General features: G+C 69.1%; 50 protein-coding genes and 1 tRNA gene (2 of these 51 only partly in view). 21 read left to right on the forward strand and 30 right to left on the reverse strand.

What is annotated here, in order from left to right:
* Positions 1 to 580: the 3' portion of an MBL fold metallo-hydrolase gene (locus NOW55_RS03885; protein ID WP_256398762.1), read on the forward strand. It extends 2 nt beyond the left edge of the window; only the last 580 of its 582 coding nucleotides appear in the window; the start codon is cut by the window's left edge — 1 of its three bases falls inside, at position 1; the stop codon is at positions 578 to 580.
* Here NOW55_RS03885 and NOW55_RS03890 read toward each other — a convergent pair.
* Positions 577 to 3,063, reverse strand: a complete 2,487-nt coding sequence (locus tag NOW55_RS03890; RefSeq protein WP_256398763.1) for a PAS domain S-box protein — start codon at positions 3,061 to 3,063, stop codon at positions 577 to 579. The two genes, NOW55_RS03885 and NOW55_RS03890, sit on opposite strands and share 4 nt — an antisense overlap.
* Positions 3,064 to 3,297: 234 nt before the next feature.
* Here NOW55_RS03890 and NOW55_RS03895 point away from each other — a divergent pair, with 234 nt between their 5' ends.
* The gene (locus NOW55_RS03895) at positions 3,298 to 3,615 is read left to right on the forward strand and encodes a DUF7344 domain-containing protein (protein WP_256398764.1); all 318 of its coding nucleotides are present in this window, start codon (positions 3,298 to 3,300) and stop codon (positions 3,613 to 3,615) included.
* Positions 3,616 to 3,693: 78 nt separating this feature from the next.
* On the opposite strand, the gene NOW55_RS03900 is transcribed toward NOW55_RS03895, so the two are convergent.
* Together NOW55_RS03900 and NOW55_RS03905 are read right to left on the reverse strand one after the other, a co-directional pair.
* The gene (locus tag NOW55_RS03900; protein ID WP_256398765.1) at positions 3,694 to 4,497 is read right to left on the reverse strand and encodes an ATPase; all 804 of its coding nucleotides are present in this window, start codon (positions 4,495 to 4,497) and stop codon (positions 3,694 to 3,696) included.
* The gene (locus NOW55_RS03905; protein ID WP_256398766.1) at positions 4,494 to 4,760 is read right to left on the reverse strand and encodes a DUF5827 family protein; all 267 of its coding nucleotides are present in this window, start codon (positions 4,758 to 4,760) and stop codon (positions 4,494 to 4,496) included. The genes NOW55_RS03900 and NOW55_RS03905 overlap by 4 nt, the downstream gene beginning before the upstream one ends.
* Positions 4,761 to 5,261: 501 nt before the next feature.
* Between NOW55_RS03905 and NOW55_RS03910 the strand changes: the two genes are divergently transcribed.
* Complete coding sequence (locus tag NOW55_RS03910; protein WP_256398767.1) at positions 5,262 to 7,010, forward strand: sensor histidine kinase; 1,749 nt, start codon at positions 5,262 to 5,264, stop codon at positions 7,008 to 7,010.
* A gap of 45 nt (positions 7,011 to 7,055) precedes the next feature.
* Here the strand turns inward: NOW55_RS03910 and sod are convergent, their stop codons facing one another.
* The 6 genes from sod to NOW55_RS03940 all read right to left on the reverse strand — a co-directional run bounded on the left by sod (position 7,056) and on the right by NOW55_RS03940 (position 13,759).
* Positions 7,056 to 7,667, reverse strand: coding sequence for a superoxide dismutase [Mn] (gene sod, locus NOW55_RS03915; RefSeq protein WP_256398768.1), 612 nt, complete (start codon positions 7,665 to 7,667; stop codon positions 7,056 to 7,058).
* A 62-nt stretch (positions 7,668 to 7,729) separates the two neighbouring features.
* Complete coding sequence (locus tag NOW55_RS03920; RefSeq protein WP_256398769.1) at positions 7,730 to 9,412, reverse strand: sensor histidine kinase; 1,683 nt, start codon at positions 9,410 to 9,412, stop codon at positions 7,730 to 7,732.
* 94 nt (positions 9,413 to 9,506) lie between these two features.
* Entirely contained in the window at positions 9,507 to 10,412 is a 906-nt protein-coding gene (locus NOW55_RS03925; protein WP_256398770.1) for a UbiA family prenyltransferase, read from the reverse strand.
* A 113-nt stretch (positions 10,413 to 10,525) separates the two neighbouring features.
* Positions 10,526 to 11,947 (reverse strand): cryptochrome/photolyase family protein, encoded by a 1,422-nt coding sequence (locus NOW55_RS03930; protein WP_256398771.1) that lies wholly within the window; start codon positions 11,945 to 11,947, stop codon positions 10,526 to 10,528.
* Positions 11,948 to 11,996: 49 nt separating this feature from the next.
* Complete coding sequence (locus NOW55_RS03935) at positions 11,997 to 12,593, reverse strand: DUF8173 domain-containing protein (RefSeq protein WP_256398773.1); 597 nt, start codon at positions 12,591 to 12,593, stop codon at positions 11,997 to 11,999.
* Between the two features lie 95 nt (positions 12,594 to 12,688).
* On the reverse strand, positions 12,689 to 13,759 hold the full coding sequence (locus tag NOW55_RS03940; protein ID WP_256398774.1) for a phosphotransferase family protein: 1,071 nt from the start codon (positions 13,757 to 13,759) through the stop codon (positions 12,689 to 12,691).
* Between the two features lie 120 nt (positions 13,760 to 13,879).
* On the opposite strand from NOW55_RS03940, the gene NOW55_RS03945 reads away from it, so the two are divergent.
* Entirely contained in the window at positions 13,880 to 15,094 is a 1,215-nt protein-coding gene (locus NOW55_RS03945) for an acyl-CoA dehydrogenase family protein (protein WP_256398775.1), read from the forward strand.
* On the opposite strand, the gene NOW55_RS03950 is transcribed toward NOW55_RS03945, so the two are convergent.
* The 4 genes from NOW55_RS03950 to NOW55_RS03965 form a co-directional block, all read right to left on the reverse strand.
* A complete protein-coding gene (locus NOW55_RS03950; protein WP_256398776.1) occupies positions 15,095 to 16,954 on the reverse strand; it encodes a hybrid sensor histidine kinase/response regulator in 1,860 nt (619 codons plus the stop codon).
* A 72-nt stretch (positions 16,955 to 17,026) separates the two neighbouring features.
* Positions 17,027 to 18,913: an ABC transporter ATP-binding protein gene (locus tag NOW55_RS03955; RefSeq protein ID WP_256398777.1), complete on the reverse strand. Its 1,887-nt coding sequence runs from the start codon at positions 18,911 to 18,913 to the stop codon at positions 17,027 to 17,029.
* An 87-nt stretch (positions 18,914 to 19,000) separates the two neighbouring features.
* On the reverse strand, positions 19,001 to 19,594 hold the full coding sequence (locus tag NOW55_RS03960; protein WP_256398778.1) for a GNAT family N-acetyltransferase: 594 nt from the start codon (positions 19,592 to 19,594) through the stop codon (positions 19,001 to 19,003).
* A 161-nt stretch (positions 19,595 to 19,755) separates the two neighbouring features.
* Positions 19,756 to 21,276 (reverse strand): hypothetical protein, encoded by a 1,521-nt coding sequence (locus NOW55_RS03965; protein ID WP_256398779.1) that lies wholly within the window; start codon positions 21,274 to 21,276, stop codon positions 19,756 to 19,758.
* Between the two features lie 207 nt (positions 21,277 to 21,483).
* Between NOW55_RS03965 and NOW55_RS03970 the strand changes: the two genes are divergently transcribed.
* The 3 genes from NOW55_RS03970 to NOW55_RS03980 all read left to right on the forward strand — a co-directional run bounded on the left by NOW55_RS03970 (position 21,484) and on the right by NOW55_RS03980 (position 25,316).
* The gene (locus NOW55_RS03970; RefSeq protein WP_256398780.1) at positions 21,484 to 22,260 is read left to right on the forward strand and encodes an SDR family NAD(P)-dependent oxidoreductase; all 777 of its coding nucleotides are present in this window, start codon (positions 21,484 to 21,486) and stop codon (positions 22,258 to 22,260) included.
* A 4-nt stretch (positions 22,261 to 22,264) separates the two neighbouring features.
* A complete protein-coding gene (locus NOW55_RS03975; protein WP_256398781.1) occupies positions 22,265 to 24,232 on the forward strand; it encodes a hypothetical protein in 1,968 nt (655 codons plus the stop codon).
* Positions 24,233 to 24,308: 76 nt separating this feature from the next.
* Complete coding sequence (locus NOW55_RS03980; RefSeq protein WP_256398782.1) at positions 24,309 to 25,316, forward strand: TIGR04024 family LLM class F420-dependent oxidoreductase; 1,008 nt, start codon at positions 24,309 to 24,311, stop codon at positions 25,314 to 25,316.
* A 22-nt stretch (positions 25,317 to 25,338) separates the two neighbouring features.
* Here the strand turns inward: NOW55_RS03980 and NOW55_RS03985 are convergent, their stop codons facing one another.
* From NOW55_RS03985 to NOW55_RS04010, 6 genes are read right to left on the reverse strand one after another with little or no spacing between them, the layout of a single operon-like run.
* Positions 25,339 to 26,403, reverse strand: a complete 1,065-nt coding sequence (locus NOW55_RS03985; RefSeq protein ID WP_256398783.1) for an AbrB/MazE/SpoVT family DNA-binding domain-containing protein — start codon at positions 26,401 to 26,403, stop codon at positions 25,339 to 25,341.
* Between the two features lie 2 nt (positions 26,404 to 26,405).
* Positions 26,406 to 27,077: a phosphate signaling complex protein PhoU gene (phoU, locus tag NOW55_RS03990; protein WP_256398784.1), complete on the reverse strand. Its 672-nt coding sequence runs from the start codon at positions 27,075 to 27,077 to the stop codon at positions 26,406 to 26,408.
* Positions 27,078 to 27,083: 6 nt separating this feature from the next.
* A complete protein-coding gene (gene pstB, locus NOW55_RS03995; RefSeq protein ID WP_256398785.1) occupies positions 27,084 to 27,986 on the reverse strand; it encodes a phosphate ABC transporter ATP-binding protein PstB in 903 nt (300 codons plus the stop codon).
* The gene (gene pstA / locus NOW55_RS04000) at positions 27,979 to 29,589 is read right to left on the reverse strand and encodes a phosphate ABC transporter permease PstA (RefSeq protein ID WP_256398786.1); all 1,611 of its coding nucleotides are present in this window, start codon (positions 29,587 to 29,589) and stop codon (positions 27,979 to 27,981) included. The genes pstB and pstA overlap by 8 nt, the downstream gene beginning before the upstream one ends.
* The gene (gene pstC / locus NOW55_RS04005) at positions 29,590 to 30,693 is read right to left on the reverse strand and encodes a phosphate ABC transporter permease subunit PstC (RefSeq protein WP_256398787.1); all 1,104 of its coding nucleotides are present in this window, start codon (positions 30,691 to 30,693) and stop codon (positions 29,590 to 29,592) included. It abuts the gene before it with no gap.
* 54 nt (positions 30,694 to 30,747) lie between these two features.
* Positions 30,748 to 31,887: a PstS family phosphate ABC transporter substrate-binding protein gene (locus NOW55_RS04010; RefSeq protein WP_256398788.1), complete on the reverse strand. Its 1,140-nt coding sequence runs from the start codon at positions 31,885 to 31,887 to the stop codon at positions 30,748 to 30,750.
* Between the two features lie 295 nt (positions 31,888 to 32,182).
* On the opposite strand from NOW55_RS04010, the gene NOW55_RS04015 reads away from it, so the two are divergent.
* Complete coding sequence (locus NOW55_RS04015) at positions 32,183 to 33,883, forward strand: thiamine pyrophosphate-binding protein (protein WP_256398789.1); 1,701 nt, start codon at positions 32,183 to 32,185, stop codon at positions 33,881 to 33,883.
* A gap of 31 nt (positions 33,884 to 33,914) precedes the next feature.
* Here NOW55_RS04015 and NOW55_RS04020 read toward each other — a convergent pair whose 3' ends face one another.
* Positions 33,915 to 35,222: an outer membrane protein assembly factor BamB family protein gene (locus NOW55_RS04020; RefSeq protein WP_256398790.1), complete on the reverse strand. Its 1,308-nt coding sequence runs from the start codon at positions 35,220 to 35,222 to the stop codon at positions 33,915 to 33,917.
* Between the two features lie 98 nt (positions 35,223 to 35,320).
* On the opposite strand from NOW55_RS04020, the gene NOW55_RS04025 reads away from it, so the two are divergent.
* Both NOW55_RS04025 and NOW55_RS04030 read left to right on the forward strand, forming a co-directional pair.
* Positions 35,321 to 35,719, forward strand: a complete 399-nt coding sequence (locus NOW55_RS04025) for an SHOCT domain-containing protein (RefSeq protein WP_256398791.1) — start codon at positions 35,321 to 35,323, stop codon at positions 35,717 to 35,719.
* A gap of 186 nt (positions 35,720 to 35,905) precedes the next feature.
* Entirely contained in the window at positions 35,906 to 37,117 is a 1,212-nt protein-coding gene (locus NOW55_RS04030; protein WP_256398792.1) for an inorganic phosphate transporter, read from the forward strand.
* A 79-nt stretch (positions 37,118 to 37,196) separates the two neighbouring features.
* On the opposite strand, the gene NOW55_RS04035 is transcribed toward NOW55_RS04030, so the two are convergent.
* Positions 37,197 to 37,631 carry a universal stress protein gene (locus NOW55_RS04035; RefSeq protein WP_256398793.1) on the reverse strand — a complete coding sequence of 145 codons (435 nt, stop codon included), beginning with the start codon at positions 37,629 to 37,631 and terminating at the stop codon, positions 37,197 to 37,199.
* The gene (locus NOW55_RS04040) at positions 37,628 to 39,052 is read right to left on the reverse strand and encodes an FAD-binding oxidoreductase (RefSeq protein WP_256398794.1); all 1,425 of its coding nucleotides are present in this window, start codon (positions 39,050 to 39,052) and stop codon (positions 37,628 to 37,630) included. Before NOW55_RS04040 ends, NOW55_RS04035 begins: the two co-directional genes overlap by 4 nt.
* 147 nt (positions 39,053 to 39,199) lie before the next feature.
* Here NOW55_RS04040 and NOW55_RS04045 point away from each other — a divergent pair, with 147 nt between their 5' ends.
* Positions 39,200 to 40,171, forward strand: a complete 972-nt coding sequence (locus NOW55_RS04045) for a quinone oxidoreductase family protein (protein WP_256398795.1) — start codon at positions 39,200 to 39,202, stop codon at positions 40,169 to 40,171.
* A gap of 21 nt (positions 40,172 to 40,192) precedes the next feature.
* Here the strand turns inward: NOW55_RS04045 and NOW55_RS04050 are convergent, their stop codons facing one another.
* Both NOW55_RS04050 and folP read right to left on the reverse strand, forming a co-directional pair.
* Positions 40,193 to 40,870 (reverse strand): 6-hydroxymethylpterin diphosphokinase MptE-like protein, encoded by a 678-nt coding sequence (locus NOW55_RS04050; RefSeq protein WP_256398796.1) that lies wholly within the window; start codon positions 40,868 to 40,870, stop codon positions 40,193 to 40,195.
* Positions 40,871 to 41,128: 258 nt separating this feature from the next.
* Positions 41,129 to 42,322, reverse strand: a complete 1,194-nt coding sequence (gene folP / locus NOW55_RS04055; RefSeq protein ID WP_256398797.1) for a dihydropteroate synthase — start codon at positions 42,320 to 42,322, stop codon at positions 41,129 to 41,131.
* A 150-nt stretch (positions 42,323 to 42,472) separates the two neighbouring features.
* On the opposite strand from folP, the gene NOW55_RS20725 reads away from it, so the two are divergent.
* From NOW55_RS20725 to NOW55_RS04080, 5 genes are all read left to right on the forward strand, one after another.
* Complete coding sequence (locus tag NOW55_RS20725) at positions 42,473 to 43,429, forward strand: DUF4129 domain-containing protein (RefSeq protein WP_256398798.1); 957 nt, start codon at positions 42,473 to 42,475, stop codon at positions 43,427 to 43,429.
* Positions 43,430 to 43,527: 98 nt separating this feature from the next.
* Complete coding sequence (locus NOW55_RS20730; RefSeq protein WP_256398799.1) at positions 43,528 to 44,502, forward strand: DUF4129 domain-containing protein; 975 nt, start codon at positions 43,528 to 43,530, stop codon at positions 44,500 to 44,502.
* Positions 44,499 to 45,062, forward strand: a complete 564-nt coding sequence (locus NOW55_RS04070) for a DUF7269 family protein (protein WP_256398800.1) — start codon at positions 44,499 to 44,501, stop codon at positions 45,060 to 45,062. Before NOW55_RS20730 ends, NOW55_RS04070 begins: the two co-directional genes overlap by 4 nt.
* Positions 45,059 to 46,450 carry a DUF58 domain-containing protein gene (locus NOW55_RS20735; protein ID WP_256398801.1) on the forward strand — a complete coding sequence of 464 codons (1,392 nt, stop codon included), beginning with the start codon at positions 45,059 to 45,061 and terminating at the stop codon, positions 46,448 to 46,450. Before NOW55_RS04070 ends, NOW55_RS20735 begins: the two co-directional genes overlap by 4 nt.
* On the forward strand, positions 46,447 to 46,956 hold the full coding sequence (locus tag NOW55_RS04080) for a DUF7519 family protein (protein ID WP_256398802.1): 510 nt from the start codon (positions 46,447 to 46,449) through the stop codon (positions 46,954 to 46,956). Before NOW55_RS20735 ends, NOW55_RS04080 begins: the two co-directional genes overlap by 4 nt.
* A gap of 6 nt (positions 46,957 to 46,962) precedes the next feature.
* On the opposite strand, the gene NOW55_RS04085 is transcribed toward NOW55_RS04080, so the two are convergent.
* Positions 46,963 to 47,913, reverse strand: coding sequence for an AAA family ATPase (locus tag NOW55_RS04085; protein WP_256398803.1), 951 nt, complete (start codon positions 47,911 to 47,913; stop codon positions 46,963 to 46,965).
* A gap of 101 nt (positions 47,914 to 48,014) precedes the next feature.
* Between NOW55_RS04085 and NOW55_RS04090 the strand changes: the two genes are divergently transcribed.
* Both NOW55_RS04090 and NOW55_RS04095 read left to right on the forward strand, forming a co-directional pair.
* Positions 48,015 to 48,099: transfer RNA gene (locus NOW55_RS04090), tRNA-Ser, on the forward strand.
* Positions 48,100 to 48,365: 266 nt separating this feature from the next.
* Positions 48,366 to 48,830, forward strand: a complete 465-nt coding sequence (locus NOW55_RS04095) for a pyridoxamine 5'-phosphate oxidase family protein (RefSeq protein ID WP_256398804.1) — start codon at positions 48,366 to 48,368, stop codon at positions 48,828 to 48,830.
* 6 nt (positions 48,831 to 48,836) lie between these two features.
* Here the strand turns inward: NOW55_RS04095 and NOW55_RS04100 are convergent, their stop codons facing one another.
* Entirely contained in the window at positions 48,837 to 49,202 is a 366-nt protein-coding gene (locus tag NOW55_RS04100; RefSeq protein ID WP_256398805.1) for a group I truncated hemoglobin, read from the reverse strand.
* Positions 49,203 to 49,424: 222 nt separating this feature from the next.
* Here NOW55_RS04100 and NOW55_RS04105 point away from each other — a divergent pair, with 222 nt between their 5' ends.
* From NOW55_RS04105 to gatE, 3 genes are all read left to right on the forward strand, one after another.
* Entirely contained in the window at positions 49,425 to 50,831 is a 1,407-nt protein-coding gene (locus tag NOW55_RS04105) for a class II fumarate hydratase (RefSeq protein WP_256398806.1), read from the forward strand.
* Between the two features lie 257 nt (positions 50,832 to 51,088).
* Complete coding sequence (locus NOW55_RS04110; RefSeq protein ID WP_256299727.1) at positions 51,089 to 51,322, forward strand: transcriptional regulator; 234 nt, start codon at positions 51,089 to 51,091, stop codon at positions 51,320 to 51,322.
* A gap of 137 nt (positions 51,323 to 51,459) precedes the next feature.
* Positions 51,460 to 53,328 carry a Glu-tRNA(Gln) amidotransferase subunit GatE gene (gene gatE, locus NOW55_RS04115; RefSeq protein ID WP_256398807.1) on the forward strand — a complete coding sequence of 623 codons (1,869 nt, stop codon included), beginning with the start codon at positions 51,460 to 51,462 and terminating at the stop codon, positions 53,326 to 53,328.
* Positions 53,329 to 53,357: 29 nt separating this feature from the next.
* On the opposite strand, the gene NOW55_RS04120 is transcribed toward gatE, so the two are convergent.
* The 4 genes from NOW55_RS04120 to NOW55_RS04135 all read right to left on the reverse strand — a co-directional run.
* Entirely contained in the window at positions 53,358 to 54,230 is an 873-nt protein-coding gene (locus NOW55_RS04120) for a phosphatase PAP2 family protein (RefSeq protein ID WP_256398808.1), read from the reverse strand.
* 175 nt (positions 54,231 to 54,405) lie between these two features.
* A complete protein-coding gene (locus NOW55_RS04125) occupies positions 54,406 to 55,158 on the reverse strand; it encodes an RNA methyltransferase (protein WP_256398810.1) in 753 nt (250 codons plus the stop codon).
* A complete protein-coding gene (locus NOW55_RS04130) occupies positions 55,155 to 55,694 on the reverse strand; it encodes a DUF8114 family protein (RefSeq protein WP_256398811.1) in 540 nt (179 codons plus the stop codon). The genes NOW55_RS04125 and NOW55_RS04130 overlap by 4 nt, the downstream gene beginning before the upstream one ends.
* A 355-nt stretch (positions 55,695 to 56,049) precedes the next feature.
* Positions 56,050 to 56,676, reverse strand: partial view of a hydroxysqualene dehydroxylase gene (locus NOW55_RS04135; protein WP_256398812.1) — the 3' portion only. It continues 1,038 nt past the right edge of the window; 627 of the gene's 1,665 nt are visible here — the last part of the coding sequence; the start codon falls outside the window, past its right edge; it ends in the stop codon at positions 56,050 to 56,052.

A 56,676-nucleotide genomic window follows, 5' to 3' on the forward strand; every position in this document is an offset into this window, starting at 1 on the left:
GATACCGAACCTCGCCGCTGGCGTGCGGGCGTTCACGAGCAACGCGTTCCTGGTCGACGGTGACCGCCGCGTGCTCGTCGACACGGGCGCGAACTTCGACATCACGGAGCGGGTCGCAGAGCACGGCGGTATCGACGCCGTCGTGATGACGCACACGCACCCGGACCACGTCGGCAACCTCGACGACGTGAAACGGGAGTTCGACGTGCGGGCGTGGGGCTTCGACACGGACGAGCCGGGCATCGACGAGCCCATCGCCGACGAGGGGACGGTCCGTCTCGGCGACCACGACTACGTCGCGCTCCACACACCCGGACACAAAAACGACCATCTCTGCTTCTACAGCGCGGACGCTGGCGTGCTGTTCGCGGGCGATCTCGTGTTCCAGAACGGGAGCTTCGGCCGGACCGACCTCGAGGAGGGTGACCACTCGCTGCTCGTCGAGAGCATCGACCGCGTGCTCGAGGTCGTCGACGAGGACCTCGACGAGATGCACGTCGGGCACGGGCCGTCGATGACGGACCAGCCGTACAGCCACATCGAACTGGCGGCCCGGATGGCCCGGTCGGCGGGCCCCTAACCGTCCGCGAACACCGACGCTGTCAGTTCTCGCAGCGCCGCGCGGAGGTGCTGGTGGAACGTCGTCGCCGAGATACCCATGTTATCGGCTATCTCCGTCCCGCTCTGTGTGCGCGGCTGTTCGAAGAACCCGGCGTTGCGCGCCGCGAACAGGACGGTCCGCTGTCGGTCCGTGAGCCTGTCGAGCACGTCGTCGTCGGTCCGCGGCCGCGGCCCGTCGACCCGGGTGAACTGCCGTCGGCGCACCAGTTCGGTCGTGGAGAACGTCTCGTCGATTATCTCGATGACCGGTCTGACATCGGTTCCGGGTTCGGTCTGGACGACGAACTGGGCGGCGTCGTCGGCGAAGACGACCTGCTGGATGCGGCCGCCGAACTCCGCGATCCGCGCGCTGACTGGCGGCTCCGAGAGCCGGATCTGGAGGTGGGCTTCGTCGTGCCGGGAGTCGAAGGACTCCACCGACTCCCAGTGGTCGAACGCCGACTCGGCCGCCTCGACGATCCCGAGGCCGGTCTCGTTCGCGGTGGCGTAGACGAGGAACTCGTCGCCGCCGAGCGGGATGGTCTGACCGATCTCGACCCGACCGTCGGCGGGCATCTCGATGCCGAGCATTGCGCCGAGGTCCGAGAGCCGGAACTCCAGTTCGACGACCTCGTCGCTCATCAGCGCCCGCTTGCGCTCGATGGCCGCGATGGCCTGGCCGATGATCTCGCCGAGGCCGGCGATGACGTCGCGCTCAGCCGGCGAGAACGCCGTCTCCCGGTCCGTGTACACACAGACGAGCCCGTACAGCGTCGCCTCGTGCACGACGGGGATGACCGCGGCGAACTGGAGCCCCTCCGCGTCGACGGGGTCCTCCCACCCGTCCGCCGGTGCGACCGACGCGATGTCGGTCGTCACCTGCATCGTCCCCGTCTCCGTGGCTCGGCCGATGGGTCCCTCGGACAGCGTGTCGGCGACGACGGGGAGGTTCTCCGGGGCGGCCCTGGTCGGAGAGACGAGGCGTGGCGTGACCGTCCCGGAGGCGCGGTCGACCTGCCCGACCCAGGCGAGCGTGTACGACTCGGAGTCGGTGAGCACCTCGCACACCGTCCGTTCGACGTCCGCACGCGTCGACTGCTCGATGACCGACTGGGTTACCTGCCGGGCGACCGTGTTCAGACTGTCGAGGGCAGCGAGCTGGCTGCGTTGCCGTTTCAGGATGCGCTCCCGTCGGATGCGGTCCGACATGTCTCGTACCACGCCGACAGTTCCCTGGAACGTGCCCGCTTCGTCGGTGAGCGGGGTGAACTTGCTCTCGGCGACCAGCTGGGTGCCGTCCCTCCGGTGTACCGGCGCTTCCAGCCGTGCGGACCGGTCGTCGCTCGCGGCCAGTTCCCGAGACCGGGCCGCGGCTCGTTCCGAGAGGGCGTCGCCCACGACGAGCGAGCAGTGCGCGCCGAGCAGTTCGTCGCGGTCGTAGCCGGTGATGTCGACGTACGCGTCGTTCACCTGTGTGAACCGGTACTCGCCGTCGAGCACGTAGATGCCGTCGTCGACGGTCTCGACGATGGTCCGATAGCGTTCGAGTTCGCGCTCACGTTCGACGCGGTCGCTCACGTCCCGGACGACGCCGACCCGCTCCACATGCCCGTCGCCGTCGTCCAGGACGGCGAACGTCGCCTCCGCCCTGAGTGTCGACCCGTCTTTCCGCACCAGATCTGCCTCGAACCGTGCCGTCTGGCACTCGTCGGCGCGCAGCCGCTCGTCGTACCTGGAAGCGGTCTCGATGGTCTCCTCGTCCACCAGGAGCGAGACGTGCGAACCGACCAGCTCCTCGCGGTCGTAGCCCGTCATCTCGGCGTACGCCTCGTTCACCATCGTGAAGTGCCCCGTCCGGTCGACGAGGTAGATGCCGTCGCGGGCCGTCTCGGCGATGAGTTCGTAGCGTTCGAGTCGGCGCTCGCGTTCCATCCGTTCGGTCACGTCGCGGAGAGACAGCCGGAGCCCGGACGCCGTGGGAAGGAGCCTGTAGCCGAGCCCCCTGTCGAGTCGTGACGACCACAGCTGGCCCGTCGTGGTCGCCGGGTCGGCCGTCGCCTCCTCGATGGACGCCTCGAATTCGGCCGCCTCGAACTCCGGGACGCTCACCCAGACCGTCGTGTCCAGCATGGTTTCGGCGGCCACCCCGAGCAGCTCCGCCGCCCGGTCGGTGACGTAGTGGACCCTGCCGGTCGCGTCGAGCAGCAGGAACGCGCCGTCCACCCACTGGTCGGCGACCCCCAGCTCTCCGACGGGCCGCCACCAGACGCGACCGCGGGACCCGACCGCCTTGGTGGCGAGGTAGCCACCGTCGGCGAGCCGGTCGAGCTTGTCGAACGTGCTCCGCCTGCCCGAGTCGAGTTCCGTCGCGACCTCCGTGGTCGTCAGCGGTGTTCCCGGACTCCGTGTGTCGAAGACGGACAGTGTCTCCCGTAACGCGTCCGTCACGATGAGCGACGACATGACTCCTCCTCTCGACTCGGGGTATTGAACCCTCCGTCGACGGAGGGCACATCGGCCGCATCAGGTATGGAAACGACCGTTCCAGTCGGAAACTGGTATTGAGCTGTCGGCACGCATCCGGAGCCGAACCGATGCCACGCTGTGCCAGCCGGGTGCCCCCTGATATTTCAGTGAGAGCGTCTACAGCTGTGCGGACGTTCGTTGCGCATACGGCCTCTCGAGGGCTGAGAAAGCATGAGAACTGAAACGACGGGACCGCTGTCGCCGGAGCAGCTCGACCAGTACCACCGCGCGCTGTCCAACCAGTGGCGACGCATCGTCGTCTCGGTGCTGGACCGACGACGAGCGGTCCGTCTCACGGAACTGGCGGACGAGATCGTCAGGCGAACCGACGACGACCAGTCGGCCGACCGCGTGGCGCTCGCACTACGGCACTGTCACCTCCCGCTGCTGGCAGACGCCCGCGTCGTCGAATTCGACGGGGAGACCGTGCGACGGCGACAGCCCTGGTTCGGCACGCTCTCCGAGCTGAACCAGCGGACCGCCGTCTGAGACCGGCAGCACGGCGACCGTGGCTCAGACCACCGGGTGCGCTGATAGTGGCTCCGACCGCCGGATGCGTAGATATCGTCAGGAGAGCGCGGCCGTCACGAGCGCCTCGTAGGCCACCTCGTACGCGTCGGCGACCGTCGCCGGGTGCGAGCGCTCGTCGGTCGAGAGCGCGGGGAGCGCACAGCTCGCGAGCGGGTCGCAGAACGACAGCACGTCCTCGACGCGTTCCTCCAGCCGTCCCTCGCGTGGACTCCCGCTGACGGCCTCGCAGGCCCGTCCGTACCGCCCGCCATCGTACACCCGAGCCCGCTCGGGCTCGACGACGGCGACGGCGTCGAAGGCGACGTTCTGGAGCGGCAGTGCGATGTCCGCGTAGGACTCGACGACCGCCCTGTCCGCCGCATCGACCGTCTCCCGTATCTCCGCGAGCGCCGGCGCGTGCAGCTCCTCCATCACAGCGTTGAGACCGTCGAGCGTCCGCACGCTGCGGGCGTCCTCGAGGGGCAGGTGCTCGCGGGCGTCGTCCGGCACGTCGGCGCGCTCGTTGACGACGAACTCGTCGCCGACCCGGTCGAGCACGAACTGGCGGTGGCTCGCCCCGATGATGCCGGTGTCGTTCCCCGGTGCGGGTCGCCAGAGCCGGTGGAGCGGGTTCAGCGTCTCCGGCCGGCGGTGACCGGGGCTCGCGGCGGCGAGGCGCTTCGCGTCCTTGCCGTACAGTCGGCCCTCCGTGACGGCGGTGAGGTAGTCGTCGTGGTCGAACCAGTGGTCGTTGCCGGCGCGTGGCTTGTACCCCGTGGCGTCGAGGTACTCGCAGAGGCCGGTCGAGAAGGTGGTCTTGCCGGCGTCGACGCGGGTGCCGCCGGCGACGAGGAGCCTCATGTGTCGACGCCGTAGTAGCCGGGCTCGTCGTCGGACCGCGGGGTGGCGACGACGAGGTCGTCCGCGTTGGTGATGACCCACGGGATGGCCCAGTCGAGCAGCACGTCCTCCGTCTCGCGGTCGAGTTCGGCGTCGGTATCGAGCCCCTGCAGCAGACGGGCGATCTCGTAGACGGTGTACATCTGGTCGGTCTCGAGGAGCTCGTCCGGCTCGTAGAAATCACACGGATGGAGGTCGTCGAACTCGGCCTTCTGAACGGGCATGCGGCCCCCTAGGACCGTGCCCGACCTAAAGCGTGTGGTCCACGGCCGTCGCTCACAGGTCGAAGTCGGTCGAGGGGGGGCGGACTCCCGCCCCGTTCACCGAGGGAGGCCCGGTCGACCGGCAGGATGACAGGTGGTGGTGTGCGGTGTGTCGGTCGGCGGGCCCGGGTGCAGTGTGCGAGCGAGTCGGCTCGCGAGTGGTGGTGGTGCTGCGCTCGACTGTCGGTTCGCCGTCGGGCGACGGCGGACAACGGACACCGCAGCGGCACGGTTTGACTGCGGCGCATGGCAGCGACTGATGCTACCCGCCCGCGCTGCGTAAAGGTATCGGATTAAATATATATTCTGCTCTGTGTCCGGGGGTGACCTCCGGAGCGCTACGTAGTCCTCGATAGCGTGTGGCGACCTCGTCGATGGGTGTGGCCCCGGACCCGGCACTGAGTGGCAGTCACACGCACCGGGGCCGGGTCATCTAAGTGGACAGACCGACTGGCTCCGGTAATGCCCGGCGGGCTCCCGGTCACCACGGTGTACCAGGCGATTCTCCTCGCCTCGACGGGACTGGCGTCCGTCGTCGCCGGTGTGGCCTGGCGGAACCGCCCCAACACCGGAGCCCGCTACCTCGCGCTCACAGCACTCGGAGCGGCCGTCTGGACCGCACCGTCACTCGTCCAGAGTCTGACCCCCTCGCTGCTCGCCGACGAACTGCTCAGTCGGTTCGCGTACCTCGGCATCACCCTCGTCCCGCCGTCGTGGTTCCTGCTGGCGGCCGAGTACACCGGACGCGAGCGACTCCACGGCCGGCAGGTCCGGATGTGGCTCTGGAGCATGTCGGCCGTGATGCTGGTCGTGGCCTGGTCGGGACTCGTCTTCGATCACGGACTCATCTACCACCGGCTCTTCGAGAACCCGGGGAGTCTGACCGGTCTCGGCGTCGAGCACGGCGCGGTCTTCTACCTGTGGATTCCCTACGCCTACGGACTCACCTTCGGTGCGCTCTCGATGTTCGTCGGGTTCTTCTACCGGTCTACCGACCTCTACCGCCGGCAGGCAGCGATGGTCATCCTGGCGGGGGTCGCCCCGCTCGCGGGAAACGTGCTCTACGTGACCGAGACCATCGCGGTCGACGGGACGCCGCTCGGGTTCGGGGTCGCGAGCGCGGCGCTCGCCTTCGGCGTGTTCGAGTTCGGCCTGACCGACGTGACGCCGGTCGCCCGCGAGTCGCTGATGACGAACATCAGGGACGGCGTCCTCGTCCTCGATTCCGAGCGCCGCATCACCGACGTGAACCCCGCCGCCGGACGACTGCTCGGACTGGACGGCTCGGTCATCGGCCGGGACGTGACCACCGTCCTCGACGGCCCGGTCGGCGACATCGCGGCAGACGTCGGTGATCAGGAGACCCAGAACCTCGTCACGCTCGACTCGGTCACCGGTCGGCGGTACGTCGACGTCCGGGTGTGGCCGCAGTTCGACGACCGCGGCCGCTCGCTCGGGCACCTGTTCTACCTCCGCGACGTGACCGAACGCGAGCACAGGGAGCGCGAACTCGAACGGCAGAACGAGCGGCTCGACCGGTTCGCGAGTCTCGTCAGCCACGACCTCCGCAACCCGCTGTCGGTCGCGGAGGGCTACGTCGAGCTCGCCCAGGACACCGGCGAGGTCTCCCACCTCGACGACGTCGCCGTCGCCCACGAGCGGATGGAGGAGCTCATCGACGACGTGCTCGCGATGGCCCGCGAGGGCGAGACGGTAACGGACCCGGAGACGGTCCGCATCGGGGAGGTCGCCCGGACGGCCTGGGACACCGTGGAGACCGGCGACGCGACCCTGGCGGTCGAGACGGACGGGACGGTGTGTGCGGCACCCACCCGGCTGCGACGGCTGTTGGAGAACCTGTTCCGGAACGCCGTGGAACACGGGTCCACGGGCAGCCCCACCCAGTCCGGCGGCGGCGTCGAGCACGGCCACTCGGCGGGCAGCACGGGCCTGACCGTCACCGTCGGCACCCTGCCCGACGCCGGTGGCGACGCGCCGGGCGGGTTCTTCGTGGCGGACGACGGCGTCGGCATCCCCTCCGACCGACGCGACGCCGTGCTGGACGACGGCTACACGACGAACACGGACGGCACGGGGCTGGGGCTCTCGGTCGTCCAGTCCATCGCCGACGCCCACGGCTGGGACGTCCGTGTGACGGACGGCGCTCACGGCGGTGCGCGCTTCGAGTTCACGGGCGCTGTCGTGGACTGACTGCCGCGTCGGCGCGAAAAAATTCGGTGGTGTACGACTCGTCGCTTACTCGAAGTGCTCGAGGCACTTCTGGTACTCGTCGGCGGCCTTGTCCCAGTTCACGACGTCGAAGAAGTTGTCGATGAAGCTGCCGCGGTCCGGACCGTAGTCGTAGTAGTAGGAGTGCTCCCAGACGTCGAGCGCGAGGATGGGGTGTGCGCCCCAGAGCGCGCCCTGGTCGTGCTTGTCGACCTTGACGTTGCGGAGTTGCTTGGCGACCGGGTCGTAGACGAGCAGCGCCCAGCCACCGGCGGCCGAGGCAGCTGCCTCGAACTCGCCCTTCCAGCCCTCGTAGGAGCCGAAGTCCTCTGCGATACGGTCGGCCAGGTCTCCCTCGGGCTCACCGCCACCGTTCGGGGACATGTTCTCCCAGAACAGCGTGTGCAGGTAGTGCCCACAGCCGTTGTGGGTAACGTTCCCGAGTGCGCCCGCGGACGAGGAGTGGTCGCCGGACTCGCGGTTCTCCGCGAGGGTCTCCTCGGCTGCGTTCAGACCGTTGACGTACCCCTGGTGGTGTGTGTCGTGATGCCAGGTGAGAACCTGTTCGGAGATGGATGGTTCGAGTGCGTCGTAGTCGTACGGGAGCGGCGGCAGTTCTGCGTGTGATTTCTCGGCCATTTGTATCACCCAGTCCTACCATACGGTCGATTCCCGTTTAAAAGTTTAGAACCCGTATGCGTCTAGTTGACAACCTGGGCCTCCCCGGTCGCGAGGTCCTCGATCTCGCAGGGGACGTGGAGCGTGATCGCGTTGCCGGTCTCCGCCTCGCTCTCGAAGTCGATGGTCCCGCCGATGGAGCGGACGCCCCAGACGGCCAGCCAGAGCCCCAGGCCGCTGGTGTGGTCGAGGGGCGTCTCGGTGCCGGACTTGAGCACCTCGCGCTCGCGCTGCGGGATGACCGGTCCGTCGTCCGCGACGGTCACCGAGACGTAGCCGTCGGTCCCCGGCGTGACGAAGATGGTCACCGAGGCGTCGGCTTCGGTCGCGGCGTTCTCGAACAGGCTCCACAGCACCGGCTGGATGGTCCGGGGACAGTACACCGTCCCCTGCTCGGTCGTCCAGACGGTCTCGAACGAGGCGGTCGGGTACTGGCTGCGGCCGCGTTCGAGAACGCGGTCGAGCATCGTTTCGAGGGGCTCGTACGCCTCCTCGTCGGCGTTCTCGAGCAACGTCTCGATGCGACGTGCGGTGTCGCCGAGGGAGGCGACGTCGTTGGCGCGCTCGCGGATGGTCTCGACGAGCTCCAGCTCCTCCTCGTCGGCCGTGGTCGAGAGCTGTTCCGCGCAGGCAGCGACGATGTTCATCTCGTTCCGGAGGTTGTGCCGGAGCACGCGGTTCAGCACGTCGAGGCGCTGTTCGTCGTGGGTCCGCTCGGTCACGTCCCGCATGGTGACCACCCGGCCGATGCGGCGGTCGTTGCTGTTCGTGATGTCGGACACCGTCACGTCGAAGTAGCGCCGTCCACGCCCCGTCTCGACCTCGACGGTCTCCTGGTCGCCGTCGCTGGCCTGCGGGTAGCCCGGGATCACTCGCGCGGCGTCTCGGCCGAGCGCGGCGCTGGCGTCGTACCCGAAGATGGTCGAGGCCGCCGGGTTCACGTCGACCACGCGGTTCCGTTCGTCCACGACGACGACGGGATCGTCCATCCCCTCGACCACGACGTCGCGAGCGATGGAGTCGGGCACGGGGACGGCGTCGAACAGGTCGAGCTCGTGCAGCGCCACGTAGCTCCCGACGCCGGTCACGAGGAACGCGATGGGCGTCGGGTCGAGGGCGACCATCGGGATTTCGAGCACGTGAACCAGGTTGCCGACCCACGGGGCGAGCACGGCGGCGAGGAGCGCGAACGACTGCCGTCGGTGCGTGGGGCTGCGGTCGAAGATGAGCGAGACGAACAGGAGCGAACCGCCGAGAATGACGAGGTAGGCGTAGCCGACGCCGACGTAGAACAGCGGGCCGAACACGTGGTCGACGACGAGGGTGCCGCCGCGCTCGACGAGCTGCGGGTCCTGGTAGAGGAGGCTGTGGTGCTCGAACGTCGCGACGAACGCGAAGACGACCGTCGGGACGACGAGCAGTGCTGCCGCCGACCCGCGGGATACGTAGCGGTCACGGCCGGTGTACTCGAGGGCGAAGAGGAACCAGAAGACGGGGATGGTGAGGCTCGCGAGCCACTGGAGCTTCATGAACGGGCGGCGTGTCGGCATCGACTGGATCGGTAGTTCGATGGCGTAGAACAACGCCCACCAGCCGACCGCGACGAGCATCGCCGCGAGCCACGTCGCTCCTGGCTTGGGCCGTTGACGGTATGCGAGCCAGGCGACTATCGTGGCCACGACGGCGGTGATGAGGAGCCCTGACATGGGAACGAGCGAGGCGGACATTTCGGTGGGGGCCGATGTACTCCGGGTTCGCGTCCCATGCCCTTAACTCGACTGGCAATATCGAGGGGCGATTTTAGACGGCTACCAGCACGCAACAGAGCATGACGGCGTACTGGCAGTCGCGGCAGGTACCGAGCCAGTCGAGGTCGACGCTACGGCCGACGAGGGCGGTGACCAGCAGCGAGTAGCCGACGGCGGGAATCAGTGCGAGGGCGAGGGGGACGGCCAGCAGACCGGTCGTCGCCGCCCAGCCGAGCAGCGCCAGGGTGACGCCGTCGAGCGCGTAGAGCACGAACTGGGTGCGGCGGACGCCGAGGACGGTCGCCATCGTGGAGACGCCTTCGGCACGGTCGCCGGCCACGTCGCGGGCGTTGAGCACCTCGCCGGCGACGACGGTCTGGAGGAAGAAGAAGACGCAGACGACCACGGCGGTGGGCGTCACCGGGGCGTCGACGTACGCGACCGGGATGAACGAGACGTATGCTGCCCAGGCACCGGCGACGAGGACGGTGTTGAGGACGAGCACGTCCTTCACCCTGGTCCCGCCGTCGAACGGGAGCCACGGCGTGCTGTACAGCACTGCGGCGGCGGCCGGGACGAGCGTCAGCAGGAACGAGTCGAGCCCCTCCAGCGCCGCGAGTCCGAGTGCGAGGACGTAGGCACCGAGCGTGCCGGCCAGCAGCGCCTCGCGGTTGCGGGCGACGAAGCTGGCGCGGTCGGGACAGTTGACCTCGTCCTCATCGTCGACCAGCTTGTTCGAGCCGTAGACGGAGAACGTGACGAGTCCAGCGAGCAGGACCGCCACGGAGAGCGGCAGCGACAGCAGCACCGACACCACGACGACCTTCGTCGCCGCGACGAGGCCGTCGATGACTGATGCGTGTTTCGCGACACCGAACGCGCGCTCTGCGGCGGCGGTCGGGTCCGGAAGCCGGTACGTGAACTGCCCGGGTCTGTGAGGGTCGTTCGATTGACTCATAGAACGTACGACACACTGTACCGCGTACGGAAATAGCTTTAGGAGAGCACCAATAATACTTGCATGAAAGGAAGAATTTTATTATCTACCGGGAAACTGGTCGGAACCGGCAGTCACTCGCCGCGTGCCGATTTGAACATGGAGAGCGCCTGTCCGCGACGGTCGCCGTGGTCGACGATGGGTCGCGGGTACTCCGGGGCAGCCTCCTTGCGCTGTATCTCGCTGGCCTCGTGCCAGCCGTGGATCAGCGACGGGTCCGCGTCGCGGAGTTCGGGGACGTACCGCGTGATGTACTCGGCGTCCGGGTCGTAGCGTTCGCCCTGTGTCATCGGGTTGAAGATGCGGAAGTACGGCTGGGCGTCGGTGCCGGTCGAGGCGGCCCACTGCCAGCCGCCGTTGTCGTTGGCGGTGTCGTGGTCGACGAGGTACTCCCGGAAGTGGGCGTACCCCTCGCGCCAGTCGACGAGCAGGTCCTTGGTGAGGAACGAGGCGACGATCATCCGGACGCGGTTGTGCACGAACCCCTCCTCGCGGAGCTGTCGCATCCCGGCGTCGACGATGGGGTAGCCCGTCTCGCCGTCCTTCCAGGCCCGGAGTTCGTCGGGGTCGTCGCGCCACGCGATGGGGTGCTCGTACTCCCTGTAGTTCGCCGAGACGACCTCGGGGTTGAAGAAGAGGACGTGGTGGTAGAACTCGCGCCACGCGAGCTGGCTCTGGAACTCCCGCACGGACTGCCGGTCGGACTCCGACTCGGCGAAGTCCGCGGCCGCGGCAGTCTCCTCGTACACCTCGCGGACGCCGATGGTCCCCCACTTCAGCGCGGCCGAGAGCCGCGACGTGCAGCCGTCGGCGGGGTAGTCGCGTCGCTCCTCGTAGTCGTAGATCGGGCCGTCACAGAACGCGGTGAGTCGCTCGCGTGCGGCGTCGGTGCCCGCCGGCTGGATGTCGGCCGTCGGCTCGTCGAAACCGAGGTCGGCGAGCGTCGGCAGCGGTTCTGTGTCGGGCAGGTCGTCGGTGTCGACGAGCGCGTCAGCGTCGGGGGCGTCGACGGGGTCGGCCTTCGGCCGGTCGCGCCACTTCTTCCAGAAGTAGCTGTAGACGGAGTACGGTTCACCATCGTTAGTCGTGATGGAGCCGGGCTCGTGGTGGAGTGCGTCGGTGACGGACTCATGGGCCACGTCGACCTCGTCGAGGCGCTGTCGAACCGCGGCGTCGCGCTCGGTGGCGAGCCCGGAGTAGCCCTCCGCCCAGGTCACCGACTCCGCCCCGAGTTCGGTGGCGAGCTCCGGGAGCACCTCGCGCGGGTCGCCGTGCCGGACGAGGAGCTCGCTCCCGCGGTCGCGGTACTCGTCCCTGAGGTGGGCGAGCGCGTCGAGCATGAACGCGACGCGGTTCGACGAGCCGTGGGCGAGCACGTCGTCGTCGAAGACGAACACGGGCGCGACGGGGCCGCGCTCGTCGGTACGGTCGGTCGCCGTGGTGAGTGCCAGATTGTCGGCGACCCGGAGGTCGTCGCGGTGCCAGTGCAGTTGCATACCCATCAGGAGTGGCGGTTCCACCCTTAAGCTGGTGCCAACGGGGTGGCTACACCTTCCGGTCCGGCGGGACGACCCGGTCAGGCACCGACCGGACTCCCGGTCGCGTCCGGATGCCGGCCCCGAAGCCGAACACGGCGGCGAGGACGGCGATCGCGAGCCCGTATGCGGGGGCGGTGACGCTCGCCCCGGCGACGACGACCGCGCCGAGGATGCCCCACGCGAGGTGGTCTGCACCGACGAGGTCCGCAGCAGCCTGACAGAGCCCGACGAGACCGATGGCCGTCCAGACCGTCCCGAGCCCGACGAGGACGAACAGCACCGGCATCGCGATGAGCGAGACGATGGGGTCCTGGCCCGCGGCGAACCAGATGAGACCGATACAGCCGCCGTAGACGACGGCGACGACGCTCCCGATGATGAACGAGGAGAGCATGCTCTCGCGGACGCGGTCGACCGCCGCCGTCCCGTAGTCGGGGAACAGTCCGACGACCAGTATCCCGAGTAGTAGTGTCGAGGCGGAGAGGACGGCGGCCCGAACTGGAACCGAGAGGGTCCAGAACGAGCCGAGGTCCCCCACTCCCGTTGCCGATGCTGTCGCTGCCGTGCCAGCCCCCACGCTGGCGAGTGTGGCGAACTCCCCCATACACACCCCCATGCGCCCAACTACCAAAGAAGTATCCCCTTGGTTACCAAAATATGCCTATACTTCTGGCAAGCACCGATGGCGGCGAGCAGCCGCTACAGCGGCTCCTCGCCGTCGATGATGCGCTGCGCGCGGTCGGCCAGCGCGGGGACCGCCTCGCGCATCTTCGGGTAGAGCGGGTCGTCGGCGTCCCCGGCGAGGTGGCGCGCGAAGAACATCTCGCCCAGTCCGCAGAGCTTGTACACCGCCAGCGCGCGGTAGAACCGGTCGTTCGTGTACTCGATGCCTGTCGCGGCCTCGTACCGGTCGACCAGCTCCCGCCGGGTCGGGTAGCCCTCGTTCGCGAGGAACTCGTCGACGAACTCCGCCGAATCCGGGGTCGGGTCGTCCGCCTCGTACCAGAACGACAGCATCCAGCCGAGGTCGGTCAGCGGGTCCCCGAGGGTGCTCATCTCCCAGTCGAACACGCCGATGAGCTCCGGCTCGCCGGAGAGGTCGTACATCACGTTGTCCAGCTTGTAGTCGCCGTGGACGAGCGTGTGCGGGTGCTCCTCGGGTGCGTTCTCCTGGAGCCACTCCATGATGTCGTAGATGGCCGGCACCTCGCGCTCGTCGCTCGTCTTCGAGAACGCCCACGTGAGCTGTTCGGACCAGCGCCTGACCTGCCGCTGCGTGAACCCCTCGGGGTGACCGAACTCCGAGAGCCCCACCTCGTCCACGTCGACGGTGTGGACGGCCGCGAGCGTGTCCACCAGTTCCTCGCCGACCCGCTGACGGTCCGCTGGCTCGCTCAGGGGGTCGCCCGCCTCTCCCCGCACGACGGTGCCGTCGAGGCGCTCCATCAGGTAGAAGTCGCTCCCCACGACGTCGTGGTCGTCGCAGGCGAGGACGGTCCGGGGAAGTGGCACGTCGGTCGACTGGAGCGCGTCCACGACGGCGTACTCCCGCAGCACGTCGTGGGCCTTGTCGGCCGTCTCGCCCGGCGGTGGTCGACGGAGCACCAGCGCCTCGCCGCCCCACGTGACGAACAGCGTCTCGTTGGAGTGGCCGGCCTGGTGGCGGCGTACCTCGAAGTCGTCGGCGTCGCCGAGGTTCGCCCGGAGGTAGGACTCCAGAGCCGCCTCGTCGACGAGCCGATCGAAGTACTCGTCGGATGCGTCTGTCACGGCCGGGACGACGTGAGGGTCGTAGGAATAACCTCGGGTCACGGCAGTTAACAATGTTAAAAAGGAGACGTTCCTGCCGTTGTATGACAGTTTTTCACCCCGGGGTCCGAAGCGAGTGGCATGGAGTACCACGACCCGGACGTCGGTCGGACGGTCGCCGAGCGAGCCCGCGAGTTCGTCGAGCAGGAGGTCATCCCCGTCGAGCGCGAGTGGCTCGGCCAGGAGTCCGTCCCGGACTCGGTCGTCGACGACCTGCGCGAGACGGCCCGCGAGTACGAGGTGTACGGCCCACAGATCCCCGAGGAGTACGGCGGTCTCGGGCTTGACTTCCGTGCGATGCTCCCGGTCTTCGAGGAGGCGGGTCGGAGCCTGCTCGGCGGGCTCGCGATGCGCTGTGCCGCCCCCGACGAGGGGAACATGCACACGCTCGAGATCGTCGGGACGAAGGAGCAACAGGAGCGCTGGCTCGCACCACTGGCCGCGGGCGAGATGAACTCCGGCTTCTGCATGACCGAGCCGATGCAGGGCGGCGGCTCGGACCCGAAGATGCTCAGCACGACGGCCGAGAAGGAAGGCGACGAGTGGGTCATCGACGGCCACAAGTGGTGGACGACCGGCGGCGCGGACGCCGACATCTTCCTCGTCATGGCCCGGACCGACCCCGACGCCCACCCCTACGAGGGCGCGAGCATCATCCTCGTCCCCCGTGACACCGAAGGCGTCGAGGTCGTCCGCGACATCCCGCACATGGGCGGGGAGCCGGTCGGCTCCAGTCACTCCGAGGTCAAGTTCGACGGTGCCCGCGTCCCAGTGGAGAACACGCTCGGTCCCGAGAACGCGGGGTTCGCGGTCGCACAGCGCCGGCTCGGCCCGGCCAGACTCACCCACTGCATGCGCTTCGGCGGGATGGCCGACCGGGCGCTCGACATCGCGACCGCCTACGCCAGCGAACGGGAGTCCTTCGGCGAACCCATCGCGGAGAAGCAGGCGCTCCGCTTCCGCGTCGCGCGCTCGCGGACCCGGTTGCACGCCGCCCGGACGATGATCCGTCACGCGGCCGACGACATCGCGGCCGGCGAGGAGGCCCGCATCGGCGTCGCCATGGCGAAGGTGTTCACCGCGAACGTCGCCCAGGACGCCATCGACGAGTCCGTCCAGATATGCGGCGGCAACGGCATCGGGAAGGACCTGCCGCTCGCGGACTTCTACGAGAACGTCCGCGCGTTCCGCATCATCGACGGCGCGGACGAGGTCCACCTCCGCAGCATCGCGCGCGAGGCGTTCGCCGAGCCGAAGCTGGACGAACTGGAGAACGTCACCCGGTTCGGGCAGTAGTCAGGTCCGTATCTCGAAGCGCGCGCCGCCGTCCGCCGAGTCGGCGAGTTCGACCGTCCAGCCGTGGGCGCTGACGACGCGCTCGACGATGGCCAGCCCGAACCCGGTGCCGTTCGGGTCCGAACTCTGGCCCGGGTCGAACAGCCCGTCCCGCACCGACGCGGGGACACCGTCGCCGTCGTCGGCGACGTAGAACCCGCTGGTCGCCAGTGTGCCGACCGTCACCGTCAGCACGCGGTCGGCGTCGTCGGGCAGGGCGTGGGCCAGCGCGTTCCGATAGAGGTTCTCGAACACCTGCAGCAGCCGGTCCCGGTCGGCGTCCACGGTCGTGTCGTCGACGACCGAGAGCGTGGCCGCCCCGGAGTCGACGTTCCCCCAGGCCCCCCGGGCGACCGCCTCGACGGACACCGGGTACCGTTCCCCGATCTCGCGGCCCTCGCGGGCGAGGGTGAGGACGCCGTCGATGATGTTCTCCATCCGGTCGTGTGCGTTCGCGATCTCCGTGAGGTGCTCGTGGTCGACCTCGTCGCGGACGAGGTCGAGGTAGCCACGCGCCACGCTCAGCGGACTCCGCAGGTCGTGGCTGACGAGGTGTGCGAACTCGTCGAGGCGCTCCTTCTGGCGCTCGAGCTCCCGCTCGCGCTCCTTCAGCTCGGTGATGTCCGAGGAGATCCCGCAGACGCCGACGGGTGCGCCGTCGTCGCCGTACAACGGCACCTTCACCGAGTAGTAGATGCGCTCGTCGCCCTCGAACTCGCCGGTCTCCTCTATCTGGATCGGTTCGCCGCGTTCGACGGCCAGCTGGTCGTTCTCCCGGACCTCCTCGGCGTACTCCTCGTCCTGCAGTTCGAAGTCGGTCCGGCCGACCGCCTCGCCCGGTTCGAGGCCCAGCAGCTCGCGGAACCGGTCGTTGATCAGCTGGTACCGACCGTCGAGGCCCTTGATGTAGATGTTCGCCGTGGTGTTGTCGAGGATGGCCCGCAGCTGCTCGTTCGTCCGTCGCAGGTCCGACTCGCTCTCCAGCCGGTCGAACGCCTGTGTGACGTGGGTGACGAGGAGCTCCGCCAGCTCCTTGTCGGTCTCGCTGAAGGCGTTCGGCTCCTCCGAGATGGCCTGGAACACGCCGTAGCGACCGATAGGGACGCTGACCGCGGAGCGGAACTCCGGCTGGTCGGGTTCGGCCGTAACGTCCTCGAGGACGTTCCGGACAAGCACCGACTCCCGCTCGCGGTAGGTGCGGCCCAGGACGCCGTCGTCGACCGTCGGGAGGTCGCCAGCTGGTCGGTAGCTCCGGTCGGTCTGCGGGACGAACGTGCCGTCCTCGACGACGTAGACGCCCGAGACGTCGAAGTCGAGGATGCGCTCCGCAGCGACCAGCGCCTGGTCGACGACGGTCTCGCGGTCGTGTGCGCCGGCGAGGGCGACGGCGTGATGGTGCAGGCCTTCGAGTCGGCCCCGTGTGTCTTCCAGCCCCCGCTCGGCCCGGTACTGGTCGACGGCGTTCATGATGCGTCGTCGGAGGAGCTGGCGTGCTCCGGCGTCGGTCCTGCGGAGATAGTCCGTGACACCGGCGGTGATCGCCTCGCTGGCCACCGACTCGGACCCCTGGCCGGTGAACATGATGAACGGGAGGCGGTCGTCGCGCTCTCTGACAGCCTCGAGCAGTTCGATGCCGTCCATCCCGGCCATCTCGTAGTCGCTGACGACGCAGTCCACACGTCCCTCGTCGAGTCGGGCGAGTGCGTCCTCGCCGTTCGTCGCGACCAGGCAGTCGATCCCCGCGGCCTGCAGATACTCCGCCGTCATGCGGGCGGTGTCCCGGTCGTCGTCCACGCAGAGGACGCGCGGATCGTCTGGCATCCGTGTTTGAGGGAAGACCCGCGGATACGACATGATTCTTGCGCTTGTGGTGAGCTGACCAGTGCCGGGGTGTCAGTACCCGGTGGACGCCCCGAACAATCTGTCGGGGACGTCCTCGACCTCGCCGGCTTGCACACTCCAGAGCGTGGCGTAGAGGCCCTCCTCGTCGAGCAGCTCGTCGTGGGTCCCTCGCTCGACGACCTCGCCACCGTCGAGGACGAGGATGCCGTCGGCGTCGCGCACCGTCGAGAGCCGGTGGGCGATGACGAACGCCGTCCGCTCTTCGCTGACGGCGTCGAGGCTGCGCTGGATGTGGACCTCCGTCTCGGTGTCCACGTTCGAGGTCGCCTCGTCGAGCACGAGGATGGGCGGGTCCTTGAGGACGACGCGGGCGATCGCGAGCCGCTGGCGCTGGCCGCCCGAGAGCTTCACGCCGCGTTCGCCGACGCGGGTGTCGTAGCCGTCGGGCAGGTCCTCGATGAACTCGTGGGCCTCGGCGGCTCTCGCAGCCTCGCGGACCGCCTCGTCACTGGCGTCGAAGCGGCCGTACCGGAGGTTCTCGGCGATGGTACCGTCGAACAGGAACGGGTTCTGCGAGACGTAGCCGACGGTCTGGCGGAGCGAGTCGATGGATACGTCGCGCACGTCGTGGCCGTCGACCGTCACCGCGCCAGAGTCCACGTCGTAGAGCCGCATGAGGAGCTTCACGACGGTCGACTTGCCCGCGCCGGTCGGGCCGACAAGGCCGACCGTCTGGCCGGCGTCGACGGCGAAGTCGACGTTCCGGAGCACCGTCTCGCCCTCGTCGTAGGCGAAGGTCACGTCGTCGTACTCGACCCGCCCGTCGACGTCGGTGAGGGGAACGGCATCGTCGGCCTCCTCGACGTGTGGCGGGACGTCCATCAGGCCGAAGACGCGCTCGCCGGAGGCCTTCGCGTTCTCGTACCAGTCGACGAGGTTCGACGCCTGCGAGAGCGGCTCGACGAACCGCTGTGTCAGCAGGAGGAACACGACGAAGTCGCCGACGGTGAGCTGCCCCGCGAGCCCGAGCGGCGGCCCCTGGAACAGCCACAGCCCGCCGACGATGAACGTGACCGCGAAGGAGATACCGGCCAGCAGTTCCATGCCGGGCCGGTAGAAGTACGACAGCGTGAGCACTGACATGTGGGCGTCGTAGAGGTCCCTCGACGCGGACCTGACCCGGCCTGTCTCGTAGGACTCGGTCGCGCTCGTCTTGACGAGTTCGACGCCCGAGAGCGCGTTCTCCAGCCGGGTGTTGAGGCTACCGACGTTCGAGCGCACCCGGCGGTAGCGCGGTTCGACGAGCCGCATGAACCAGTACGTGAAGCCGACCATCAGCGGGAGGAACGCGAGCGTGACGACCGCCAGCGCCACGTTCAGGTACGCCAGGATGGCGGCGATGCCCACGATCATGACGACGATGCGGAGGCCCTCGCTGAGCGCGTCGTCGAGGAACGTCTCCAGGTTCGAGGCGTCGTTGTTCAGCACCGACATCACCTCGCCGGTCTGCTTCTCGTCGAAGAAGGCCATGTCGAGCCGCTGCATCGCGTCGAACGTGTCCGTCCGGACCGCGTGCATCACGCCGTGGGCGAACCGGTTCATCGTCACGCCCCAGACGAACGTACCCACGCCGGTGAGGACGAAGCCCGCGACGATGAGCGCGACGGACAGCCAGAACTGGGCCGCGGGCTCGTTCGGGAGCATCGACCCCGGCACGAGCGGCAGCGAGTAGTCGCCGTTCCCGTTGAACACGGCGTCGATAGCCGTTCCGAGGACGAGCGGCGGGAGCAGGCTCGCGCTTCGGCCGACGACGTTGGCGACGTTGCCGGCGACGAACCACCGCAACCGGGGGACGCCGTACTCCTCGAACAGACGCACGAGCGGGCGGTCCACGTCGGCACGGTACTGGTCGAACGGCTTCTCGTCGTCGCCGGACATCTGGTCATCGGTGGGTCGTCAGCGAGCCACTTCCGTCCATCGAATGTCGGCGTGTTTCGCCGGTTCGGCGGGAGGAGAGAACGCGGATCAGGCTCTGGCGGCGGGCACGAGCTGACTCTCGACGGCGGTCGGGCCGTCGAGGGGGAGCCGCATCTCGAGCTCGACACCCGAGCGGTCGACGATATCGAAGCCGAGCTTCCGGTAGACGGCGATGGCGGTCCGGTTGTCGCTGTCGACGTTGAGTCGGAGGGCCCGGTGGCCCGCCGCGGCCGCGTGGGCGATCGCGTGTCTGGTCAGTTCGGTGCCGAGTCCGCGGCCGTGGTACTCGGGGTCGACGTAGACGAGGAACTCGGGCTCGTCGCCGTCGTGGGGGGCGAACCCGGTGTGGCCGACGACCCGGTCCCCGTCCCACGCGAGCAGGTTGGTGCCGCGTCCGTGGAGCGTGGTCAGCCAGTCACGGATCCTCCGCTCGGTGGTCGGCGGGAGCCCCATCGAGCGGTGCTCCTGCGGATACTCGCGGTACATCTCCACGAGTTCGTCCGGAGGGTCTTCGCTGGCCGGGAGCGACCTGATCAGGAACGCGGTTCCGTGCTTCCCGACGAATCGCGGACAGCGCGGCGGGCAGTACTGCGTGCCCTCGCAGTCGTCGACGTTCCAGCCCCCGCAAGCGTTCGTAACCATCCTGATATCACTGGTCAGTACTACGCCCCGGAGCACCGAGGCCACTCCCCCGCCTATACACGGGGTTTAAATACTCGGGCGGTCCGCCGGTCGTCATCGGTGTCGACGAAGCGGACGTGGTCTCCTCCGGAGGGGGAACCCGCTCAGACCGAGGACAGCGCTCAGACCGAGGACAGTCCAGTGTCCTCCTCGACGTCGTCGAGCAGTTTTCCGATGGTGTACTCCTCGGAGCCGGTCGGCGAGAGCACCACCCCCTCGAGTTCCGCGTCGAGGTCGGCGACGTCCGCCTGCTCGGTCTCCTGTTTGAGTTCGGCGAACGTCGCCATCGCGTCAGTCGGCTCGTCGGCCGGCCCCGCGTCCTGGTCCCCGGCACTGGCATCCTCGTCCGTCCTCCCACCCGGTCGAGTCTCGATCTGGAAGGGGTCGTCCGCAGTGTCCTCGTCCGCTGTCTCGTCGGGTGTCGTCTCCATCCCATCGTCGACCGCGGCACCGAACTCGAAGTCGCCGGTGGATTCGAAGCCCTCGGTCGGGTCGAACGACGACCCGACACCGAACGTACCGTCCGTACCCTCGTCGTCCAGACCGAACGCGTCGTCCGCATCCTCGTCGTCCAGACCGAACGCGCCGTTCGCAGTCGCGGTTGTCTCGGCTGCGGAAGTCGGGTCGTCGTGGCCGCGAACCGACGGCCGGTCGGTCGATGCATCGGCGGCCTCCGGGGCGGCCCCGTCGTTCGTGGGGGACGCCGACTCGAACACCGAGGCGGCGAACTCGTCCGGGTTCGGGTCCGCGGACGGCATCGCCGAACGGTGTGTCCGTGCCGCGACCGCGCCCGTCAGCTCTGTCACGACCAGCCCGGAGACGCGGTGGTCGTCCCCCAGTGCGGTGACGATGCGCTCGGCCTGCCAGTTCGTCCCGATGGCGACGTCGAGGACGCGCCACGCCCCGCCGTCGCGGTCGTCCGCGTCGGCGTACAGCACCGAGAGCGCGTTCGTCAGATCTTCGAGGACCGAGACGTCACGTCCGCCCCGGTACGCGGATTCGACCGACAGGCGGAGGTGGTAGTACCGGTCGTGCGCCTCCTCCGAGCCGCCGCCGGCGATGGCGTCGGCCGCCTCGTCCACGACGGCCCGCGGCGGCGCGTCGAGGCCGTCGCCGGGGTTCGGGAGTTCGGCGAGCGTCGGCACCGCTACGTCGTCGGCGTGGAGTGCCTCGTCGGGAACGTGCTCTGCGACCGCGGCCGTCTCTGCGGCGTGGCCCGTACCCGTGAGGAGCGTCTCGTCGAGCACCCGTGGCTCGGTGTCGTTTGCGACGGCGCGGACGGACTCGACTGTCGGCGGCGTCAACAGCGACAGTGCGGTGTCGGGTGCATCCAGCCAGATGGCGAGGACGACCCGACGCGACTCGCCCGGGTCCAGTTCGCCCCGCCAGACGAGCTCGCCGCCGTCGTAGCAGCTCCAGCCGTCGCCGCCGTACTCCGGGTGGTAGCCGACCCGGTCGCTGCCGACCGTGGCCGGGAGCTGTTCGACGAGTCGCACCTCGGTTCGTCTCTCGCGTTCCGACCGGAGCTCGTACGAGATGGCCGGTAACGGTAACGACTCCACGTCCAGTCGTTTCGCGACGACGATGCCCCCCCGGGCGACCGTCATCCCGTGTCGACGGGTGTCCCCATTCGTGTGTTCCATTGTATCCCCCCTGCTTCGACTACTCTTATCTCAACTCGTCTATAGTTATATCTTTCCTACAATTGCGGGGAGCCGAACTGTTGCTTTTACGGAGGATAAACCGGGAACGATGCGGAGGGCGTTTCGAGGCTCCGGCTTCACCCACCTTTATTGCTCGCAGTCCGTACGGTACGACAGCATGACCCACGAGGAACGGGAGGCGATTCGATGAGCACCGCACAGTTCGCAGTCGACGGCGACGTCGCCATCGTCACCGGCTCGTCCAGCGGCATCGGCCGGTCAATCGCGGAGCGCTTCGCCGACGACGGCGTCGACGTGGTGGTCTGCTCGCGCGAACTCGACAACGTCGAACCCGTCGTCGAGGCTATCGAGGAGAGCGACCGACCCGGGAGCGCCCTCGCGGTCGAGTGCGACGTGACCGACCGCGACGCCGTCGAGGCGCTCGTCGAGGCGACCGTCGAGGAGTTCGGCGGCATCGACGTGCTCGTCAACAACGCGGGCGCGTCGTTCATGGCCAACTTCGACGACATCAGCGAGAACGGCTGGAAGACCATCGTCGACATCAACCTCACCGGCACGTACCACTGCACGCACGCCGCTGCCGAACACCTCAAGGAGAGCGACGGCAAGGTCATCAACCTCTCAAGCGTCGCCGGCCAGCAGGGCGCGCCGTGGATGAGCCACTACGCCGCCGCCAAGGCCGCCGTCGAGAACCTCACGAAGACGCTCGCGTTCGAGTGGGCCGACGACGACGTGCGCGTCAACTGCATCGCGCCCGGCTTCGTCGCCACGCCCGGCGTCGCCAGCCAGATGGGCGTCACCGCAGACGAGATAGACCGCGACGAGGTCAAGCGTCGCATCGGCCTGAGCGAGGAGATCGCCGACATCGCACAGTTCCTCGCGTCGCCGGCGTCGTCGTACGTCGTCGGCCAGACCATCACGGCCGGCGGGGTGCCGAACATCATGGAAAACCCCGACGTCTGAGCGGATGGCGGACTCCGCGGAGTCGTTCCTGGCTGCCCTCGCGGACGGGAACGTCGACGACGAGAACGTCGCCCAGGGATACGTCGCGGCTCTCGACCATCCCGACGTCGACGTTCGAAGGCAGGCCCTAGACGAGCTCTCAGCGGTGCTCGAATCGGCACCAGGGGAACGGGCCGAGATGCTGCGGGCGGTCGGCGAGGTCGTCCGCCACGACCCCCACGCCGCGGCTCGCAAGAAGGCGATTCCGAAGGTCAGGGGACTGTACTGGGAGTACCCCCTGGTGCTCCGGCGGGGCGACGTCGCGTCGTGGCTCACCGACGCCCTCACCGACGATGACGAGGCGGTTCGCCGGCGCGCTGTCGACCGACTGCGAACCGTCGCCAGACACGACCCGCAGGCCGTCGTCGCCGCCGGTGCCGTGGACCGGCTCGTGACGCTGCTCGACGAGTCGAGCGTGGACCGAACGACGGCGCTGGCCGTGCTCGCGGACGTCGCACCTTTGGACCCCGGCGCGGTCGCCGCGGCGGGCGGCCACGAGCACGCTCTCGCGGCCGTCGCGGACGAGACTGCGGTCGCGAAGGAGTGCGGAGAACTCGTCGGGCACGTCGGCGAGCACAGTCCTGGGGTGCTGACCGACGAGGACGTCCGGACGCTCGTCCAGACCGTCCAGCGGGCGGTCCACGACGCCACCGACCGTGAGCCTGGTCCGGCCGCAGGTGCCGCGATGGCGCTCGGGCGAATCGGCCGCGAACGACCGTCGCGGGTCGTCGAGGCGGGCGGCGTGGACGCGCTCGTCGACGCCGTCGAACTGCCCGGTGAGGACGCGATACAGACGCGCCGGGCGAGCCTTCTCGCGCTCGGTCGGCTCCGCGAGGCAGCCCCGTCAGCCATGGCGGACGTGGACCTCGTCGACCGCCACGTCGACCGCCTGCAGACCGACGATGCGAAGCAGGTCCGGGTCGGAGCCACGGAGTCACTGGTCCGACTCGCGACCCGGACGGACGCGGTGGACGTGGGGGACGCCGCGGCCGCCCTCGTGAACGTCCTCGACGGCGCGAAGGAGAACCGACGTGCTGCCGCGAGGGGGCTCGGTGACCTCGTCGAACACGCCGGCACTGCGGCACCGTTCCGGGACACGGGCGGGTTCGAGACGGTCGGTCGGTGTCTCGAACGGGGACTGCACCCGCAACCCGCCTTCCTGTCGCTTCTCGGGCGCATCGCCAGAGTCGACCCGGCTGCCGTGGCGGACGCCGAACCGATGGGCCACGCCGTCGCGGTGCTGGGGACCGCGGGGCTCGGGCAGGACGTCGACGTGGCCGAAGGTGTCCTGGCGAGCGACGCACGGGAGCGCGCCGCCCGCACGCTCGGGACGTTCGCGGTCACCGCACCCGACCCGCTCGCGGCGGCCGGGGGCATCGACGCACTGCTGGCCGGTGCCGACGGCCCGACCGGCGTGCACGAGCGACTCGCGGCCGCCACCGACGTGTCGAGCCGCATCCGCGCGGCGTGTATCGGCGCACTCGGTCGGTTCGCCGTCGCACAGCGGTCCAACACACGGCGGGACGACGCGCTCGCCGTCCTCGAAGCGGCCTTCGACGACGACCACGACGCGGTCTGGGGGACGGCGGCAGTCGCGCTCTGTCAGCCGGGGGTCGCGAGCGCGGTCGGGAGCGTCGAGCGACGGGCCGCCCGGGACCGATTGCGAACGGTGCTCGACCGCGGCGACGCCGACACGGTACTCGTCGACGCGCTCGCCGATTTCGGCGTTGACGACCCGGACAGCCTGGCACCGATGCGGGGAGCCATCCGGTCGCTGGGCGACGACGAGCAGTTCGGGGACGTCGCCCGACGGGCCCGGATACTCCGTGACGTCGACGCACCCTGGGCACGCGAGACCCTCGGCTCGCTCGCGACGTATCCCAACAAGAGGGTCCGTGAACTCGCCACCGACGTGGTCGACCACACCGAGTGAGTTCATCTCGGTTCCACGTTCTCTGCACGAAAATGGGGAGTAATCAAGTCCCCACGGGCCCAACGCCTGCAGTATCGTGACAGAGTATCACGTCCACCTGCCGGTCGCTGCACAGGACTCGGTACAGGACTTCGTCGACATGGCGGTCCGCGCCGAAGAGCTGGGCTACGACTTCGTCTGGCTGCCGGAGACCTGGGGCCGGGACGCCGTCACCGTGATGACGAGCATCGCCCACGCCACGGAGGAGGTCGGCATCGGCTCCTCCATCATGAACGTCTACTCGCGGTCGCCCGCGCTGCTGGCACAGACTGCCGCGACGCTCCAGGAGGTCTCCGACGGCCGGTTCCGCCTCGGCATCGGCCCGTCGGGCCCGGCGGTCATCGAGGGCTGGCACGGCGTGGACTTCGGCAACCCGCTCCGACGAACCCGCGAGTACGTCGACATCGTGAAGATGGTGCTGGAGGGGAAAGAGCTCGACTACGAAGGCGAGTACTTCAACCTCTCGGGCTTCCGGCTGCGCTGTGACGCGCCCGAGCCGCGCCCGAAGGTCGACGTGGCCGGCATGGGCCCGAAGGCCGTCGAGCTGGCGGGCCGGTTCTCGGACGGCTGGCACGCCATCCTGTTCACGCCGGAGGCGATGCGCGACCGCCTGGAGGATTTCGACCGCGGCGTGGAGATGGGTGACGGCGACCGGGCGGACAAGGACGTGACGCTCTCGCTGACCTGCGCCGCGCTCGAAGACGGCGAACACGCCCGCCACCTCACGAAGCAGCACTCCGCGTTCTACGTCGGTGCGATGGGCACCTACTACCGCGACTCGCTCGCCCGCCAGGGCTACGAGGAGGAGGCCCACCAGATCGCCGCGAACTGGATGAACGGCGACCGCGAGGCCGCACTCGAGGTCTTCACCGACGAGATGCTCGACGCCTTCACCGCCGCCGGCACGCCCGAGCGGGCCCGCGAGGAGCTGGCGAAGTTCGCGGACATCGACGGCGTCGACAACGTCAGCGTCGGCTTCCCCCGTGCAGCGTCGCGGGAGGAGATACACGACACGCTGGAGGCGCTCGCGCCCGGCCAGCACTGACGCGATGGAACGGAGTCCCCGCTCAGGGTGCCGATTCGCCGTCGGCCGTCTCGCCCGTGTTCCCCACGTCTCCAGAGGCGTCGGTACAGGAGCCAGTCGTCGCGCTCCCGAGCGCAGCCCGGGCGACGGCGCGCCCACCGTCGGCAGTACGTCCGACCGCGTCGAGCGCCCGCAGTAGCCGGGGGTCGGCATCCGGTGTCGCGTCGAACAGCGCCGTCTCCGCGGTCTCCAGCTCCGCGGCCAGCGATTCGTGGCGCGCGAGCAGGTCGGTCACCTCGTCGACAGTCGCACCTTCGAGCACCAGCTGGGTGGCGTCCTCGACGAGGGCCCGGGCGTCCGTCGCAACGTCGGCGAACACGGCTGCGAAGTGGTCCGGGAGCGGCCGATCGACCGACTCGGCGACCCGAGCGAGGGTGACGCTGTCGTCTGCGAGTCGCTCGTACTCCCGGGCGACCCGGCAGTGGGTGAACAGCACGGGGCGGCTCACCCCGAGGGCGTCGGTCTCCTCGAAGTCGCTGAGCGAGCGGTTGAAATGTCGGATGACCATGCCCGCGAGCCGGTGGACCTCGGCCGCGCGCTCGCGGCTGTCGACCGGCCCGGCGTCGTCCCTGCCGACGAGGGCGTCGACGACCGACCGGTGCATCGAGAGTGCGATGAACTGCAGCTGGAGCACGGACTGCTGGACCGAGACGTCGGCGGCGTCGAGCAGGCTTCGGACCGTGACGCCCTCCCCGTCGGCGGAGACGACCTGCAGTCCGACCGTATCGCGGGCGACGCTCTCGACCCGCCGTCGCTGGGCGTCGTCGAACCCGTCGGGTGCAGCCAGGGTCATCTCGTCGAAGCCGGCGGCGTACAGCCCCCTGAGCACCTGCTCGACGGTCTCGGACGACTCTGGACCGACCTCGACGGTGCGCTCGGCGAGGCCCTCGCCGTCTGTCCGGGCACTCCGGACGACCAGCGAACCGTCGTCGTGCGTGTAGATGTGGACGTCCTCGCCGGCCTCGATGTGGTGTTCGTGCGCCCAGTCCTTCGGGACCGAGACCGTGTAGGTCGACCCGCCGACCTTCTGTACCTTTCTCCGTTCCATCGTCAGTAGATGAGCGTCCGGTCGCTGTCGACCAGGTACGCCGTCCGCGCGGCGATGTTCACCGCGTGGTCGCCGATGCGTTCGAGGTCTCGAACGGTCAGCAGCAGCCGCGAGACGTCGTCGAGGACGCGCTCGACGGACCACGCGTCGGTGGCGTGTTCGCGCTCGATGAGCGCCCGGACGAGCCGGTCGCTCGCCCGAGCGCTGTTGGCGTCGACCTCGTCGTCACGGTCGGCCAGTTCGTAACACGTCTCGACGTCCCCCTCGATGTAGGCCGTCACGGCATCCTCGACCATCGCCAGGACGTCCTCGCCGAGGGCGACCACGTCGATCTCGGGCGCGCTGCTGCGCTGGTCGGTCAGCGCGTACGTCCCGAGGTTCGAGGCGAGGTCGCCGACCCGTTCGAGGTCGGTGATGACCTTGAACGAGGCCGCGACGACCCGGAGGTCCGAGGCGACCGGCTGCTGGAGCGCGAACAGGTCGAGACAGGTCGATTCGAGTGCGTCGTAGCGCCGGTTCACCTCGTCGTCGGCGTCGACGACGCGGCGTGCGGCCTCCTCGTCGCCGGAGAGCGCATCCACTCCGAGCGACAGTCGGTCGATGACGAGCTCACCCATCCCGGCGACGTCCGCCCGGAGGGTCGCCAGCTCGTCCCGGTAGCCCTCTCGTGCCACCGGGAATCACCCGAACTTGCCGGTGATGTAGTCGTCGACGCGCTGGCTCTCGGGGTCCTCGAAGATCTTCTCCGTCCGGTCGTACTCGACCAGCTCGCCCCCCGTGAGGAAGACGGCGGTCTGGTCCGAGATGCGGGCCGCCTGCTGCATGTTGTGGGTGACGACGACGACGGTGTAGTCCGCCGCCAGCTGCTCGATGAGGTCCTCGATCTTCGCGGTCGCGATTGGGTCGAGCGCGCTCGCGGGCTCGTCCATCAGGATGACGTCCGGGTCGACGGCGAGACAGCGTGCGATGCAGAGCCGTTGCTGCTGGCCGCCGGAGAGGCCGAGCGCGTTGTCGTCGAGCCGCTCGTTCACCTCGTCCCAGAGCGCGGCCTGCTTCAGACAGCGCTCGACGAGCGCGTCCTCGTCGTCGGTGTCGTCCCGGCCGAGGAGGCGCGCGAGCAGGCTCGTGTCGAGGTCGCCGTGCTTGCGCGGCCCGTACGAGATGTTGTCCCTGATGGACTTCGGGAACGGGTTCGGTGCCTGGAACACCATCCCGATGCGCTTGCGCAGCTCGACGAGGTTCGTGCGGCCGCCGTAGATGTTCTCGCCGTCGAACTCGACGGTCCCCGCGACGCGGGCGCTGCCGATGCGGTCGTTCATCCGGTTGAGCGACCGCAGGAACGTGGACTTCCCGCAGCCCGAGGGACCGATGAGTGCGGTGACGCTCTCCTCGGGGATGTCCATCGAGACGCTCTGGATGGCCTGCTCGTCCCCGTAGTACACGTCGAGGTCCTCGACCGAGAGCTTCGCCTCGCCCTCGAACTGGTAGTCGCTCCAGGCGTCCTCGACCGCCTCGTCCGTCTCGCCGGATGTGGTCAGCTGGCTGTCCGTCCCGTCGGTGTCGATCTGTCTGTTGCTACTCATAGTGCAGTTTCCTCCGGAAGTAGAGCCGGCTGGCGACGCCGATGGCGTAGAGCCCGAGGACGACCAGCAGGAGGACCAGTGCGGTCCCCCAGCCGAACTCCTGGTTGCTGTAGATCTCCGGCCGCGGGAACACTCCCGCGGTGATGGTGGAGTAGAGCTGGTACGGCAGCGCGCTCGCCGGTTCGAGCAGCGCGTGATTCGTCACGAACGGTGGCTGCGTGCTGAACTCGAACCCCCCGACGACGTTCGGACTCGAACTGGGGTACGGCGCGCCCCCGAAGACGAGCAGCAGCGGTGCCGTCTCGCCGGCGATGCGGCCGACGCCGAGGATGATTCCGGTGATGGTGCCGGGCATCGCCGCCGGGACGACCACGCTGCGGATGGTCTGCCACCTGCTCACCCCGAGGGCGGCGCTCGCGTCGCGGTACTCGTCCGGGACCGCCTTGATCGACTCCCGGCTGGTGATGAGGACCAGCGGGAGCAGCATGAACCCGAGGACGAGCTGGCCGACGAAGATGGAGTTCCCGCCGCTGATCCGCGGGACGAGGAACGCCAGCCCGAACAGCCCGAACACGATGCTCGGCGTGCTCCAGAGGCCGTTCGTCGCGACTTCGACGACCTGCGTGAACCGGCCCTGTTCGGCGTACTCGGTGAGGAACACTGCCGCGCCGACGCCGAGGGGCACGGCGAACAGCACCGCGCCGAACACCAGCCAGAGCGTGCCGACGACGGCGGGCATCACGCCCGGCGTCTCGACGAACAGGCTGCCGGTGACGTTCGTGACGAACGGCACCTCGACGAACGGGACGCTGAGACCGGTGAACGGGACGTTCAGGTGGCCGCCGGTGAGGCTCGCCCCGGTCAGGAACGTGTCGAGGCCGTTCTTCACGATGAACCAGACGAGCAGCGCCAGCACCGACAGCATGCTGCCGACGATGGTGGCGATGATGTAGAACGCGCCCGCCTCGCGGCCCTGCGCACCGAAGCCCTCCTTCGCCTTGCCGGCGCTCCACGCGCCGAGCAGCGCCGCGCCCGAGACGAGCAGCGGGACGAGCTCGCTGCCGGGGAAGACGGCGCCGGTCCACTCCGCCTCGTACACCCAGGTCGCGTCGAACACACCGGCGACGATGAGGCCGCCGAGAACGGCGAGCAGCAGTGCCGACGGGACCGTCGACCCGATGTCCTCGCGGGGAAGCGTCGCCATCAGCAGTCCGGCCGCGCCGAAGACGAGCGCCACCGGTCCCCAGTAGACGATGGAGTCGCCGATGTACTGCAGCGCGACGGCCATGCCGATGAGCGCCCAGAGCGTGCCGAAGACGATGCCGACTGGCAGTCCCGCCGTCGACGACGGGGTCGTATCGACGTAGCCGACGCGAGAGAGGACACCGATGCCGGCGACACCGGCCGCCATCAGCAGCAGTGCGACCCCGAAGAGCGTCAGCACCGTCATCCCGAGCACCGTCCGCGACTCGTCGAGCCACTGGAACGTGGTGGCCCAGGTCGCGAGGAACGTCAGGAAGGCGAGGCCGAGCACCGGCAGCGCGACCTGCCGCCCGAGCGTCGAGCGACCGGCGCGCAGCTCGGTCTCCGTGGCGTTGCTCATCTACCGCTCACCCCCGAGCTTCTGCTGCATCCGCCACTCGACCCACTGGGAGGTGACGCTGAGCACCATCACCATGAAGAAGAGGACGACGCCACCGGCGAACAGCGCGCTGAGGTGGATGCCGCTCGCGTTGCCGCCCTCGAAGGCGATGACGGTCGTCAGCGTCTCGCCGTAGTTCGAGAACACGTCGAACGCCGGCGACGGGAACCCCTTCGTGTGCGAGAGCATGACCGTCGCGGCCATCGTCTCGCCCATCGCCCGGCCGACGCCGAGCAGGACACCCGCCGAGACGCCCGACAGCGCCGCGGGCAGGGTGACGCTCTTGGTCGTCTGCCACTCCGTCGAGCCCATCGCGAGCGAGCCGCTCTTCATCGACTCCGGCACCGTCGAGATGGCGTCCTCGGCGACGGTGACGACCGTCGGGAGCGCCATCAGCCCGATCATGATGCCGGCGGCGAAGTAGCTCCCGATGGTCGGGGTGCGGAACTCCGCGTAGAAGTACTGGTTCAGGATGGTCAGCCCGATGAAGCCGTACGTGATGGAGGGGATGCCGGCCATCAGCTCGATACCCGGCTTGACGACCTCGCGGACCGTCGACGGGGCCATCTCGCTGATGAAGATGGCCCCGGCGATGCCGAAGGGTGCCGCGATGACGGTCGCGACGAGCGTCGTCAGCGCCGTCCCCATCATCATCGGCGTCAGCGAGTACACGCCGCCCTCGGAGGGCGTCCAGAGCGGTTTCTCCGTCCGCGTGAACACGCCGGGTCCCATGTGCTCGACGATGCCGACCGACTCCCACAGCAGGAAGCCGACGATGAGCGACAGTATCGACACCGTCGCGATGGTGGTGAGGAACGTCAGGGCCTTCGCGACCTCTGCCTGCTGGCGCTGCCAGCCGACCGCGATGACGGCGACGAACGCGAGCAGCGGCACGACGGTCCACCGCGACCCTCGGAAGAACATCGCGAAGGTCGCAAGCGTCGTGAATCCCACGGCCGCGTGGAACACCAACGCCTCGTCGTCTGTTCGAGCGCGGTACGCACGTGCCCGCCGGGGAACGCCCCGGACGAACTCGCCCGCGCGGTTCTGTATCTGTTGTAGCATTCGTACTGAAATATCGTGGTGGATGACGGATTCCCGTCGTCGGGAACCGGGTCGTCAGTAGTTCGAGGCCGCGACCTTCTCCCGCTCGGTCTCCAGACGGTCCGACGGGAGCTTGAAGTAGTTGTTCCCGGCGACGAAGATCTCCTGCCCGAAGTCGCTCAGACAGAAGTTGATGAACGCGGCCTCCTTTCGCGAGGTGTCCTCGTAGGTGTAGGCGTGCAGGTCCCGCGAGAGCGGGTAGTCCGCCGCGCCGAGGTTCCGCCCGTACTCGTACAGCGTGCCGTCGATCTCCAGCCCGATGGCGGGCGTGTCCTCCGTGACGAACGCGAGCGCGATGTACGAGATGGCGTTGTCGGCCTGCGCGATGGCCTGCTGGAGCTGCTGGTTCTGGCCGAAGCGCTGGTCCGGCTCGATGGGTGCCTCCGGGTCGCCGAAGACGTTGTTGCGGAACGCGGTGTCCGTCCCGGAGCCGACCGCGCGGCCGAGCGCGAGGATGTCGCGGTCCGGGCCGCCGAGCTCGCTCCAGTTCGTGATGTCCTGCGTGTAGATGTCGCGCAGTTCGTCGATGGTGATCTGTTCGACGCCGGCGTCCTTGATCTCCTTGCTGACGACGATGGGCTGGCCGTCGACGCCGACGACGTGGTCGACGAAGCCGTCGAGGCCCTCGGCGTTCTCGCCGAGCTCGGACTCGGCGGACGAGCTCGCGTCGCCGATGTCTACGCGACCCTCCATGACGCCCTCGATGCCGGTGCCGGAGTGGCTGAGGGCGATGCTCACGCGGAACGGCGGGCTGGAGCGCTCACCGGTCGCCTCGTAGCCGTACTCGCTGGCGAAGAAGTCGGCGAGGCGCATGTCGGTGCCGTACTCCTCGGCCCACTCGGACGGCCAGTAGTCGCCGTCGCCGGCCTCCGGGTTGGAGTTCCAGTAGCTCGCCGCGGTGTTCGTGATGGGGAACACCGTCGAGGAGCCGTCACCGGTCAGGACCGTCGTGTCGAGCCCGGACTCGTTGCTGTCGTCGTTGTTCTGCGTATCCTGGTCGCTGTTCTCGGTCCCCGGTGCCCCGTTCTGGTCGTCGTCGTCCCCATCGCTGGACTGGGAACAGCCAGCCAGCATGGTGAGTCCCGCGGCCCCTGTCGACAGGAGGAACTTCCGGCGTGATGCCACCTCTTCCAGACGCGTCGAGTCCTGCGTCATCAGGTGGATGAAAACGAGTGGTATGTAAAGCGGTTTATAATAGTGGCACCGATAGAACGGTTCCCCTCTGCACCACCAAGTACCGGTACGTACGGTACGTCGCCGGTAAGTGCCCTATTGGGCAGTATATAGGAGTACGTATATCGGGGCTCGTCTGCTGAAACAGCGGCCCAGGGACGTGTCAAGAAAATACTATTACTGGCGTGGGGGCCTCGCGAGTCCGCCCTGCGGTCCGGTCCGTCGCGGTGGTTCCGACGTGCCAACGATTTTCACGCACCCCACCGACGAAAGTGATATGACCGAGTACACCGGCGCGGACCTGTTCGTGGACACGCTCACGGAGTACGGCATCGAGTACGTCTTCGGCAACCCCGGCACGACCGAGCTCCCGGTGATGAACGCGCTCGTCGAGTCGGAGCTGGAGTACGTGCTCGGCCTGCACGAGGACGTGGCCGTCGGCGCGGCGGCGGGCTACGCGAGCGTGCGGCGGCAGCACGCGGACGAACTCGACGGGCTCCCGGCGGGCGTGGTGAACCTCCACGTCGCACCGGGCACCGCCCACGGACTGGGGAACCTCTACGGCGCTGCGATGTCGGGCGCGCCGCTGGTCGTCACGGCGGGCAACCACGAGCGCGACTTCCGGGCCGAGGAGCCCATCCTCTCGGGCGACCTCGTCGAGCTGACCGACCAGTTCACGAAGTGGTCCGACGAGGTGCTGTCGGTCGAGGCGCTGCCGCGGATGCTCCGCCGGGCGTTCCGCGTCGCCTGCACGCCGCCGACCGGCCCCGTCTTCCTCGGGCTCCCGATGGACGTGATGCGCGAGGAGACGGAGCTGACACCCGAGCCCATGGGTGGGACGGTTCAGAACCCCGGTCGCGGCGACCCCTCGGCCATCGAGGACGCGGCCGACGCCATCGCTGCGGCGGACAATCCGGTCCTCGTCGTCGGCGACCACGTCGGCCGCCACCGGGCCTGGTCCGGCGTCGAACCCGTCGATGCGGCGGTCGACCTCGCCGAGGCGGGCGGGATGCGCGTCCACGGCGAGATCCTGGGCTACGAGGTGAACTTCCCGACCGACCACGAGCAGTGGGTGAGCCACGTCCCGCCCAGCGAGGACGTCGCCTCGACGCTGTTCCACACGGATACGCTCGTGTTCGCGGGCTGTTCGACGAACACGACGCTCTGGGGTCACGAGAACCCGCTCGTCCCCGAGGACGCGACGGTCGTCGACCTCACGGACGAGCCGTGGGAGGGCGGGAAGAACCACCCGGCGACGGTCGTCACGGGCGACCTCGGCCACGTCATGGACGAACTGGCGGATGCAGTCGCAGCGCGCGTCGACGACGAGACGCGCGACGAACGGCTCGTGCAGGTCGACGCGATGAAGCAGCTCGCCGCCCAGCAGATGGACGCCATGGGCGAGGACGAGGCCCCCGAAGGCGACAGCCGGGGGTCGAAGGCCGACCTCGTCGACGCGATGCACAGCGTCGCGCCGGACGCGCTCGTGATGGACGAGGGCGTCACGGCCCGCTACGCGCTGCTCACGCGGTGGGACTTCGCACCCGGCCACCTGTTCGGCAACAAGGGCGGCGGCCTCGGCTACGGCCTCCCCGCCGCGGTCGGCGCGGCGCTCGCGGAGGCAGAGCGCGACGACCCCCGGACCGTCCTCGGATTCGTCGGCGACGGCTCGTACCTCTACTACCCGCAGTCGCTCAACACCGCGGTGCGCCACGACCTCGATCTGACGGTCGTCGTGCCCGACAACCGGAACTACCGCATCCTGAAGGACAACACGGCGGCCATCTTCGGCGGCGACGTCGACGACTACGACTACGTCGGCATGGACTTCGAGCCGCCGGTCGACCTCGCCGCGAACGCCGAGAGCCACGGCGCGACGGGCTTCACCGTCGCGGACGGCTCCGAGCTGGCGGCGACCATCGCGGAGGCCGTCGAGACGGCCGGGCCGACGGTCGTCGACGCGTTCGTCCACGACTGACCGCGGGTCGGACGACTGACCGCGTGACGACTCAGAGCGCGAGCGCGTGGCAGGTGCCGTCGAGCGTCGCGACGTAGGCAACGCCGGCGGCCGCGTCGAGCCCCTGGACGGCCGTCTCGGGCGTGAACGTCCAGCGGTGCGTCGCGTCGGCCGCGAACGCGTCCAGTCGCTCGCGTTCGTCGCTCCAGACGAAGACCGTCTCCCCGACGCTGGTGAGTCTCGGGCGGGACCCCGGGACGGAGAACGAACCGACGTGCTCGTCGGCGAGCGTTCGGACCTGGTAGCCGTCGGTCGTGGCGACGGCGAAGCGGTCGTCGCCGACGGCCGCCAGCCCGTAGCCCTCGCCGAGTCCGTCGTCGGTCCAGCGTTCTGTGCCGGTCGCGGCGTCCAGTCCGACGAGCCCGCCGGCATCCGTCCGTGCGACGACGAGGTCGCCGACCCCGATACGTCCGGTCACGTAGCTCTCGGAGGGCCGATATCGCCAGTTCACCGTTCCCGTTGCAGGGTCGAGCGCGACGACGCCGTCGGCCTCGACCACGACGCAGCCGCCGGCCAGGAACGGCACCGCGCCGAACAGGTTCAGCGGGTCGGTGCCCTCGAAGGTCCACTCGACCGTCCCGTCGGTGGTGATGGCGTGCAGCCCCGTCGCGCTGGAGAGCAGACAGTGGTCGTCGAGCGGGAGGCCGTCTGTCGCGTCCCCGATTTCACGGGTCCAGCGCGTCGAACCGTCGGCCGTGTCGACGCCGGCGCTGTACGCACCCGGGCCGATGGCGTCGTCGTTGCTGCCGACGAACACGGTGCCGTCGACGACGCCGCAGACGGTGTACCAGGCGCTGAGTGCGTCGTCGGTGAACCGCCAGCGACCGCTGCCGTCGCGGTCGAGCGCGAACACCTCGTAGTCGACGCCGGCCGTGCCGCGGTCGTAGCCGCCGGTGACGTAGACACCGTCGTCGGTGACGGTCGGTCGGCCCCCGACGGGTTTGTCGGTCTCGAACGCCCACTGCTCGCTCCCGTCCGCGGTCGCGAGGGCTGACAGGTGGTGACCGCTCTCGTCGCCGGAGTCGATGCCGCCCCCGCCGTCGCTGCCGAGGAACACCGTCCCATCGCGGACGAGCGGCGCGTTCGTCGTCGCCTCGCCGACGCTGGCCGTCCAGCGGACCTCGGGGGTGTCGGTCGGCCCGTCGCCGCCGTCGTCGGGGGCCTGCGTCTCGGTCGGCGTCGCGGTCTCGGTGTCGTCGGTCCGTCGGTCTGCGGGCGTTGCGTCCGTCGTACAGCCGGCCAGTCCTGCGGTGACGGCGCTCGCCGTGGCGACGAGCACCCGTCGTCGGGAGGGCGTCATGTTCCCTGGATGAGTTCCGGTGGGGGTATGTCTTGTCGTAGGTACAACCCGCCTTTCACCCCGAACGGTTTATCGGCGACCGGCCGAACACCTCGGGCATGAGCGACCTGCTTCACGGGGACCGCTTCGACAGACTCCCGTTTCTGGTGGCGCTGCTGGCGGTCGTCGTCGCCGTCGTCGGGAACTTCGTCGGTGCGTACACGCTCGCGCTGGTTCTCTTCGCGCTCGGGTTCGTCGTGCTCGTTCCGCTCACGTACCTGTACGCCGACGCCCTCCGTCGGCTGTTCGGCCGCGACCGGGGGAAAGACGACGGACCGGACCCGACCAGCGACGCGCTCGCGGAGCTCCGCCGGCGGCACGAACGGGCGGAGCTGACCGATGCCGAGTTCGAACGGCGGGCCGCACGAATCCGGGCGGTCGACGCCGGTGCGCCGGGGGACGCACAGGGGCCTGCGGACGGAGCGTCGTCCGGGACCGCGGATGACACGGACCGATAGAGAGTTAGCCCTGGCGAGCGGGTGGTTACTTCAGCTGATAGCACAAATGGGTAGACATGACCGACACGGAGGGACCGCGGCGGACCGGCCCAGATTCGTGACGGGGTACCGACCGACGGACGTGGCAGCGCGCCACGACGAGGGTGCAACCGAGCTGGCGGACCGGGACCGGTCGGGCGGGCGACGATGACCGACCTCCTGTTCTGGGGGCTGGTCGTGGTGGCCACCCTGACCAGCCTCGGCACCGCGTGGACGCTCGGGGCGAACAGCAACTCGCCGCCCTTCGCGCCCGCCATCGGCGCGAACGCGGTGTCGACGATGAAGGCCGCGTTCCTCATCGGCATCCTCGCGGCGCTCGGTGCGCTCACGCAGGGCGGGAGCATCTCCGAGACCGTCGGCGCGGGGCTCATCGACGGCGTCGCCATCTCGTCGCTGGCGGCGACCGCGGGGCTGCTGACGGCGACGGCGTTCATGGCGTTCGGCATCTACTCGGGCTATCCGGTGCCGGCGGCGTTCGCGACGACCGGTGCGATGGTCGGTGTCGGCCTCTCGCTCGGTGGCGACCCCGCGGTCGGGACCTACCAGCGCATCGCGACGTTCTGGCTGCTCGTCCCGCCGGTCTCCGGAGGGCTGGCCTACACCACGGCGACGCTGTTGCGTCGTGACGACATCCCGGAGACCGTCAGTATCCCGCTGCTCGCCGGTGTCGTCGGCGGTATCGTCGCCAACATCCGGCTGAGCGTCATCCCCTCGCCCACGGGGGCCGAACAGGAGTCGCTCGCGGGCTTCGTCGCGGGGTCGCTCCCGTCGCCCACGATCGGCGAGGTCGACGTGCTCCTGCCGGTCGTGACGCTCCTCGTCGCCGTGGGGAGCTTCCAGTTCATCCGCCGGCGGACCCAGGTGTCCGTCGACAGGGGCATCAAGAGCTTCCTGCTCATCCTCGGGAGCATCGTCGCGTTCTCCAGCGGCGGGAGTCAGGTCGGGCTGGCGACCGGCCCGCTGGAGAACCTCTACGGGACCGAACTCGGGCTCCCGGGTATCGCCCTGCTGACCGTCGGCTCGGTCGGCATCCTCGGCGGGGCCTGGATGGGCGCACCGCGACTGCTGCAGGCGACCTCGCGGGAGTACGCCCAGCTCGGGGTGCGCCGGTCCATCGCGGCGCTCGTCCCCGGGTTCATCATCGCGCAGGCCGCCATCCTGCTGGGTATCCCCATCTCGTTCAACAACATCATCATCTCGGGCGTCATCGGCGGCGGGCTGGCCGGCGGCTCGGCTGGCGTCTCCAGGCGGAAGATAGCGACGACGCTCGTCTTCTGGGTGCTCACGCTCGGCACCTCGGTCGTGCTCGGCTTCGTCGTCTACCGGGTGTTCGCGTTCGTGCTCGGCAGTGCGGCCTGAGCCTTCCACCACCGGTCCGTCGGTCCCGGACGGCGGTCGTCGGTCCCGGACGGTGGTCGTCAGTCCGGGACGGCGGTCGTCAGTCCCGGACGACGGTCACGGTCATCGTCGCCTCGCTCACGACCGACGTGGCGACGGTCCCGAGCAGGCGCGCCGCGAGCCCGGAGCGGTCGCCGCCGTGGCCGCCCATGACGATGTGGTCGACGGCGTGGGCGTCGGCGTAGTCGACGATGGTCTCGGCGGGATCGCCGGTCTCGACGGCCGTCTCCACGGTGCGGCCGTACTCCTCGGCGCGGCGCTTCCCGCGCTCGATTATCTTCTCGGCGCGGTCCTCGGCGGCGTCCTCGCGGTCCGCGTCCGCATCGAGGATGCCGCTCTCGCTCATCGAGCTGTCCAGCGGCGTGACGACGTTGAGCACCGTCGTCCGGCAGTCGAACGTCGAAAGCGTGTGGACGAGCGCCCGGTCGGCCAGCGGCGAGCCGTCGAGCGGGACGAGGACGTGAGAGGGGGTCATTCCGCGCCCTCGTCGCGGACCCGTCGTCCATCGACCGTTTCGGGGAACATCTTCCCGGGATTGAGCGTGTCCGTCGGGTCGAGTGCGCGCTTGACCTTCCGCATTGCCTCGACGGTGGCCTCGCCGTGCTCGCGGACGAGGAACTCGCGCTTGCCGAGGCCGATGCCGTGCTCGCCGGTGCAGGTGCCGCCGCGGTCGATGGCGAACTCCACGATCCTTCGGTACGCCTCCTCGCCGCGTTCGACCTCCTCGGGGTCGTCCTCGTCGACCAGCACGGAGTAGTGGACGTTGCCGTCCCCGGCGTGGCCGAAGCACGGGATGAGGAGGTCGTGCTCGTCGGCGAGCCCCTTCGCGTAGCGGATGGCGTCGCCGTAGTGTGAGATGGGGACGGTGATGTCGCCGGGGTGCAACGGGGTCAGCTCGGGGTCCCACGACTGCATCGCGTAGGCGAGGTCCTTGCGGGCCTGCCAGAGACCGTCCATCCCCCCGTCGGCCTCGGCGACCTCGAACAGCGTCGCGTCGTGGGCCGCGAAGACGGACTCGCAGAAGGCGACCTCCTCGTCGACGCCGTGGTTGGCGTGGAACTCGAAGAAGACGGTCGGTCGGTCGGGCAGGTCGGTGCCGGAGTAAGCGTTGGCCATCATCGCGCTCTCGGCGTCGATGAGCTCGAGCTTCGCCACGTCGACGCCTGACTGGACGGCGTCCTCGACGGCGGCGGTGGCGTCGTCGAGCGTCTCGAACTGCGCGCGCCCGCCGCGGACCTGGGCGGGCCGGCCAGCGAGTTCGAGGGTGGCCCGCGTGACGACGGCGAGCGTCCCCTCGCTGCCGATGAGCAGGTCGCGCAGGTTGTAGCCCGACGAAGTCTTGACCGCCTTCGAGCCGGCGGTGACGACGGAGCCGTCGGCGAGTACGGCCTCCAGTTCGAGCACCCAGTCCGCGACCTCGCCGTACTTCACCGTCTGCATCCCGCTTGCAGCGTTCGCGATCATCCCGCCGACGGTCGAGATGCTGCCGGAGGATGGCAGCGGCGGGAACAGCAGGCCGTGCTCACCCGCGGCGTCGTCGACGGCCGAGCCGAAGATGCCCGGTTCGACGTCGATCTGGAAGTCCTCGGGCCGCACGTCGAGTACCGCGTCCATCCGGGTCAGGTCGAGGCTGATGCCGGCGTGGGCCGGCACCGCGTTGCCCTCCAGACTCGTGCCGGCGGCGTAGGGGGTGACGGGCAGGTCCTGTGCCGTCGCGGCTTCGAGGACCGCCGAGACGTCCTCGGTCGACTCGGGGTACACCACGGCGTCGGGTAGCACCTCGTCGCCGGGCTTCGTCCCCCAGTCGCTGTCGTGGGCCTCGCGTGTCGCCTCGGCGAACGACACCTGGTCGTCGGCAAGGTCCAGGTCGCCGAGGAACGAGCAGTCGTTTGTCATGCTCCCACGTGGGGCGAGACGGGCGATAAAACTGTCTCCGGCGACGGCGGTTGCCGGCACCCCGACACGCGATGAACACTGAACTGGTGGACGGTTTCGCCGGTTCGCCGATACTTTTCCCCGCGGCGCGCCAATATGGTTTCGAACATGCGAGCCATCCAGGTCACGGAGTACGGCGGGAGCGACAACATCGAGGTCGTCGAGCAGGAGAAACCGGAGCCCGGTCCGGGCGAGGTCCGCATCGAGGTCGAGGCCGCTGGCATCAACTTCGCGGACATCATGCAGCGCCGCGGGCACTACCCGGGCGGACCGGACGCGCCGTTCGTCCCCGGCTTCGAAGCCGCGGGCACCATCGACGCCGTCGGCGAGGGCGTCGGCATCGAGGTGGGCGAGCGCTACGTCGGCATGGTCGGCGTCGGCGGCTACGCCGAGTACGCCGTCACCGAGGCGGACTCCCTGTTCCCCATCCCGGAAGGCATGAGCTTCGCGGAGGCCGCGGGCTTCCCCGTGCAGTTCCTCACCGCCCACAACTGCCTGTTCGAGTGGGGCGGGCTGGAGGAGGGCGAGTCGGTGCTCATCCAGGCAGCGGCCGGCGGCGTCGGCACCGCCGCCGTCCAGCTCGCCGACCGCGCCGGCGCGGAGGTCTTCGGCACCGCGAGCACGCAGGAGAAGCTCGACCTCGCCGCGGAGCTGGGCTGTGACCACCCCATCAACTACACCGAGGAGGAGTTCGTCGAGATCGTCACGGAGGAGACCGACGGCGTCGGCGTCGACCTCGCGCTCGACGGCGTCGGCGACGACGTGTTCTCGGACTGCATCCGGGCCACGAAGGACTTCGGCCGGATCGTCCCCTACGGCGCGGCCAGCGGCGTGCCCGGCACGCTCGACACCAGCGAGATGTTCTTCCGCAACCAGTCGGTCATCGGCTACCACCTCGGCCGCGCGATGGCCCGCAAGCCCCAGAAGGTGCTCGAGGCGGTGCCGGACCTGACGCAGGGCCTGACCGAGGGCGAGCTCGAAGTCGTCGTCGGCAAGACGTTCGCGCTCGAGGACGCCCGGGAGGCCCACGAGTACATCGAGGACCGCAAGTCCGTCGGGAAGGTCGTCCTGGAACCGTAGCGTCGCAGTTCTCGGCCTGTCTCACGGCAGTGGCTCGATGTCGTCCCGAAGCCCGTCGAGGACGACGAACCGCTCGTCGCGCAGCCGTTCCAGCCACCCGAGCAGCCGCGCCGCCCAGCGGAGCTTCCGGCGCTTCATCGGCCCCACGTCGGGGTCCTCGAACGTCCAGCCGGGGAACGACAGCCGTGCTGCGCCGGCGTGGTCCGCGAGGAACGCTGCCCGGTCGCCGTCGGTGAAGCCGCCGAAGTTCCGCACGTGGGCGACGGGCGCGGCCTGGGTCGTCGGCAGCACTGGCCCGTCGGGAAGTTGGGGGACCACCGACCGCACGCGCTCGACGTTGTCGCCGTGGGCGTGGACGGCGACGGGTGTCCCTGCCGCCGCAAGGTCGCCGGCGAGTTCGGGTTCGCCGTCGAGGTCGGTGATGTAGACGTCGACCGGGACGTCCCGGTCACGGCAGACCGCCGCCGCGGAGGAGGCAGCAACGACCCTGTCGGCGTCGCTGGCATCAAGGTCCGCCGCGAGGGTCGGTCCGGCACCGCAGATGGCGACGTGCTCGCCGTCGAGCACCGAGAGCCGTGACTCGTTGAAGGGCGTCGTCAGCTCCGCGAGCACGTCGCGAGCGCGCTCGTCGCTCGCCCGGTCGAAGCCGAAGTCCGCGAGGATGGACTCGTAGACGGGCTCGAAGGTCTCGAACTCCATGGCTGTAGCTGTGGGACGTAGTTCCAAGATAACCGTTGGTGTGGGCCGGAATTGCCTCGTGTGAGTACCCCTACCCGAGAGGCCCTCCCGGCTTCCACCCCCACCTTCTGAACCCACCGGTATAAGTTTTCTCTTACCGAGTTATACCGACGATAACCGTTCGTTAGATACCCCTCCCCGCCGAATTCGAGAGATATCAGACTCGCCACCTTCCGCCGGCCGGCCACCGGTCGGTGGCGGCGGCACCCAGCAGTCGGGTCACTCCAGCGCCGACGCGACGGCGTCGAGGACGACCCCCGCCCCCTGGGTCTCGGCGGGCTCACCGACGAGTGACGCGAGCGCGGCGTGGGTGCCGACGAGCAGCCCGCCGTCGCCGTCGGCGTTCGTCACGAAGGTCGCATCGGCGTCCGTCGCGAGTGCAACGAGCTCCTCGCACGCGCCATCGGAGAGCCCATCGACCTCGAACACCGCGAGGGTCGCGAGGGCGGCCACGTCACCCGTGCCGAGCCGCTCGACGTGGCGACGCACGTCGGCTTCGGTCACGACGTCCAGCTCCTCGACGGTCACGCTTCCCTCGTGGCTCCGGTGTCGCTCGGGCAGGAACGCGTCGCCGACGGCGGCGGCGTCGACCGTCTCCCGCACGTCGTGGGTCCGGATGACGTGTGCGCCGCGCTCGATGGCCATCGACGTGGCCGCGAGGGAGACGGCGAGTGCGTCCTCGGTCGAGCGGCCGGTCAGCGAGCGGAGGAAGTTCTTCCGGTTGATGGAGACGAGCATCGGCTGGCCGAGCCCGCGGAACTCGCGGAGCCGCCTGAACGTCTCGCGGTCGTCCACGACTGTCTTGGCCTCGGACCAGCCGCCGAACGCCGGGTCGACGATGGTGTTGTCGGGCAGGCCGTTCTGCTTGAGCGCCTCGTACACCATGTCGACGTAGTCCGCCTGCTCGGCCCAGTCCCCTCCCTTGCGCTCGGCCCAGGGCGTCTCCTCGACAGCGCCGGGGCGCGCGAGGTCCGGCGGGCTGGCCATCTTCGCGACGGCGACGCCGTACTCCTCGGCGACGTGAGGCATCTCGGGGTCGGCGAAGCCCGCGATGTCGTTGATCATGTCGAAGCCGCCGTCGAGGGCCGCCTCGGCGACCTCGTGGTAGCGCGTCTCGATGGACCAGATGGGGTCCGCCGACGTGTGCTCGATGACCGACAGCGCCACGCCGAGCCGCTCCAGCTCCTCCTCGGCGGTGAGGACCTCGAAGCGCTTGTTGGCGGATTCGAGCCCGACGTCGACGATGTCCGCGCCCTCTGCGACGAGCTCGTCCTCGACGTACGCCGCGGCCGCCGCCGGGTCGTCGAACACGCTCGGGTCGTACGGCGATTCGGCGCTCACGTTCAGCACGCCCATGACTCGTGTCGGGTGGTCGTCCCCGATAGCCAGTCCGGCGGCGTCGACGTTCTGCATACCAGCACTGGGGACGCTGAGGCTGAAAAGGGCCGTGTTCCCCGGTTGGGCTGCCGCAATCCCGGGCCCGGGCGACGCCCGTCCCGGATAGGGACAGCGGCGCTCTGTGCCAGCGAAAACCTCTCAAACACCCGGAACCGAGTGGCGGACGTGAACCGAGAGCGACTCCTCCCGGTCGTCCTCGCGCTCGTCTGCGTGGTCGCGCTCGCACTCGTCGCGGCGAGCGTGGTCGACCCCGCCGATGGTGGTGGCGGCGGGTCGACCGTCAGCGACCCGCAGGGTGGGGACGACCGCAGCTCCGGTGGGGGCGGCGACGCCAACCGCGAACCCCTCACCGAGCCGGGTGAGTTCGTGTTCAGCCTGGGCCTCTGCGTGCCGTTCCTGCTCAGTGGCGAGTTCTTCGTGCTGGCCATCGGTGTCGCACTTCTCCTCTGGGCGGTGCTGGCGTACCGGAGCGACGCGTTCGCCGCCTCCGCCTCCATCGTCGCGCTCGGGTTCCCCGCCTTCTTCGTCTGGATGCTGCTGACGAGCTGCTCGCAACCGACCGAGGTCCCCGACTCGGTCACGTTCATCCCGTCGAAGCCCGCGCCGCCGAGTACCGGCGGCAACGCGTCGTTCGGGGTCGTGCAGGACCCGGGCGTCGTCATCACCCAGCCCCCCGTCGTCCTCGTGCTGCTCGTGGCGACGGTCGTCGTCGGCATCGTCGGCTTCGTCGTCTGGGCGGACAGCGACGACGAGGAACCCGAGGAGCCCCCCGAGCACGAGGGCGACGCCGAGGCGGGGCCCGAGGCGCGGGCCGCCGCCATCGGCACCGTCGCCGGGCAGGTCGCCGACCGGCTCGAACGCGACGCCGGGACGGAGAACGAGGTGTTCCGCGCGTGGGTCGAGATGACCCGGCACCTCCCGGTCGACCATCCCCGGTCGAGCACTCCGTCCGAGTTCGCCGATGCGGCCGTCGACGCGGGCGTCGCCCGCGAGGACGTGGCCGAGCTCACGGCGCTGTTCGAGGAGGTGCGCTACGGCGGCGAGCCGGTGACGGCGGACCGCGCAACCCGCGCAGTCGACGCGCTCCGACACATCGAGGACGAGTACGGCGAGGCGTCGTGATTCCGGGGGTTCGGGGCCGTCACGGCCGTCGAATCGTCGCCACAGGCCGCGTTTGAGTTAACGAAAGCGTTAGGTGGGGTTTGGCGGAACAGTGGGCCGTGAACAGACGGACGATCGGGGTCGCTATCCTCGCGGTCTGCTGTGTGGGGGCCATCGTCTTCGCTGCCGGGACGCTCAGTCAGACGACGAGCGCCGGCGAGGACGCGAACCAGCCGGCACCGGAACAGGACGACAGCATCCCCGCGACGGATTCGCCGATGGACGCGAACGTGGACGGGGGTGAGACAGAGCAGAAGCCGCCGGTGAAGGTCGAACGATGCGAGCAGTCGATTCCGCCGCTGCTGCTGCTCGGGCTGATGGGGCTCGTCGTCGGGGTGACGGCGTTCATGTACCGGAAGTACGACAGGATGGTCGCGCTCACCTCCCTCTTCGTGGTCGGCGTTCTGGTGGCGACGACCGTTCCGTTCCTGGTGGGCTGTCCGACCCAGCCGGTCCCCGAGGAGCAACAGAACGGGACGCCCGACGTGATCAGCAACCAGACGGCGTCCGGCGGTGGCGGTGACGGCACCGGCGGTGGCGAACAGGGCGAGACGCGCCAGCAGCTCCCGAGCGTGGTGTTGCTGCTGCTCGGTGTCGTCGGCATCGCGGTGGTGGTCGTCGCCGGCGTCTGGATGGTCCGCTCCGGCGACGACGACGAGTCCGAGCTCGTCGAGGCGGTCGGCACGGAGGACGAGCCCGAGCCACCCGACTCGCCGGACGTCGAGGCGGTCGCGGCGGCCGCGGGCCGGGCGGCGGACCGCATCGAGGAGCAGTCGGCGGTCGACAACGAGATCTACCGCGCCTGGGTCGAGATGACCCGGCACCTCCCCGCAGACCACCCCGAGACCAGTACGCCGCGGGAGTTCGAGCGCACGGCCGTCGACGCCGGCTTCGAGACCGGTGCCGTCGGCGAGCTCACCGACCTGTTCGAGTCGGTGCGCTACGGACGCGAGAGCGCGACCGCCGAACGCGAGGAGCGGGCAGTCGAAGCACTGAGGCGTCTCGAGGACCAGTTCGAGGGTGAGAACGAATGAAGCTGCGCACCCTGCTCGCCGTCTTCGGCGTGGCACTCGCGCTGACCGGGTTCACCCTCGTCGCCGCCCCGGGACTCGCGTCGACCATCACGCTCGACGAGGCAGTCCTCGTGTTCGTCGGTCTCCTCGGCGTCTTGCAGGGCGTCCGGGTCGCCATCGCTCGGTCACGCACCGCGTACGAGCAGGTCGAGACGCCGGACCCCGAGGCCTCGCAGGACCTCCCGACGCCCGGCGACGAGTTCGACGAGATGCTCGCCACCGCCGGTGCAGACCGACGCGAGAGGGAGATGCGGGAGTCGGTCCGGAACCGCCTCGAACGCGCGGCCGTCGCGACCATCGTCCGCACGGAGGGCTGTACCGAGGCCGAGGCGAAGCGCCGTCTGGAGAGCGGCGAGTGGACCGACGACCCGTACGCGCGGGCCTTCTTCACGGGCTCCGTCGAGGGTGCGTCGCTGTTCGACCGCATCGACCTCCGACGGGACAACCAGTCGCGGTACCACCGCTGGGCGGTCCACGCCGCCAGCGAGATCACCCGGCGCTCGGAGGGGTTCGACGCGTGAGTTCCTCCCTCTCACGGGAGTCGACCCCAGAGTCGACGGCTGCTGCGGCCGAGGCCGGGACAGCGACCGCGCCCCGGAGCGGCGACACCCCGGACGCCGGCGGCCAGCGCATCATCTCCGAGACGGAGGAGGACACGAACCACTGGCGCGGCATCGGTGCCATCACGTTCCTCGCCGGCGGCGTCGGCGTCATCCTGAAACAGCCCGCGCTGCTGCTCGCCGCGGTCGTCGGCGTCGCCTACCTCGCGTACGTGCAGGTGACGACGGTGCCCGAGGCGACCGTACGGATCAGACGGGAGCTGTCCGACCCGACGCCGGACCTGGGCGACGACCTCACGGTGACGGTCAAAGTGACCAACGAGGGCGACCGCATCCTGCCGGACCTGCGGGTCGTCGACGGCGTGCCCGAGGAGCTGACCGTCGTCGGCGGTACGGCACGGCTCGGGACCGCGCTCCGGCCGGGGGAGACGGACTCGTTCACGTACACGCTGACGGCCAGACGCGGCACGCACGAGTTCAAGACCTGCGACACCATCGTCCGCGACTGGTCCGGCAATCGCGAGCGACACACCCGGTTCCGGACCGGCGGCGAGGTCGTCGTCACACCGTCGCTCTCGTCCACGCTCCCGATGCCGCTCCGCAAGCAGACCTCGCAGTACGCGGGTCGGGTCGAGACGGACCTCGGCGGCGACGGCGTCGAGTTCCACTCCACCCGCGAGTACCGCTCCGGCGACCCGCTCTCTCGCGTGGACTGGCGGCGCTACGCCCGGACCGGCGACCTCGCAACCCTCCAGTTCCGCGAGGAGCGCGCCGCGACCGTGATGCTGCTGCTCGACCTGCGCCAGGAGGCGTACGTCCGCCGCGACGACGACGACCTCCATGCGGCAGACCTCGGCATCAACGCGGCGGGGCAGATATTCACCACGCTGCTGGAGACCGGTGACCGCGTCGGCATCACCGCGCTGGCACCGCAGAAGGTCTGGCTCTCGCCCGGCCTGGGCAACGAGCACCGGGTGAAAGTCGAGGAGCTGTTCGCCCATCACGCCGCGCTGTCCGCCGAGCGGCCGAAGGGACGCTACTCGGTCACCCTCGGTGTGCGGAATCTCCGGAAGCGCCTCTCCGGCGACGTGCAGATCGTGTTCTTCTCGCCGCTGTGCGACGACGACGCGGTGAAGGCGGCGCAGTTGCTCCACGCACACGGCCACAAGGTGACGGTGCTCAGTCCGGACCCGACGAACGACGAGACGCTCGGGCAGCGATTCGCCCGCGTCGAGCGCGCGGGGCGCATCTCCACGCTCCGCCAGGGCGGTATCAGGGTGCTCGACTGGAACCCCGAGGAACCGCTCGCGGAGTCGATTGCACGGAGCACCGTGCGGTGGTCGCGATGACGGAGATCGACCGGCGGCCGACCCGCCTCTCGGCCATCGTCTCGCTCGGCGCGGCGGCGGTCGCAGCGCTCGCGGCCATCCTGACGGCGAGCATCGGCGGCGTGTTCGCCGGGCTCGGCATCGTCGCGCTCGCACCCGGCCTCGTCGTGGGCTCGCGACGGCTCGTCCACGTCGGCGGCGTCGTCCTCGCCGCCGGGATGGTGTTCGCGGGCGCGACCGGTGGCGGCGCGACCGCGGAGCTGTTCCTGCTCGTCGGCACCGCCGCGACCGTCGTCGCCTGGGACGTCGGCCAGAACGCCGTCGGGCTCGGCGAACAGCTCGGTCAGGAGGCGGAGACGACACGGGCCGAACTCGCCCACCTCGGCGCGACGCTCGTCGTCGGTGTGGTCACCGTCGGCGTCGCCTACGGACTCTACCAGGTCGCCGGCTCGGGGCAGCCCCTGCCGGCGCTCGTGATGCTGCTGGTCGCGGCGCTGGCGCTGACCACGGCGCTGCGACAGAAGTAGTGAGCGCTACTCGACGGTCGGGACCGGGACCGAGTCGAGCACCGTCTGCACGACCTCTCGCTTGTCGACGTTGTTCACCATCGCGTCCGGCGTCAGCACGAGTCGGTGTGCGAGCACCGGCAGCGCGACCCGCTTGATGTCGTCGGGCGTGACGTACTCGCGACCGACCATCGCGGCGTAGGCGCGCGAGGCCTCGAACAGCCGCTGGGTTCCGCGCGGGGAGACGCCGATGTCGACGCGGCCGTCCTGCCGGGTCTCGCGGCAGAGCGCGGCCATGTACGCGAGCAGGTCGTCGTCCACCCGAACGCTCTCGGGCACCTGGCGGAGCTCCGCGACCTCCTCGTCGCTGAGGACGCGGTCGACGCTCGGGCTCTGGTCGACGCGGCCCGCGCGACGGCGGAGCAGCTCTATCTCGCCGTCCTCGTCCGGGTACCCGATGCTGGATTTGACGATGAAGCGGTCGACCTGTGCCTCGGGCAGCGGGAACGTCCCCTCCTGCTCGACCGGGTTCTGCGTCGCGATGACGAAGAACGGCTGGGGGAGCATGCGCGTGTCGCCGTCGACGGTGACCTGTCCCTCCTCCATCGCTTCGAGCAGGGCTGCCTGGGTCTTCGGCGGCGCGCGGTTGATCTCGTCCGCGAGCACGATGTTCGCGAAGATGGGGCCCGCCTGGAACTCGAACTCGCGGGTCTCCTCGTTGAACACGTGGGTCCCCGTCACGTCAGAGGGCAGCAGGTCGGGGGTGAACTGGATGCGGGAGAAGGACAATCCGAGGGCGGACGCCATCGACCGGGCGGTCAGGGTCTTGCCGGTCCCGGGGACGTCCTCGAGCAGGACGTGGCCGCGGCCGACGACGCCCATGAGCACGGTCTCCAGGAACTCCCGGTCTGCGATGACCGAGTTCCCGATGGCGTCGAGGACTGCGTTGCAGTCCTCGTTTGCTTGGCTTACCTCCATAGTCTCTCACTGCGACCGGTGCAATTTATTCCTGACGATTGTCACCACATCGCCGACCGAATCGAAACCCCTAAAATACTCAGCGGGAAAGGTGAGCGTGAGCCGAGATAGCCTAGCCTGGCCAAGGCGGTAGATTCGAAATCTACTGTCCACACGGACACGGGAGTTCAAATCTCCCTCTCGGCGTTCTCTCGACGCACCGACGACGAGCGTAGCGAGTCGTCCGGGTCGAGAGAACGCCGGCACAGGGAGTTTGAACCAGGGAGCGGCAGTGAGCGACCGTGGCTCAGATCTCCCTCTCGGCGCTTCTCAGGGGGCACGGACCCGAGCGGTGCGTGTTCCGGACGCAGTGAAGCCGTCAGTGTCTGGCGAACCCCGTCCTGCGTCGCGACGTTGCCACTGGTCGAGAACGGACCTCTACTCATATTGTCTTGTGTTACCAATACACACGCATGGCGCGCAAGACAGCGAAGCGGATGGACGCACTGGAGATCGACGAGTTCCTCGAATCACAGCAGACGGGCGTCCTCGCCCTCGCGAACGACGACGACGCCTACGCGGTGCCGCTCTCGTTCGCCTACGACGACGAGGACCGGTCGGTGTACCTGCGGCTGGGGTTCGCACCGGGAAGCCAGAAGCAGCGCTATCTGGACGCGACGGACCACGTCTCCTTCGTCGTCTACGACGACACCGAGGAGGGCTGGAAGAGCGTCCTCGTCGAGGGGAAGGTGACGATGCTCTCGCACGACAGCCTCGACGCCGCCGTCGTGGAGGTGATGGAGGGACTCGACATCCCGTACTTCCAGGTGCACTCCCGACCGGCGACGGATATCCAGTTCAACGTGGCGTGTATCGAGCCGACGCGGGTGAGCGGGATCATCGAGGGCTACTCCCGCCGGAAGGAGACGACCCGGTAGCGCCGGTCAGGCGTTGACCACCTCGGGCTGGAGGCCCGCAACGGCGGCCATGAGTGCCTCACGGTCGCCGTCGTCGACGCCGCACTCGCGCAGGCTGGCGTCGAGGTGGTCGGCGACGCGGGCGAACGCGGCGTCGGTCACGTCGAGGTGGTCGTGGGCGGTGGCCATACTCGCGCCGTCGTAGTCGTCGGTGCCACCGGCGACGTGGGAGATGAACGCGACCTGATGGGCCCGCAGTTCGTCGGTGTCCGTGTCCTCGAAGTAGGGCTGGAGCCGCTCGTCGACCAGCACGCGGTCGTAGAACTCGTCGACGACGAGCTCGACCGCCTGTCGACCACCGAGCCGCTCGTACAGCGTATCGTCCGTTGACATCGTCCAGTTCGTCCAGCGCGTTCGACTTAATAATTGAGGTGCCAGAACCCACGAGAAGAACGTGGCCCCGTCGCCTGACCCGCAGGAGGGGCTCGGCCAGTTCCGGGGCGCTCGGAGCCGTATCCCGGCTGCCCGACACCGGGGTCGCTGTCCGTCCATGCCCCACGTCCGGGCCGCGCCGGTTTCGGTGGGTTTTACGCCCCGTCACACGTCGGTTCGACCATGTCCGACGACTACCGCACCGAACGGGACAGCCTCGGCGAGATGCAGGTACCGGCCGACGCCTACTGGGGCGCACAGACCCAGCGCGCGGTCGAGAACTTCCCCATCTCGGGGCTGACGTTCGGCCGCCGGTTCGTGCGTGCCCTCGGCGTCGTGAAGAAGGCCGCCGCGCAGGCCAACCGCGACCTGGAGATGATCCCCGAGGACAAGGCCGACTGCATCGTCGCCGCCGCCGACGAGGTCATCGCCGGCGAGCACGACGGCCAGTTCCCCGTCGACGTGTTCCAGACCGGCTCGGGCACGTCCTCGAACATGAACGCGAACGAGGTCATCTCGAACCGCGCCACGGAGCTCTACGGCGGCGAGATCGGCAGCCGCGAGATCCACCCGAACGATCACGTCAACTTCGGCCAGTCCAGCAACGACGTCATCCCCACCGCGATGCACGTCGCCGCGCTGGAGGCCGTCGAGAAGGACGTGATTCCGGCCCTGGACATCCTCCGCGAGGCACTTCGCGCGAAGGAAGAGGAGTTCGACGGCGTCGTCAAGACCGGCCGCACCCACCTGCAGGACGCGACGCCGGTCCGCCTCGGCCAGGAGTTCGGCGGCTACGCCACCCAGATGGAGAAGGGCCTCGTCCGCGTGGACAACGTCCGCGAGCATCTGGGTGAACTCGCCCTCGGCGGCACCGCCGTCGGGACCGGGCTGAACACGCACCCCGAGTTCGCCTCGCGTGCGGCGGAGTACATCACGAAGGAGACGGGCGTGCAGTTCCGCGAGGCCGACGACCACTTCGAGGCCCAGGCCGCCCACGACGCGATGGGCGAGGCCCACGGTGCGCTGCGGACGGTCGCCGGTAGCCTCAACAAGATCGCGAACGACCTGCGCCTGCTCGCCTCCGGCCCGCGCAACGGCCTCGGCGAGATCGAGCAGCCCGAGAACCAGCCCGGCTCGTCCATCATGCCCGGGAAGGTGAACCCGGTCGTCGCCGAGGCCGTCAACCAGGTCCACAAGCAGGTCGTCGGCAACGACGCCGCCGTCGCCGCCGGCGCTGCGGAGGGTCAGCTCGACCTCAACCTGTACAAGCCGGTCTGTGCGTACAACTTCCTGCAGTCCGCCGAGCTCGTCACGAACGCGAGCGAGGTGTTCGCCCGGAAGTTCGTCGCGAAGCTGGAGGCTAACGAGGAGCACTGTGAGACGCAGGTCGAGCAGTCCATGGCGCTCGCCACCGCGCTCAACCCACACATCGGCTACGACAAGGCCAGCGAGGTGGCCAAGGCCGCGCTGAAGGAGGACAAGACCGTCCGACAGGTCGTCGTCGAGAAGGGCTACCTCTCCGAGGAGGAGGCCGCCGAGGTCATCGACCCCGAGGCGATGACCCACACCGGTATCCTCGGCGACGACTGACTGCCGGACTAACGGAGCGTTTCCGATCCGGCACAGCCTGCCCGCGAACCGTGCGACGGCATCGCATGATTCGACCCCGCGGTCGCGAATCTGGCGTCACCGACTGTCCGGAACGGAGAAAGTTTTATCACCCGGAACGCGTCAGACGCCCGTCTGACGAACCGCACGACAGCGGCGAGTTACCGACGGTTATCGGGGGACGGCGTCGCGGCGAACAATCCACTGTTGTTATGGGGGATGCCGGAGTGGTTTTCAGTATGTACACCTGCAGAGACTGCAGTCAGTCGTTCAGCACGGAGCTCGCCCTGGAGCTACACCGGGACAAATGCGAGAAAGGGCAGCTCTTCTGTGAATCGTGCGGGGGACGGTTCTCGGAGCGTGTAGCCACACGAGACGGCTGGCACTACCGCTGTCCAGACGAGGACTGCGACGGCGAGGGCCTCGGCGAAGACATCGTCCGGATCGAGGACATCAAGGCGGCGACGCAGTAAGGGCGCTGGCGGTTCTGTGGACCACCGATTCCGAGAGGATTCTCCTCGTCCTCCGGTGACGCCGGTCCCTGACCGCCCCCGACAATATCGGGGAAGACTGGACGGTTTTTTACCCCTCCGGGTCGGACCAACTCGCAATGACCGACCACGACTACGAGGAGCTCGGGTTGGTGGCCGGGCTGGAGATACACCAGCAGCTCGACACCGACGCGAAGCTGTTCTGTGCCTGTCCGACCGACCTCCGCGAGGCCGAGGCGTCGACCCGGCAGTTCACGCGCTACCTGCACCCGACGAAGAGCGAACTGGGGGAGATCGACGAGGCGGCGCTGGAGGAGAGCCAGGTCGACCGGGAGTTCACCTACCTCGGCTACGACACGACCTGTCTGGTCGAGGAGGACGACGAGCCGCCGCACCGACTGGACGAGGAGGCACGCACCGTGGTCCTCGAGATCGCCCAGCTGCTCGACATGGAGCCGGTCGACGTGGCCCACGTGATGCGCAAGCTGGTCGTCGACGGCTCGAACACGTCGGGCTTCCAGCGGTCGACGCTCGTGGCGACCGACGGCGAGATCGAGACCGAAGACGGGGCCGTCAGAGTGGCGGACCTGATGCTGGAGGAGGAGAGCGCCCAGCGCGTCGAGGAGACCGACGAGGGCGTCACGTACAGCCTCGACCGGCTGGGCATCCCGCTGGTCGAGATCGGCACGAAGCCGGACATCTCCTCGCCTGAGCAGGCCCGCGCCGCGGCCGAGCGCATCGGCATGCTGCTGCGTTCCACTGGGCACGTCAAGCGCGGGCTCGGCACCATCCGCCAGGACGTGAACATCTCCATCGCGGAGGGCGCACGGGTCGAGGTGAAGGGCGTCCAGAGCCTGGACGACATCGACGACATCGTCCGCAACGAGGTCGGCCGGCAGGTCGCGCTACTCGACATCAAGGCGGAGCTCCACGAGCGCGACGCGAGTGTCGGCGACGTGCAGGACGTGACTGACGTGTTCGCCGACACCGACTCGGGCGTCGTCCGCGGCGCGCTCGACGACGGGGGGGCCGTCTACGCGGTCCCGCTCTACGGCTTCGACGGGCTGGTCGGCCGGGAGATCCAGCCGGACCGTCGGCTCGGCACCGAGCTCTCGGACCACGCGAAGCGCCACGGCGCGGGCGGCATCTTCCACACGGACGAGCTGCCGGCCTACGGCGTCACCGCGGACGAGGTCGCGGCCATGCGCGACGCCGTCGGTGCCGGTGCGGACGACGCGGTGGCGATGGTCGCCGCGGCCGAGGATGTCGCCGAGCCCGCCGTCGCGGCCGCCGCAGCGCGCGCGGAGACGGCGATGGAAGGGGTACCGGAGGAGACCCGCGGCGCGAACGAGGACGGCACGACGCGCTACCTGCGGCCGCTGCCGGGCGCGGCGCGGATGTACCCCGAGACGGACGTGCCGCCGGTCGAACTGGACCCGAGCGAGGTCGACGAGCCCGAACTGCTCACCGAGAAGGTCGAGCGCTACCAGGCGGAGTACGACCTCGACGCCGGGCTCGCCGAGCAGGTCGCCTACGGCACGCACATGCCGCTGTTCGAGTCGGTCGTCGCCGATGGTGTCGACGCGACGCTCGCGGCTGGCACGCTCGAGTCGACGCTGACCGAGCTCCGGCGGGACGACGTGCCCGTCGCCAACCTGACCGACGAGCACCTTCGGGACGCGCTCGTGCTCGTCGACGACGGCGGGGTCCCCAACGAGGGACTCCCGGACCTGCTGACCGCGCTCGCCGAGAACCCCGAACTGACCGCCGAGGAGGCAGTCGAACGGGAGGACCTCGGCGGTGTCGACGAGAGCGAGGTCCGCGAGGCCGTCGTCGAGGTCGTCGAACGCAACGCCGACCAGGTCGAGGAGCAGGGCATGGGCGCGTTCTCCGCACTCATGGGCGAGTGCATGGGCGCGCTGCGGGGCAAGGCCGACGGCGACGTCGTCAGCGACACGCTCCGCGAGGAGATCCAGAAGCGGGCCTGAACGCCGGGTACGAGAAGCGATTCCGCGTCTCAGTCGGCGCGCTGTCCCCGCGCATCGGTATCCTCACCGCCGATGGGGAGCAGCCGGGCGACGCGTGCCTCGTACACCGCGGGGTCGGGCATCCGCTGGGAGATGTAGTACGCGATACCGACGAGCACCAGCGCGAAGGCGGCGTCGCTCAGCCAGTGCACGCCCAGGTAGAACGTCGAGAACATGATGAGCACCGTGAGGATCCCGGCGAGCCACGCGTACGGGCGGTCGGTCTCGCGGGCGTACAGCGCCGCCATCGCGGAGATGCCGGTGTGCAGGCTCGGGAACGCCTTCACGAGCGTGTCCGTCGAGGTGATCCCCTCGCTGACGATGGGGTGCAGGTCGTACAGGAGCGCGCGCATGACGGGGTCGCCGCGCGCGGTCTGGCCGAGGTACTCCGACGTTACCGCGACCGGGAACGCCAGGAAGTACGGCAGGGCGAGCAGGACCAGCAGCGCGTAGCCCGCACAGTACCGCCGGGCCTGTTCGCGGTCGTGGACCTTCAGCTTGAAGTACGTGAACAGGGTCAGGAACGGGAAGCCGATGAGGTAGACGAACGCCATGAAGTACGTCAGCGGCTCCCACGTGAACGCCTGGAAGGCGAGCACGGCCGTCCCCTCCAGGTCGTAGATGACGGCGGTGTACGCCGCGCCGGAGTGGAACGTCCCGGCCATCGTGTTCACCCCCTGCGTGACGACCCAGGCGACGCCGAGGTACTTCCAGTCGGTCCGCACGAGCTCGCGGGCGAACTCCCGGGGTGAGGCTCCGGGGACGAACAGCGTGAAGCCGACTGCGAACACGACGAGCGTGGGGACCGCCACGATGAGCGTGAACAGCGTACCGAACGAGATGGAGGGCAGGAGCTGTTCCATGGGCTTACTCGTCGAGAGCTGTCGTCGGCTGTCGCTCGTCGGGCGATACGTCGGGCGGTGCGACGGGGCGGAACCGTCGCCGTCGGCTATGGAGGGACATAGGACCTATCGATTGGTAAATAGTCCTCCGCGTCGAACAAAGGCTTTCCGGTACGGTTGACATACGTCGGCCGGCCTATCGGTCGCGGTCCCGAAGCTCACGGCCGCGTTCGAGTTCCTCGCTCGCCCGCCGGAAGATGCCCATCATCGTCCGGGTCTCGCGCTCGGTCAGGTGCGCCCGGCCGAACACCCGGCGGGCCATCCTGACGGTCTTGTGTCGCTTCTCGTCGTTGTGGTCGATGGCGTCGAGGAGGTCGTCGAACTTCTCGTAGAGGTGTTCGATGAGCTCCTCGTCGGCGCGCTCGTGCTGCCGGTCGGGGAGCTGGCTCTCCTCTACGGTCAGGTCCCGTAGCTCGTACATCGTCACCGTCGCGGCCTGCCCGAGGTTCAACACGGGGTACTCGTCGCTCGCCGGGATGGAGCAGACTGCGTCGAGTCTGGAGAGCTCGCGGTTGTGCAGCCCGTTGGCCTCGCGACCGAACACGATGCAGCTGTCGCCGTCCAGCTCCGCGAGGTCGTCCGCGAGCTCCGCCGGCGTCGAGTACGGGAACCGGACGTGTTTCCGGCAGTCCTCGTTCGTCGTCGCCGTCAGCCCGACCGTGTAGTAGTTCTCGACGATGTCGTCGAAGCTCACCTCGCGGGCGTTCGCGAGCACGTCGCGCCGCGCCCGCCCCGCGAACCCCCACGCCTCGCCGTGCTTCTCCTGCACGCCCTCGGGCGGGTCGACCAGCAGCAGCTCCGACAGCCCGAAGTTCTTCATCGCCCGGGCGATGGTGCCGACGTTCCCCGGCGTCTTCGCGTCGACCACCGCGACTGCGGGGACGCTCATGCGTCGTCGCCGGTCGGGTAGTCCCGGTCGAACTCCATGTTCCGCAGGTCGATGCGCTTCTCCTCCTCTTCCTCCTGCTCGTCCGCGAACTCCTCGGGGTCGGGCAGGTCGGGCTCCGGTAGGGCACGTGGGTCCGTGTCGACGTGCTCCATCCCGGCGTAGCCTTCCGGCGCGCGCCCGCCGTCCATGAACCACTCGTGGAACGCGTCCTCGAACTCCTCGGTCTCGGCGTACTCGACGCCGCCCTCCTCGCGGAACCAGTAGAGGAAGTCGGGCTCGTGCTCGTCGCAGAGCACCGCCTCGTTCAGCGGTTCGCCGTACACCGCCGCCGCCTGGTTGCACTCCTCGATGTTCTCGTCGCCGTGAATCAGCCAGCAGGCGTCGCAGGGCCCGCCGAAGATGACGGTGAGCCGGACGAGCCGCCGACGCGTGTCGTCGCTCATCTCGTCGAAGGGTTGCACCTCGTCCTCCTCGGTGAACACCTCGTCCTCGTCGAAGCGCCACCCCCGGAGACCGATGCTGATCTTCTCGCTCATACCCGACGGTATCGGGTCTGTGGGTAAAAGCGACGCGTATCGGGACTAGTGAATCGAGCTTGTAACTAGGGTCATACTGAGTCGAGTACGAACAGCCAGAAAGCCCCGAGGTGCTCGGCTCCCGCGACTCGCTGCGCGCTTCACTCCGTTCCAGTGCTTGCAGCGTCGGGGTTCGCCGAGCACCTCGCCCCTTTCAGTCCCACCCCGCACGGCACCGCACCTCACGCCTCCCCAGCCGACTCCGATGCTCGGTCGCAGGCTCCCTGCGCTTCTCATCCCTCGCGCGGATGGCTCGCTGTCTCGCTTCGCTCGACACGCTCGCCAGCCGCGCGCCAGTGGTGAAACCTCGGAGTTCTTACGGCCGCACCACGTCCCGGTACGCCGACCAGAGCGATGACGCGCCCTCGCCGGGATGGGTCAGCCCGAGGCGCTGGCCGATGTCGTCCTGCCGGCGCAGCGGCTCGAAGACGGCGGGCCACTCGAACGGCCAGATTTCACAGCGCTTCGCGGGGTGACCGACATCGTCGAGCAGCGCGTTGACGGCCCGTCGGGCGGCCTCGTTCGCACACTCCATGCTCGCGAGGTCCGTCTCCGTGCGGACGTAGTCGGCGGCGAGGTAGAGGTTCGGGCACTCGGTGGCCGCGTCCGGGCGGTGCTGGAGGCTTCCGACGGTGTTGATGAGGAGTTCGGCGTCGTTCGTCGCCGTGCCCGTTTCCTCGTCGAACCCGACGGCGGGGTCGAGCTGGCTGGCGACGAGGGTGCCCTCGTTCAACAGGTCGGTGCCGAGGTGGGCGCGGAGCTGTGCCCAGGTCTCGTCGACGATCTCCTCGCGGGTGCACTCGCGGGCCGGCTTGCCGTAGACGATGCCGGGTTCGTCCCACTCCGAGATGATGACCGAGAGCACACCCTCGGTCTCGTCGAACGCGTCGAAGTCGTAGCGCTCCCAGAACTGACGCTGGCTCACGGCGGTCAGCGCCCACGG

This window comes from Haloarchaeobius litoreus (assembly GCF_024495425.1).
GTDB lineage: Archaea > Halobacteriota > Halobacteria > Halobacteriales > Natrialbaceae > Haloarchaeobius > Haloarchaeobius litoreus.

Coding starts and splice junctions, on each gene's coding strand:
- NOW55_RS04040 (WP_256398794.1), bottom strand. CDS start 39,052: ATGACAAACGACTGCTCGTTCCTCGGCGACCTGGACCTTGCCGACGAC.
- NOW55_RS03945 (WP_256398775.1), top strand. CDS start 13,880: ATGGAGTACCACGACCCGGACGTCGGTCGGACGGTCGCCGAGCGAGCC.
- sod (WP_256398768.1), bottom strand. CDS start 7,667: ATGGCCGAGAAATCACACGCAGAACTGCCGCCGCTCCCGTACGACTAC.
- NOW55_RS04015 (WP_256398789.1), top strand. CDS start 32,183: ATGACCGAGTACACCGGCGCGGACCTGTTCGTGGACACGCTCACGGAG.
- NOW55_RS03920 (WP_256398769.1), bottom strand. CDS start 9,412: ATGTCAGGGCTCCTCATCACCGCCGTCGTGGCCACGATAGTCGCCTGG.
- NOW55_RS04045 (WP_256398795.1), top strand. CDS start 39,200: ATGCGAGCCATCCAGGTCACGGAGTACGGCGGGAGCGACAACATCGAG.
- NOW55_RS03930 (WP_256398771.1), bottom strand. CDS start 11,947: ATGCAACTGCACTGGCACCGCGACGACCTCCGGGTCGCCGACAATCTG.
- NOW55_RS04100 (WP_256398805.1), bottom strand. CDS start 49,202: ATGTCAACGGACGATACGCTGTACGAGCGGCTCGGTGGTCGACAGGCG.
- NOW55_RS03905 (WP_256398766.1), bottom strand. CDS start 4,760: ATGCCCGTTCAGAAGGCCGAGTTCGACGACCTCCATCCGTGTGATTTC.
- NOW55_RS03935 (WP_256398773.1), bottom strand. CDS start 12,593: ATGGGGGAGTTCGCCACACTCGCCAGCGTGGGGGCTGGCACGGCAGCG.
- gatE (WP_256398807.1), top strand. CDS start 51,460: ATGACCGACCACGACTACGAGGAGCTCGGGTTGGTGGCCGGGCTGGAG.
- NOW55_RS03895 (WP_256398764.1), top strand. CDS start 3,298: ATGAGAACTGAAACGACGGGACCGCTGTCGCCGGAGCAGCTCGACCAG.
- pstB (WP_256398785.1), bottom strand. CDS start 27,986: ATGAGTAGCAACAGACAGATCGACACCGACGGGACGGACAGCCAGCTG.
- NOW55_RS04010 (WP_256398788.1), bottom strand. CDS start 31,887: ATGACGCAGGACTCGACGCGTCTGGAAGAGGTGGCATCACGCCGGAAG.
- folP (WP_256398797.1), bottom strand. CDS start 42,322: ATGCAGAACGTCGACGCCGCCGGACTGGCTATCGGGGACGACCACCCG.
- NOW55_RS03890 (WP_256398763.1), bottom strand. CDS start 3,063: ATGTCGTCGCTCATCGTGACGGACGCGTTACGGGAGACACTGTCCGTC.
- NOW55_RS04120 (WP_256398808.1), bottom strand. CDS start 54,230: ATGGAACAGCTCCTGCCCTCCATCTCGTTCGGTACGCTGTTCACGCTC.
- NOW55_RS04105 (WP_256398806.1), top strand. CDS start 49,425: ATGTCCGACGACTACCGCACCGAACGGGACAGCCTCGGCGAGATGCAG.
- pstC (WP_256398787.1), bottom strand. CDS start 30,693: ATGCTACAACAGATACAGAACCGCGCGGGCGAGTTCGTCCGGGGCGTT.
- NOW55_RS04110 (WP_256299727.1), top strand. CDS start 51,089: ATGTACACCTGCAGAGACTGCAGTCAGTCGTTCAGCACGGAGCTCGCC.
- NOW55_RS04125 (WP_256398810.1), bottom strand. CDS start 55,158: ATGAGCGTCCCCGCAGTCGCGGTGGTCGACGCGAAGACGCCGGGGAAC.
- NOW55_RS03970 (WP_256398780.1), top strand. CDS start 21,484: ATGAGCACCGCACAGTTCGCAGTCGACGGCGACGTCGCCATCGTCACC.
- NOW55_RS04050 (WP_256398796.1), bottom strand. CDS start 40,870: ATGGAGTTCGAGACCTTCGAGCCCGTCTACGAGTCCATCCTCGCGGAC.
- NOW55_RS03965 (WP_256398779.1), bottom strand. CDS start 21,276: ATGGAACACACGAATGGGGACACCCGTCGACACGGGATGACGGTCGCC.
- NOW55_RS04085 (WP_256398803.1), bottom strand. CDS start 47,913: ATGGAGGTAAGCCAAGCAAACGAGGACTGCAACGCAGTCCTCGACGCC.
- NOW55_RS03985 (WP_256398783.1), bottom strand. CDS start 26,403: ATGGAACGGAGAAAGGTACAGAAGGTCGGCGGGTCGACCTACACGGTC.
- NOW55_RS03975 (WP_256398781.1), top strand. CDS start 22,265: ATGGCGGACTCCGCGGAGTCGTTCCTGGCTGCCCTCGCGGACGGGAAC.
- NOW55_RS04095 (WP_256398804.1), top strand. CDS start 48,366: ATGGCGCGCAAGACAGCGAAGCGGATGGACGCACTGGAGATCGACGAG.
- NOW55_RS03900 (WP_256398765.1), bottom strand. CDS start 4,497: ATGAGGCTCCTCGTCGCCGGCGGCACCCGCGTCGACGCCGGCAAGACC.
- NOW55_RS03955 (WP_256398777.1), bottom strand. CDS start 18,913: ATGTCCGGCGACGACGAGAAGCCGTTCGACCAGTACCGTGCCGACGTG.
- NOW55_RS03950 (WP_256398776.1), bottom strand. CDS start 16,954: ATGCCAGACGATCCGCGCGTCCTCTGCGTGGACGACGACCGGGACACC.
- NOW55_RS04030 (WP_256398792.1), top strand. CDS start 35,906: ATGACCGACCTCCTGTTCTGGGGGCTGGTCGTGGTGGCCACCCTGACC.
- pstA (WP_256398786.1), bottom strand. CDS start 29,589: ATGAGCAACGCCACGGAGACCGAGCTGCGCGCCGGTCGCTCGACGCTC.
- NOW55_RS04035 (WP_256398793.1), bottom strand. CDS start 37,631: ATGACCCCCTCTCACGTCCTCGTCCCGCTCGACGGCTCGCCGCTGGCC.
- NOW55_RS04020 (WP_256398790.1), bottom strand. CDS start 35,222: ATGACGCCCTCCCGACGACGGGTGCTCGTCGCCACGGCGAGCGCCGTC.
- NOW55_RS04025 (WP_256398791.1), top strand. CDS start 35,321: ATGAGCGACCTGCTTCACGGGGACCGCTTCGACAGACTCCCGTTTCTG.
- NOW55_RS04070 (WP_256398800.1), top strand. CDS start 44,499: ATGAAGCTGCGCACCCTGCTCGCCGTCTTCGGCGTGGCACTCGCGCTG.
- NOW55_RS03960 (WP_256398778.1), bottom strand. CDS start 19,594: ATGGTTACGAACGCTTGCGGGGGCTGGAACGTCGACGACTGCGAGGGC.
- NOW55_RS03910 (WP_256398767.1), top strand. CDS start 5,262: ATGCCCGGCGGGCTCCCGGTCACCACGGTGTACCAGGCGATTCTCCTC.
- NOW55_RS04130 (WP_256398811.1), bottom strand. CDS start 55,694: ATGAGCGAGAAGATCAGCATCGGTCTCCGGGGGTGGCGCTTCGACGAG.
- NOW55_RS04080 (WP_256398802.1), top strand. CDS start 46,447: ATGACGGAGATCGACCGGCGGCCGACCCGCCTCTCGGCCATCGTCTCG.
- NOW55_RS03925 (WP_256398770.1), bottom strand. CDS start 10,412: ATGAGTCAATCGAACGACCCTCACAGACCCGGGCAGTTCACGTACCGG.